General features: G+C 69.1%; 48 protein-coding genes and 1 other RNA gene (1 of these 49 only partly in view). 34 read left to right on the forward strand and 15 right to left on the reverse strand.

The features are described from left to right. Both ABN028_RS07000 and ABN028_RS07005 read right to left on the reverse strand, forming a co-directional pair. Positions 1 to 125, reverse strand: partial view of an SEC-C metal-binding domain-containing protein gene (locus ABN028_RS07000; RefSeq protein WP_349696020.1) — the beginning only. 826 nt of this gene lie to the left of the window's left edge; the window shows 125 of its 951 coding nt (coding positions 1-125); the start codon lies at positions 123 to 125; its stop codon lies off the left edge, out of view. A 96-nt stretch (positions 126 to 221) separates the two neighbouring features. Beyond that, positions 222 to 1,253 carry a Gfo/Idh/MocA family protein gene (locus tag ABN028_RS07005; protein ID WP_349696021.1) on the reverse strand — a complete coding sequence of 344 codons (1,032 nt, stop codon included), beginning with the start codon at positions 1,251 to 1,253 and terminating at the stop codon, positions 222 to 224. Positions 1,254 to 1,407: 154 nt separating this feature from the next. On the opposite strand from ABN028_RS07005, the gene ABN028_RS07010 reads away from it, so the two are divergent. After that, positions 1,408 to 2,559: a Gfo/Idh/MocA family protein gene (locus tag ABN028_RS07010; protein ID WP_349329218.1), complete on the forward strand. Its 1,152-nt coding sequence runs from the start codon at positions 1,408 to 1,410 to the stop codon at positions 2,557 to 2,559. A gap of 43 nt (positions 2,560 to 2,602) precedes the next feature. On the opposite strand, the gene ABN028_RS07015 is transcribed toward ABN028_RS07010, so the two are convergent. The 7 genes from ABN028_RS07015 to ABN028_RS07045 all read right to left on the reverse strand — a co-directional run bounded on the left by ABN028_RS07015 (position 2,603) and on the right by ABN028_RS07045 (position 10,373). Next, positions 2,603 to 3,202: a hypothetical protein gene (locus ABN028_RS07015; protein ID WP_349696022.1), complete on the reverse strand. Its 600-nt coding sequence runs from the start codon at positions 3,200 to 3,202 to the stop codon at positions 2,603 to 2,605. Between the two features lie 270 nt (positions 3,203 to 3,472). Further along, positions 3,473 to 4,849, reverse strand: coding sequence for a mannitol dehydrogenase family protein (locus ABN028_RS07020; protein ID WP_349329220.1), 1,377 nt, complete (start codon positions 4,847 to 4,849; stop codon positions 3,473 to 3,475). A gap of 14 nt (positions 4,850 to 4,863) precedes the next feature. Then, positions 4,864 to 6,279: a glucuronate isomerase gene (uxaC, locus tag ABN028_RS07025; protein WP_349329221.1), complete on the reverse strand. Its 1,416-nt coding sequence runs from the start codon at positions 6,277 to 6,279 to the stop codon at positions 4,864 to 4,866. A 44-nt stretch (positions 6,280 to 6,323) separates the two neighbouring features. Beyond that, positions 6,324 to 7,121: a VOC family protein gene (locus tag ABN028_RS07030; protein WP_349329222.1), complete on the reverse strand. Its 798-nt coding sequence runs from the start codon at positions 7,119 to 7,121 to the stop codon at positions 6,324 to 6,326. Then, positions 7,118 to 8,347 carry a Gfo/Idh/MocA family protein gene (locus ABN028_RS07035; RefSeq protein ID WP_349696023.1) on the reverse strand — a complete coding sequence of 410 codons (1,230 nt, stop codon included), beginning with the start codon at positions 8,345 to 8,347 and terminating at the stop codon, positions 7,118 to 7,120. Before ABN028_RS07035 ends, ABN028_RS07030 begins: the two co-directional genes overlap by 4 nt. A 9-nt stretch (positions 8,348 to 8,356) precedes the next feature. Then, a complete protein-coding gene (locus ABN028_RS07040; RefSeq protein ID WP_349696024.1) occupies positions 8,357 to 9,190 on the reverse strand; it encodes a sugar phosphate isomerase/epimerase family protein in 834 nt (277 codons plus the stop codon). A gap of 115 nt (positions 9,191 to 9,305) precedes the next feature. After that, the gene (locus ABN028_RS07045; protein ID WP_349696025.1) at positions 9,306 to 10,373 is read right to left on the reverse strand and encodes a LacI family DNA-binding transcriptional regulator; all 1,068 of its coding nucleotides are present in this window, start codon (positions 10,371 to 10,373) and stop codon (positions 9,306 to 9,308) included. 284 nt (positions 10,374 to 10,657) lie between these two features. Here ABN028_RS07045 and ABN028_RS07050 point away from each other — a divergent pair, with 284 nt between their 5' ends. The 9 genes from ABN028_RS07050 (at position 10,658) to rnpB (ending at position 19,907) form a co-directional block, all read left to right on the forward strand. Further along, positions 10,658 to 11,506, forward strand: coding sequence for a sugar phosphate isomerase/epimerase family protein (locus ABN028_RS07050; protein ID WP_349329226.1), 849 nt, complete (start codon positions 10,658 to 10,660; stop codon positions 11,504 to 11,506). Between the two features lie 134 nt (positions 11,507 to 11,640). Continuing rightward, positions 11,641 to 12,732, forward strand: a complete 1,092-nt coding sequence (locus ABN028_RS07055; protein WP_349329227.1) for a Gfo/Idh/MocA family protein — start codon at positions 11,641 to 11,643, stop codon at positions 12,730 to 12,732. Then, positions 12,729 to 13,577, forward strand: a complete 849-nt coding sequence (locus ABN028_RS07060; RefSeq protein ID WP_349696026.1) for a sugar phosphate isomerase/epimerase family protein — start codon at positions 12,729 to 12,731, stop codon at positions 13,575 to 13,577. The genes ABN028_RS07055 and ABN028_RS07060 overlap by 4 nt, the downstream gene beginning before the upstream one ends. 55 nt (positions 13,578 to 13,632) lie before the next feature. Beyond that, a complete protein-coding gene (locus ABN028_RS07065) occupies positions 13,633 to 14,898 on the forward strand; it encodes a lactate racemase domain-containing protein (protein ID WP_349696027.1) in 1,266 nt (421 codons plus the stop codon). 25 nt (positions 14,899 to 14,923) lie between these two features. Then, positions 14,924 to 16,132: an alpha/beta hydrolase family protein gene (locus tag ABN028_RS07070; protein WP_349696028.1), complete on the forward strand. Its 1,209-nt coding sequence runs from the start codon at positions 14,924 to 14,926 to the stop codon at positions 16,130 to 16,132. 187 nt (positions 16,133 to 16,319) lie between these two features. After that, entirely contained in the window at positions 16,320 to 17,210 is an 891-nt protein-coding gene (locus tag ABN028_RS07075; protein WP_349696029.1) for a Nif3-like dinuclear metal center hexameric protein, read from the forward strand. After that, a complete protein-coding gene (locus ABN028_RS07080) occupies positions 17,141 to 17,950 on the forward strand; it encodes a zinc ribbon domain-containing protein (RefSeq protein WP_349696030.1) in 810 nt (269 codons plus the stop codon). The genes ABN028_RS07075 and ABN028_RS07080 overlap by 70 nt, the downstream gene beginning before the upstream one ends. Positions 17,951 to 17,963: 13 nt before the next feature. Next, on the forward strand, positions 17,964 to 19,157 hold the full coding sequence (locus ABN028_RS07085) for a bifunctional RNase H/acid phosphatase (RefSeq protein ID WP_349696031.1): 1,194 nt from the start codon (positions 17,964 to 17,966) through the stop codon (positions 19,155 to 19,157). Between the two features lie 330 nt (positions 19,158 to 19,487). Further along, an RNA gene (gene rnpB / locus ABN028_RS07090) (RNase P RNA component class A) lies at positions 19,488 to 19,907 on the forward strand. Between the two features lie 119 nt (positions 19,908 to 20,026). Here the strand turns inward: rnpB and ABN028_RS07095 are convergent. From ABN028_RS07095 to ABN028_RS07105, 3 genes are all read right to left on the reverse strand, one after another. Further along, on the reverse strand, positions 20,027 to 20,935 hold the full coding sequence (locus ABN028_RS07095; RefSeq protein WP_349329235.1) for a PP2C family protein-serine/threonine phosphatase: 909 nt from the start codon (positions 20,933 to 20,935) through the stop codon (positions 20,027 to 20,029). 363 nt (positions 20,936 to 21,298) lie between these two features. Next, a complete protein-coding gene (locus tag ABN028_RS07100) occupies positions 21,299 to 23,080 on the reverse strand; it encodes an ABC transporter ATP-binding protein (protein WP_349696032.1) in 1,782 nt (593 codons plus the stop codon). After that, entirely contained in the window at positions 23,073 to 24,959 is a 1,887-nt protein-coding gene (locus tag ABN028_RS07105) for an ABC transporter ATP-binding protein (protein WP_349696033.1), read from the reverse strand. The genes ABN028_RS07100 and ABN028_RS07105 overlap by 8 nt, the downstream gene beginning before the upstream one ends. 293 nt (positions 24,960 to 25,252) lie before the next feature. Between ABN028_RS07105 and ABN028_RS07110 the strand changes: the two genes are divergently transcribed. Continuing rightward, positions 25,253 to 26,494 (forward strand): CaiB/BaiF CoA transferase family protein, encoded by a 1,242-nt coding sequence (locus tag ABN028_RS07110; protein WP_349329239.1) that lies wholly within the window; start codon positions 25,253 to 25,255, stop codon positions 26,492 to 26,494. A gap of 123 nt (positions 26,495 to 26,617) precedes the next feature. Here the strand turns inward: ABN028_RS07110 and ABN028_RS07115 are convergent, their stop codons facing one another. Then, the gene (locus tag ABN028_RS07115; RefSeq protein WP_349696034.1) at positions 26,618 to 27,286 is read right to left on the reverse strand and encodes a uridine kinase family protein; all 669 of its coding nucleotides are present in this window, start codon (positions 27,284 to 27,286) and stop codon (positions 26,618 to 26,620) included. A 438-nt stretch (positions 27,287 to 27,724) separates the two neighbouring features. Between ABN028_RS07115 and infC the strand changes: the two genes are divergently transcribed. The 8 genes from infC to ABN028_RS07155 all read left to right on the forward strand — a co-directional run bounded on the left by infC (position 27,725) and on the right by ABN028_RS07155 (position 36,548). Further along, positions 27,725 to 28,429: a translation initiation factor IF-3 gene (gene infC / locus ABN028_RS07120; RefSeq protein WP_349329241.1), complete on the forward strand. Its 705-nt coding sequence runs from the start codon at positions 27,725 to 27,727 to the stop codon at positions 28,427 to 28,429. Between the two features lie 123 nt (positions 28,430 to 28,552). Continuing rightward, entirely contained in the window at positions 28,553 to 28,738 is a 186-nt protein-coding gene (gene rpmI, locus ABN028_RS07125) for a 50S ribosomal protein L35 (protein ID WP_502877591.1), read from the forward strand. A 132-nt stretch (positions 28,739 to 28,870) separates the two neighbouring features. Then, positions 28,871 to 29,248 carry a 50S ribosomal protein L20 gene (gene rplT, locus ABN028_RS07130; protein WP_349329243.1) on the forward strand — a complete coding sequence of 126 codons (378 nt, stop codon included), beginning with the start codon at positions 28,871 to 28,873 and terminating at the stop codon, positions 29,246 to 29,248. A 47-nt stretch (positions 29,249 to 29,295) separates the two neighbouring features. Continuing rightward, a complete protein-coding gene (locus tag ABN028_RS07135; RefSeq protein WP_349329244.1) occupies positions 29,296 to 30,156 on the forward strand; it encodes a TrmH family RNA methyltransferase in 861 nt (286 codons plus the stop codon). A gap of 183 nt (positions 30,157 to 30,339) precedes the next feature. Beyond that, complete coding sequence (gene pheS, locus ABN028_RS07140; RefSeq protein ID WP_349329245.1) at positions 30,340 to 31,449, forward strand: phenylalanine--tRNA ligase subunit alpha; 1,110 nt, start codon at positions 30,340 to 30,342, stop codon at positions 31,447 to 31,449. After that, positions 31,449 to 33,947 carry a phenylalanine--tRNA ligase subunit beta gene (gene pheT / locus ABN028_RS07145; protein ID WP_349329246.1) on the forward strand — a complete coding sequence of 833 codons (2,499 nt, stop codon included), beginning with the start codon at positions 31,449 to 31,451 and terminating at the stop codon, positions 33,945 to 33,947. Before pheS ends, pheT begins: the two co-directional genes overlap by 1 nt. 35 nt (positions 33,948 to 33,982) lie before the next feature. Continuing rightward, on the forward strand, positions 33,983 to 34,795 hold the full coding sequence (locus ABN028_RS07150) for an SDR family NAD(P)-dependent oxidoreductase (protein ID WP_349329247.1): 813 nt from the start codon (positions 33,983 to 33,985) through the stop codon (positions 34,793 to 34,795). Between the two features lie 178 nt (positions 34,796 to 34,973). Continuing rightward, positions 34,974 to 36,548, forward strand: coding sequence for a Rieske 2Fe-2S domain-containing protein (locus ABN028_RS07155; RefSeq protein ID WP_349696035.1), 1,575 nt, complete (start codon positions 34,974 to 34,976; stop codon positions 36,546 to 36,548). A gap of 5 nt (positions 36,549 to 36,553) precedes the next feature. Here the strand turns inward: ABN028_RS07155 and ABN028_RS07160 are convergent, their stop codons facing one another. Then, entirely contained in the window at positions 36,554 to 37,060 is a 507-nt protein-coding gene (locus tag ABN028_RS07160; RefSeq protein ID WP_349696036.1) for an NUDIX hydrolase, read from the reverse strand. Between the two features lie 49 nt (positions 37,061 to 37,109). On the opposite strand from ABN028_RS07160, the gene ABN028_RS07165 reads away from it, so the two are divergent. Further along, a complete protein-coding gene (locus tag ABN028_RS07165) occupies positions 37,110 to 37,853 on the forward strand; it encodes a M50 family metallopeptidase (RefSeq protein ID WP_349696037.1) in 744 nt (247 codons plus the stop codon). Positions 37,854 to 37,874: 21 nt separating this feature from the next. On the opposite strand, the gene ABN028_RS07170 is transcribed toward ABN028_RS07165, so the two are convergent. Further along, positions 37,875 to 38,636, reverse strand: coding sequence for an alpha/beta hydrolase (locus ABN028_RS07170; RefSeq protein WP_349696038.1), 762 nt, complete (start codon positions 38,634 to 38,636; stop codon positions 37,875 to 37,877). A gap of 557 nt (positions 38,637 to 39,193) precedes the next feature. On the opposite strand from ABN028_RS07170, the gene ABN028_RS07175 reads away from it, so the two are divergent. The 14 genes from ABN028_RS07175 (at position 39,194) to tyrS (ending at position 56,593) form a co-directional block, all read left to right on the forward strand. Beyond that, positions 39,194 to 41,158 (forward strand): ABC transporter substrate-binding protein, encoded by a 1,965-nt coding sequence (locus tag ABN028_RS07175; RefSeq protein WP_349329252.1) that lies wholly within the window; start codon positions 39,194 to 39,196, stop codon positions 41,156 to 41,158. Positions 41,159 to 41,203: 45 nt separating this feature from the next. Further along, on the forward strand, positions 41,204 to 42,196 hold the full coding sequence (locus ABN028_RS07180; RefSeq protein WP_349329253.1) for an ABC transporter permease: 993 nt from the start codon (positions 41,204 to 41,206) through the stop codon (positions 42,194 to 42,196). A gap of 46 nt (positions 42,197 to 42,242) precedes the next feature. Then, positions 42,243 to 43,400, forward strand: coding sequence for an ABC transporter permease (locus ABN028_RS07185; RefSeq protein WP_349329254.1), 1,158 nt, complete (start codon positions 42,243 to 42,245; stop codon positions 43,398 to 43,400). A gap of 84 nt (positions 43,401 to 43,484) precedes the next feature. Beyond that, positions 43,485 to 45,755, forward strand: a complete 2,271-nt coding sequence (locus ABN028_RS07190) for an ABC transporter ATP-binding protein (RefSeq protein WP_349329255.1) — start codon at positions 43,485 to 43,487, stop codon at positions 45,753 to 45,755. A gap of 96 nt (positions 45,756 to 45,851) precedes the next feature. Continuing rightward, the gene (gene argC / locus ABN028_RS07195; protein WP_349696039.1) at positions 45,852 to 46,889 is read left to right on the forward strand and encodes an N-acetyl-gamma-glutamyl-phosphate reductase; all 1,038 of its coding nucleotides are present in this window, start codon (positions 45,852 to 45,854) and stop codon (positions 46,887 to 46,889) included. Beyond that, the gene (gene argJ, locus ABN028_RS07200) at positions 46,886 to 48,037 is read left to right on the forward strand and encodes a bifunctional glutamate N-acetyltransferase/amino-acid acetyltransferase ArgJ (RefSeq protein WP_349329257.1); all 1,152 of its coding nucleotides are present in this window, start codon (positions 46,886 to 46,888) and stop codon (positions 48,035 to 48,037) included. Before argC ends, argJ begins: the two co-directional genes overlap by 4 nt. A gap of 64 nt (positions 48,038 to 48,101) precedes the next feature. Further along, positions 48,102 to 49,019, forward strand: coding sequence for an acetylglutamate kinase (gene argB / locus ABN028_RS07205; RefSeq protein WP_349696040.1), 918 nt, complete (start codon positions 48,102 to 48,104; stop codon positions 49,017 to 49,019). Next, positions 49,016 to 50,224 (forward strand): acetylornithine transaminase, encoded by a 1,209-nt coding sequence (locus ABN028_RS07210; protein ID WP_349329259.1) that lies wholly within the window; start codon positions 49,016 to 49,018, stop codon positions 50,222 to 50,224. The genes argB and ABN028_RS07210 overlap by 4 nt, the downstream gene beginning before the upstream one ends. After that, positions 50,225 to 51,163 carry an ornithine carbamoyltransferase gene (gene argF / locus ABN028_RS07215; RefSeq protein ID WP_349696041.1) on the forward strand — a complete coding sequence of 313 codons (939 nt, stop codon included), beginning with the start codon at positions 50,225 to 50,227 and terminating at the stop codon, positions 51,161 to 51,163. Then, on the forward strand, positions 51,160 to 51,741 hold the full coding sequence (locus ABN028_RS07220) for an arginine repressor (RefSeq protein WP_349329261.1): 582 nt from the start codon (positions 51,160 to 51,162) through the stop codon (positions 51,739 to 51,741). The genes argF and ABN028_RS07220 overlap by 4 nt, the downstream gene beginning before the upstream one ends. A 4-nt stretch (positions 51,742 to 51,745) precedes the next feature. Beyond that, positions 51,746 to 52,945 (forward strand): argininosuccinate synthase, encoded by a 1,200-nt coding sequence (locus ABN028_RS07225; RefSeq protein ID WP_349329262.1) that lies wholly within the window; start codon positions 51,746 to 51,748, stop codon positions 52,943 to 52,945. Positions 52,946 to 53,148: 203 nt separating this feature from the next. Beyond that, positions 53,149 to 54,600, forward strand: a complete 1,452-nt coding sequence (gene argH / locus ABN028_RS07230) for an argininosuccinate lyase (RefSeq protein ID WP_349329263.1) — start codon at positions 53,149 to 53,151, stop codon at positions 54,598 to 54,600. Beyond that, entirely contained in the window at positions 54,597 to 55,316 is a 720-nt protein-coding gene (locus ABN028_RS07235) for a DNA-3-methyladenine glycosylase (RefSeq protein ID WP_349696042.1), read from the forward strand. The genes argH and ABN028_RS07235 overlap by 4 nt, the downstream gene beginning before the upstream one ends. Next, the gene (gene tyrS / locus ABN028_RS07240; RefSeq protein ID WP_349696043.1) at positions 55,313 to 56,593 is read left to right on the forward strand and encodes a tyrosine--tRNA ligase; all 1,281 of its coding nucleotides are present in this window, start codon (positions 55,313 to 55,315) and stop codon (positions 56,591 to 56,593) included. The genes ABN028_RS07235 and tyrS overlap by 4 nt, the downstream gene beginning before the upstream one ends. The last annotated feature ends 668 nt before the right edge of the window (positions 56,594 to 57,261 follow it).

Here is a 57,261-nt window from a genome sequence, read left to right on the forward strand (position 1 = left end):
TCACCGGCTCGGTGCCAGTGGTGTGCGGCCTCGAGGAGGATCTCGCCCCTCTCGTCTGGGTAGTCCGGGAGTTCCCGCTCGAGAGCTCGAGCGTGCCGTGCATCCGCAGAAGATCGCGTCACCATCCGAGATACGGTATCCGCGCCCCGGCCGACTGACCACGGGACGTTGCCCTGGCGGTTTGGCGGAGGCCGCGAGCCGATCGTGATCCGACAGATGCCCTAGGGAAGCGGTGCCGGTGTGACGGCCACCCAGGTGGCCGTCGACTCGTAGAACGCCCGGCAGGCGGCGAGGTTGTGCCAGGCGTCGTCGACGGTGGCCAGCGGGTCCGCTTCGCCACGGACTGTCGCGACAAGCCGCTCGAGAACGCTCCCGCGTCCAGAGGGCGGTGAGAGGTGGACCCACCCCTCGTGCGTCTCGCCCATGCCCGTGAGGGAGAGCCGTCCACTGAGGCTGTCGTACGCAACGGCGCCGTCGGTGCCGACCAGGCTCATGGTCTGGCGCCCGCCGCCGGGCGAGGCGAGCCAGGTGTCCTCGATCCGCGCGATCACGCCGTTGTCGAACGCCACCACCGCGAGGCCGTAGTCCTCGAGGCCGAGGTCGGGGTACTTCAGCGAGGCCGCGGTCCCGCGGACCGACCTCACCTCTGCACGGAGGAGCCACCGCAGCTGGTCGAGGTGGTAGATCGCGTGGTCGATCCAGCCACCGCCTGGTGCCCGCTCGGGGTCGGTGAACCATCCCGGGTCGGACACTCCGGCCCATCCCTGCGGGAGGGAGGACCACAACGAGTAGCTGGCGGTACGCACCTGGCCGAGGCGTCCCTCGTCCAGCCAGGTCCGGATCTGCTGGTTCATGGCCGTCGTCCGCAGCTGGGACTCGGCGGGGAAAAACGCCACACCCGCCGAGCGGACCGCCCGGACGACCTCGGCTGCCTCGTCGAGCGTCCGGGCGACCGGCTTGATCGAGAGCAGGTGCTTGCCGGCGCGGGCCGCTGCCAGGCAGATGGCAGGGTTGCGTTCGGTGCTCGTGAAGGACGCGATCAGATCGACGGACGGGTCGGCGAGAAGCTCCTCGGCGTCGGACGTGGCCCGGCCACGACCTGCCTTCGCGACCACTTCCTCGGCACGGTCACGATCGGGATCAGCGACGGCGACCAGCTCGGTGTCGGCCCGCGCGGCGACCTCCTGGGCGAGCGGGATCGCGGAGTACCAGTGGTCGACGCCGACCATCGCGATACGTGCGGGCGAGTCCATGCCTGCGATCGTTACTCATCCGTCTGCCTCACAGACAGGGACGGTGACGGAACCTGGCCGGCCGCATTAGGCAGTGCTGCGCACGACAGCACGTGGACGTGTCATGGTGGCGCCGACCGGCCACAATCGCCTGATCACCACCCGGAGGTCTGCCATGGCGACGCAGGACACGGCGCAGGACGGGCGCAAGTCGGGACCGCTGCGGCTCGGCGTACTCGGCACGGGCATGATCGCCACGACGTCGTACGGCGTCCTCCCCAATCTCGGCTGGATAGCGGACAAGGTGACCGTCGTCGCTGTCGCCGATCCAGAGGTGGATCGCGCACGGGAGGCGGCGAAGGAGTTCGAGATCCCGGAGGTCTACTCCAGCCTCGAGGCAATGCTCGACCAGTCCGACCTCGACGCGGTGGTCAACCTGACCCCGATCACGGTTCACGGAGAAACCTCGCGCAGGATCGTCCAGGCCGGCAAGCACCTCGCGACCGAGAAGCCGCTCGCGACGACGATGGAGGACGCCGACGCGATCGTCGAGACCGCGGCCGCCAATGGCCTGACAGTCGTGTGCTCGCCACCGGACGCGGTGTTTCCGGCGTACCAGGAGGCGCGGCGGCTGCTAGACGCGGACACGATCGGCAAGGTCGCGTTCGCGCGGGTGCGGAGCTCACATGCGGGACCGGCCGGCAGCACGTTCGGCTGGCCGATGGACCCGACGTGGTTCTACCAACAGGGTTCCGGACCGCTGCTGGACATGGGCGTCTACGGGATCCACGAGATCACCGCGCTGCTCGGCCCGGCCGAACGGGTCGTGGCCTTCTCCGGCATCACCGAGCCGACCCGGGTCGTGCGCGCAGGCCCGTTCGCCGGCAAGGTCATCGACGTCACCGCCGACGACAACTCGTTGTTCATGCTCGACTTCGGTGGCGCGACCTTCGCCGTCGTCGACGGTACGTACAACGTCCACGCGGCGAAGAGCCCCAAGATCGAGATCTTCGGCCGCAAGGGTGCGCTGAACATCCGGGACGGGAACGCCAGTGGCGAAGGACCGATCGAGGTCTACCGTGCCGATGCTCTGCCCGGCGTCGACGGTTGGGTCGAACCGCGCGGATGGGGGCAGCTCCGCGGCCGGCAAGGCTGGCTTGACAAGCTGCACCGGGCGGTACTGGTCGAGCATCTCGCCGACTGCGTACGCACGGGTGAGCGGCCGGTCCTGTCCGCCGAACACGGGCGGCACGCGCTGGAGATCATGCTGAAGGTCGCGGAGTCGTCCCGGAGCGGTCAGGCGCTGGACCTCACCACGACGTTCTGATCACGGCGTTGCCCGAGCCGGACGTGGGCGATCCGGTGTCAGGTCAGGCGGCGCCGCCCCGGCGGAGAAAGCGTGGACGGCCGAGCGTACGCCGCGCGTCAGGGCTACCCGCCTTGCCGGCGGTGAGGACGTAGATGAGGCCGGAGACGAGCGCGGCGGCAGCTGGTTGTACGGACGAGACGGGCAGCCGGTGCCTTCCCGCTGACTCCGCGTCCGTCAGTTCGTCCTCGAAGAGGCCGGCATCGTTCTTGGTCGCCCCGGCTTCGGTCAGCCTGGCTTCGGTCAGCCTGGCTTCGGTCACCCCTGCGTCGGTCAGCCTGGCTTCGGTCACCCCTGCGTACGGCGGCTTGGTGTACATGGGCGCCGTGTGGGTGGCCCCGGCGGCGAGCGGTCCGGCCGAGGGCGGGTCGGTCTCCGCCGGTTCGGTGTATCTGACGTGCCGGCCGGCCGGTCGGTACCCCGTTGGGCCTGTAGGCCGGTCGGTCCCGGGCAGGTCGACACCCCGCCCCTTGACCCTTCGTCCCTGCGCGGGAACTCGTTGGCCCTGCGCGGGAACTCGTTCCGGCCGGGCTCGGTGGAGATCGCCTTCGAGGGATGCCTGCGGGCGGTTCGCCTCCGGGGCAAAGTCGGGTGAAGAGATCATCGAACCGGCTCCCGGGTCTGTCGCGCGGAGCTGCGGAATCACCGGGGTCCGGGGGTAATGCCGGCAGGGGTCGATGAAGGAGTACCCATGCTCATGCCACTTATGCCGCCGGTGATCATGACCGTGACCACGCCGATGACCGGCGACCGATGACCGGCGACCGGTGACCGGTGACCAGTGACCGGCGACCGGCGACCGGTGATCATGACCGTGATCATGAATGGTTCGTGGGTCCAGAGCCCCAGAAAACCTTCACGATAACGATCATGATCACGGGACCAGGCCGCGACAGGTGGCCGCGACTGCCTCCACGAGGTCGTGGTCGTCCGCCAGCGGCGCGTCGAGCGCACGGAGCATCCGCCGGGCGGCCTCGGGAACTGGCCCCGACACTGCGTTCGTCAACTCCTCGCCTCTCGGATCACGGACCGCTGTTCCGTCGCGCAGGTGCGCCAGCCATCCGGCGAGGGCGTGGATGCCGCCTTCGGGGAGCCGCCCGTCGGCGCGTTCGCGGGTGAGCACCGGGAGTACCCGGATGGGGAGTTTCTGTGAACCGTCCATCGCGATCTGGGCCAGGTTGTGCCGGATCCGCGGGTTGGTGAACCGCTCCAGCAGGTCCTCGCGGTAGCGGGTGGTGTCGTCGGTGGGAAGCGGCAGGTGCCGCGCCGCCTCGGTCCACCATGTCTCGACCCAGCCACGGCACACCGGGTCGTTGATCGCCTCGGCGACGGTCGCGTGCCCGCGGGTCGGTCCGGCGTAGGCCAGCAAGGAGTGTGCGCCGTTGAGCAGCCACAGCTTGCGCTGCTCGAACACACTGACGTCGGGAACGAACCGCGCACCCCCGCGCTCCCACGCCGGCCGGCCTGCCGGAAACTCCCCGGCCAGGACCCACTCGCTGAACGGCTCCGTCACCACCGGCGCGGCGTCGGCGAACCCGGTCAGCTTGGCGACCACCTCGCGATCCTCCGGCGTGGTGGCCGGTGTGATCCGGTCGATCGTCGTGGAGACGAACGACACCTGACCGGCCAGCCACTCCGCCAGGCCGTCGTCGACCGCGGCGGCAAGGCCGTTGAGCACGCGGGCGAGGGTCGGACCGTTGTCGACCAGGTTGTCGCACGGCACGATCGCGAGCGGTCCGGCATCGGCTGCCTGCCGGGCGGCGAGTCCGCTGAGGATGCGTCCCGGCGCGGTGGTCACGTCGGTGTGGCCGGCCCGTAGGCGTTCGACGTCGGATGCCACCGCCGGGTTGTCGAGGTCCGGACCTCCGTCCGGTCCGCGGCGATAGCCCGCTTCCGTCACCGTGAGGGTGAGGGTCCCGACGAGCGGATCGGCGAGCGTCCGTCGCCAGGTCTCGGCGTCCGCCCCGTCGTACGCGGCCGAGATGCTCGCGATCAGCTCGGTCCGGTCACCACCGGCGTCGCGGACCAGCAGGTGGTAGAGCCCATCCTGCGCCCGCAGTGGCAGCGCGGCGTCCGGCCGGCGCCCGGTGAACGCGGCGATCCCGGACGGCTCGGCGTCGCCCCCGCTGTTGGCCACGTGCGTGTACCACGCCTGGTGCGCGCGGAAGAACGCGCCGAGCCCGAGATGGACGGTACGAATGGGTGCGGCAGGTCCGGCCCCGGGCGCGGACCGCCGGTTCAGCTCGTTCACGAGCCCTGCCCTCCTCATGTGAGCCGGAAAGTCGACGCCGGCAGCTGGTATGCAAGGTCGCGTGCGGTCTCCGCCGCCTCGTCCTCGGGAAGCCGATGCTCGGCGACGAGACGGGCGAGGAATCCGGCGTCGAGCCGTCGGGCCATGTCGTGGCGTACCGGGATCGAGCAGTACGCCCGCGTGTCGTCGACGAATCCGGCCGTCTTGTGGAACCCCACTGTGTCGGTCACGGCCGCCCTGAACCGCAGGATCGCGTCAGGAGTGTCGATGAACCACCACGGCGCCCCGACGAACACCGACGGGTAGAAGCCGGCCAGTGGCGCGATCTCGCGCGAGAACACGTCCTCGTCGGTGGTGAAGAGCACCATCCGGAAGTTGGGGTGCGTGCCGTACCGCTCCAGCAGCGGCCGCAGCGCCCGGGTGTACTCAGCGACCACCGGGATGTCGCATCCCACGTCGGCGCCGAACCGCTCGAACGTCGCCGAGTGGTGGTTGCGGAACACGCCGGGATGCAGCTGCATCACGAGACCGTCATCGCAGGCCATCCGCGCCATCTCGCTCAGCATGTGCCGACGGAACGCGGTCTGCTCGTCGGCCGTCGCCGCACCCGCCAGGCCGGCGGAGAAGATCCGGCTGGCGTCGGCGGGGTCCAGGGGCGCACTGCCCGCGTCGGCGTGACCGTGGTCGCTCGCGGTGGCGCCGTGCTGGGCGAAGTACGCCCGGCGCTGTTCCAGTGCGGCGATGTAGCCGTCGTACGTCTTCGTGTCGATCCCGGCCGCCTCGCCCAGCCTCGCCACCTGTTGGGCCCAGTCGGATCGCGACGGGTCGAGGTAGGCGTCCGGCCGGAACGTCGGGACGACGCGGCCCTTCCACGCCGGGTCCTCGGTCAGCCGCTGGTGGTCGGCGAGGTCGGACGCCGGGTCGTCGGTGGTGGCGAGGACCTCGAGCCCGAAGCGTTCGTACAGGGCCCGCGGCCGAAAGCCAGGGTCGGCGAGCCGCTCGGTGAGCTGGTCGAAGAGCTCGTCGGCGGTCTCGGCCGACGGTCGCAGGCTGACGCCGAAGACGTCCACCAGCTCCGACTCGAGCCAGTACCGCGACGGCGTGCCCCGGAACGCCCAGAAGTGCGCACAGAACGTCCGCCAGATCTCCCGGGCTGACGTGTCGCCGACCGGGTTGCCGGGCGGAACGCCCAGGTCGTCGAGTCGTACGCCGTGCGCGTGCAGCAGCCGGGTGACGTAGTGGTCGGGCACGACGAGGAGGTTGGCGGGGTCGCCGAACGGTTCGTCGTTGGCCAGGATCGCCGGGTCGACGTGCCCGTGGGGCGAGATGATCGGCAGCCCCGCTATCTCGTCGTACAGCCGGCGGGCGATCCCGCGCAGGTTCGGCTCGGTCGGCAGCAGCCGGTCGGGGTGCAGCTCGATCTGGCTCATCCGTTCCCTCTCCTGGGTCGCGTGTGTGCGTCGGGCTGGTGGTCTCAGGCGTTCGACGCGCGCTCGCGCAGGTCGTCGCGGTCGAGGAGAAGCACAGGTACGCCGTCCGGGTCGTGGACCTCGGCTACCCGCCCGTGCCCGTGGCCGGCAGGTGCGGGCTCGGCCGCGACAGGGACGCCGTGGGTACGCAGCCGGTCGGTCGCCGCCTCCACGTCGTCGACCCGTAACCCGACATGCCGGATCCGCGGAGCATCCGGCGCCGGCGTGGCCGGGTGGTGCAGTCCCACGGCGTCGTCGCGGAGGTGGAAGTACGCGTCCGTGCCGCCGGCGCCGTCGCTCAGCGTCGTGATTGGTCGCAGGCCGAGCTGTCCGCCGTAGAAGGCGACCGACGCGTCGAGGTCGTCCGCCGCGACAGAGTAGTGGTCCAGGCTCCGGACGAACCCCTCGAGCGGAGCGACCCGGAAGTCCTCCTCGCGCTGGAGCAGCTCCACCCTCACCTTGCTCGGGTCGGACACGAACGCCAGCCTGCCGCGGCCCGTTCCGGCGACCTTGGGGTCCAGCAGCGACGCGAACCCGGCCCCCACCAGGCGCTGGTGGTCACCGTCGAGGTCGTCGGTCATGAACGCGATGTGGTCGAGCCCGAACGTCGTGCCCGCCGGTGGGTCGGCCGGACGCAGCAACTCGACCATCCCGTCGGCGATCTGCAGGTAGACGCAGTCGGTCCGCGAGCTCGGGATGAACGCCTCGCTCACCACCTTCGCGCCGAGGATCCCGACCCAGAACGCGAGGCTCTCGTCCAGGTCCCTGATCCGGACACCCACGTGGTTGAGCTCGTAGATCATCGACTGTCTCCTGCGCTCTCGGTGGATACGGGAAGATTGATCCGGCGACCTGTCTCGGCCGACAGGTAGGCGGCGTAGATGACCTCGACGACGTCCCGGGCCAGGGTGGCGTCGGACAGTGGCTCGCGGTCGTACGCCACGCATTCGCAGAAGTCCTGCATCTCCTGCGGATACCCGCGTACCCAGTCCTCGTCGGGCGCCGGCGTACTCCATCCGGCCTTGGTCTCGAGCTTCTCGCTCAGGTACTCCGCGCCGAAGACCTCCGCGTGTGGGGCGTAGGCGAGCAACGCGTCGTTCGGTGTCATGTTGGCCCTGAGGACGGCGTTGGTGGTGGCGAGTTCGAGCGTGTTGCGGACACCGCCGAGCTGGCCGAACGACGCGTTGATCACCGCCTTCGTCCCGTCGGTGAAGGTGAGGATCGCGCTCGCCCAGGTCTCGACGTCGACCCAGTCGGAAACCAGCCAGCGGCGGGCGTGGTCGTCATAGGCCGGTGCGTCCCACAGCGGCGCCGTGTCGGCGACCACGGAGCGCACGCGGACCGGCTGGCCCGTCTTGCGCCGGCCCTCGACGGCCTTCAGGTGCAGCGCCGCGCCGATCGGGTGTGAGCCGAGCATCAGCAGCGCGCCGCCGCCGGCACGGGCGCGGTACTTCGACGCCTGCGCGTGCGAGCCGCTGTGGCTCTCCTCGGCGCGGATGTCGAGGATCGAGCCGCCGGCCGCTCCGAGGAGGCGCTTCGCCTTGGTGACGGCGGGTGCGTACACCCAGTTCTCGGCGTACATCAGTCGGCGCCCCGCGGCTGTCATCGCGTCGAGGACCGCGTCGGCGGAGGTGAGCGCCTCCTCCAGCGCCGTGCGGGCGAAGGCCGCGCCGTCGCCGTCGCCGTCGTCGCCGTCGTCCAGACCTGACGGTGCCGTGAACGCACCGGTGAGTGGCTTCTCGCAGATGACGTGCTTGCCCGCCTGAGCGGCCTCGATCGCGAGGGGTGCGTGCGCGGCATTCGGTACGCAGAGACACACGACGTCGACGTCATCGTCGGCCAGCAGATCGTAGGAATGGGCATGGGCGGTGGCGATCCCGTGCCGGGCCGCGAACTTCTTCGCCTTGTCGTGGTCACGGCCCGCGACGGCGGCGAGGGTGACGTCGAGCCCGTGAACCTGACGCAACGCCTCGGCATGCAACGCCGCTGAGAAACCGCTGCCGATGATCCCGACCCGTACGCGTTCCATCGAGAACGCCTACCGCGCCGCGACCTCGGCGAGCAACGGACGCATGTACGCCGCGTACTGCGGAATCGCGACCTCGGGCTCCTCGATCTCGGGGTGCCAGGCCTTCTCCCACTCGAAGCTGAGGTAACCGTCGTAGCCCTCCCGCTGGAGCAGGCCGGCGAACTCCCTGATCGGCATGGTGCCCGCACCGGTCAGCTCGAAGTTGAACTCGGTGGGGGAGTAGCGCGAGGAGTCCTTCAGGTGGACGTGCCTGATCCGGTCACCGAGCGCGCGCCAGGTGTCCTCGAGAGACTCGCCGGAGCGATAGGAGTGGAGGACGTCCCACAGGATCGCGAGGTCGTCGTTCGGTGCGTAGGACAGCAGCTCGGCGACCTGGGTCGAGGTGCAGAAGCTGTCGTGAGTCTCCAGGACCGCGGTGATTCCTTCGGCCTTGACCGCGGCCGCGGCCTCCGCGAGTCCTTCGGCGATGCGCTTGGTCGTCTCCTCGCGTTCAGGTGACGATTCGGGGACGGCTCCGCCGAAGACCCGGATATAGGACGTGCCGAGCTCGGCCGCCATCCGAGCGTAGGTCAGTGCCGCGTTCTGCTGCTTCGCGCGCTCGGCCGGGTCGGGCGAGGTGAAGCGGACACTCGTGTCCAGGCAGGCGACCGTGACCCCGGCCGCGTCCAGCGCCGCCTTCGTCTTCCTGATGCCGGACGGTGAGAACTCCTCGAGGTTCTCCAGCGCGACCTCACCCCGCAGGAACCGGATCTCGACGCCCTCGTAGCCGTTGTCCTTCGCGGTGGACACCACCTCGTCGAGGGTGTACTTCGGGCAGCCGAGGGTGCTGAAGCTCAGTTTCATCGCGATCATCTCCGCTCGTGGATGGTCCTGCGGTGTGCACAGGCGGTGCGGCGGTGGTGCGGCAGTACGGCGGTCAGTTCGAGGGGATGCATCGTCAGGTCGAGGGGATGCATGGTCAACTGGAGGGTTCGGCGGTCAGGGGGACAGGCCGGCTGGTGGTCGTCGGTGCCGTTCCGGTGGAGTCTCGGATCGTCAGTCGCGTGGGGAGTACGACGTCGCGGCCAGACCCCTGCCGGTCGGTGTCGAGGAGGCCGAGCAGCAGGTCGACGGCCGCCCGTCCCGCGGTCTCGATCGGTGCGGTGAGCGTGGTCAGCGGCGGGTGGCAGAAGTCGGCGCCGAAGATGTCGTCGCACCCGACGACGCTGATCTGGTCCGGCACTCCGATCCCGCGGGCACGCAGGCGGCGCAGCACCCCGATCGCGAGCAGGTCGTTGAACGTCACCGCGGCGGTGACGTCCTCGAGGACGATCGCGTCCGCGGCAGCGACGCCGGCGTCGACCGTCGGCGCCAGCGGACCGATGCGGACGGTGCTGAGGCCGCGCCGCCGCGCCACCGACTGCAGCGCCCGCCACCGCCGCTGGTCCGACCACGATGCGCGTGGCCCGGCGAGATAGGCGATCCGCTCGTGGCCGAGGGAGGCGAGGTGTTCGGCGGCGGCCCGTGTCCCGTGGGCGCTGTCGATGAGTACGCCCGGCAGCGGCGCCACCCGGCGGTTGACGACGACGAGCGGCGAGGTCGCGTATGCCTCCCGCAAACGGGCGTCTGACAGGCGGGAGGATGCGAGGACGTACCCGTCGACAGCCCGCGTCAGCCTCCTGACCGCCGTGAGCTCGGTCTCACTCGACTCGTCGGTATCGGCCAGCACCAGCGTGTAACCGGCCGCGGCCGCCGCCCGCTCGGCGCCCCGGATGAGGTCGAGGAAGAACGGGTTGGTGATGTCGGGTACCAGCAGGCCCAGCGTCCTGGTCCGGCCGGACGGCAGGGCCCTGGCGATGGGGTTCGGCCGGTAGCCCATCTCCTCGGCGGTGGCGAGAATCCGTTGCCTGGTGGCGAGATTGACCCGCTCGGGCCGGGAGAACGCCCGCGACACTGTGGAGGCGGCGACACCGCAGCGGGCCGCGACGTCGTGGATCGTCGGCGCGCGACCTGACGGGTTCACGGGTACCGAGTCGCGTGCGGACACCACAGTTCCACCTCCCAGGCGCCGTCAGCTCCCGGTGCGCGGGAGCCGTTGTCGGACGGCATAGTCTTGCCCCCCTTGACAACCTTTGGCAACCGGTTGCCATAGTTGCCATAACCGCCGGTGTGCCTCCTGCCCGGGGGGATGGCCGCGCCGACTTGCACGGCATGTCCCAACGATGCACGGCGACTTGGCCGCGCATCGTGGGGAATGATCACGCATTCCTGATCATTTCCACCGCACACCGCCTGACCATCGACCTGCATACGAGGAGCCGAACGCCAACGATGTGGACCCTCTCCGGATTCGCCGACGAGATCGACCCTGACCCGACCACCCAGTTCCGGACCTTGAACGAGCTGGGGATCAGGTACGTCGAGTTCCGCAGCGCATGGGGCGTCAACGTCCTCGACCTCTCCGACGACCAGATTGCCGAGCTGAAGAAGCTCATGTCCCAGCACGGCATTTCGATGTCGGCGGTCGGATCGCCCATCGGCAAGGTCGGCATACACGACGACTTCGACGAGCACCTCGCGCGATTCGACCGGGCGCTGTGGGTGGCTGATGAGTTCTCCGCACCGTACATCCGGATCTTCTCGTTCTGGATGCCGGACGGCGACGACCCGGGCAAGCACCGCGACGAGGTGCTTCGCCGGATGTCCGCGCTCGCGGCCCGGGCCGAGGGCCACGACGTGATCCTCGCCCACGAGAACGAACGCAAGATCTACGGCGACATCCCGTCCCGCTGCCTCGACCTCGTGGAGTCGGTCGGGTCGGACAAGCTGCAGCTGGTCTGGGATCCCGCGAACTTCGTCCTCTGTGACGTCGCGCCGTTCACCGACGGGTTCGCGAGCCTGCGGCCCTACATCGAGTACCTCCAGATCAAGGACGCCGTCCGGGCCGAGGGGCGGGTCGTCCCGGCGGGGGAGGGCGACGGCCAGATCCCCGAGACCATCCGTGCCCTTCGCGACGACAGCTTCGGCGCCGGCGGACACTCCCAGGACAGGTACTTCTCGATGGAGCCGCACCTGGCCTACATGGGGGAGTCCGGCGGCTTCTCCGGTCCTGAGCTGTTCGCGAAGGCGACGAAGGCATTCACAGGTCTGCTTGCCGCCGACGGTATCCCGTACAACTGAGTCCGTACCGCTGGGGTTCGGACACCTGGATCCGTACAACTGGGTCCGTACAACTGAATTCGTTCCTCCTCGGTCCGTCCGGCTGAGTCCGTACAACTGATCGACGGGGTCCTCCGACGCAGAAGGGGCTTTGCATGCGATTCGCGGTGATCGGCGCTGGAGTGATCGGTCGCACCCACGCACAGACGATTCAGGCGTTGGGCCCACGTGCCGAGCTCGCCGCCGTCGTGGACGTCGTCCCCGAGCGGGCACAGAAGCTTGCCGGTGAGCTCGGGGTCGACGCGTTGACCTCCGTCGACGAGGCGCTCGCGCGCTCGGACGTCGACGCGGTGACCATCGGGACGCCGAGCGGCCTGCACGCCGACGCGGCCGTCGCCGCGATCGACGCCGGCAAGCACGTCATCGTCGAGAAACCGATCGAGATTCGCCTCGACGCCGCCCGCCGGATCCAGGAGGCCGAGCAACGTTCGGACCGGACGGTGATGGTCGTGAGCCAGCACCGCCACGACCCGGCGAGCCTGATCGTCCACGAAGCCCTCGAGGCAGGGAAGTTCGGCACCCTCACCTCGGGCAACGCCGTCATGTCGTGGTGGCGCAGCCAGGGCTACTACGACTCCGGCGACTGGCGCGGTACCTGGGCCCTCGACGGCGGCGGCGCCCTGATGAACCAGGGCATCCACACGATCGACCTGTTCACCTGGTTCCTGGGGGAGCCCGTCGAGGTCTACGCCGTGGCCGGGTTGCTTGCCCACGAGCGGATCGAGGTGGAGGACACCGCGGTCGCGACAGTGCGGTTCGCGAACGGCGCACTCGGTGTCGTTCACGGCACCACAGCCGCCTACCCCGGCCTGAGCACCCATGTGCGGGTGCACGGCGACCGCGGCTCGGCCGTGATCGACCAGAACAAGCTCACCTACTACCACGCGGCCGACGAACAGAGCGACGCCTACGCCTACGGCGCTGGTGGCCGGGCCAACCAGGCCGAGGCCGTCCTTGCCGAGCACGGCTACGGCGCGGAGAAGTCCGACGACGACGAGCCGACCGTCGCCGGGCTCACCGCGACGTCGCACTCGACCCAGTTCGCGGACTTCCTCGATGCGGTCGAGCAGGGCCGGCGGCCGCTCGTGACTGTCGAGCAGGGAATCCGCACCCTCGCCCTCATCCGCGGTATCTACGAGTCCGCACGGACGCAGAGCCCGGTCAAGATCAAGGAGCTGACTTCATGAAGTTTGCCGTCTTCACCGCGAGCCTGCCCGAGTGGACGCCGGAGGAGGCCGTCACCAGGCTCGCGGCCCAGGGCTGGGACGGCGTCGAGTGGCGGGTCGTCGACCAGAAGCCCCCGGCGTCGGGCTCCGGCGGTGGATTCTGGTCGGGCAACAAGTGCACCTGGCCGCTGTCGTCGTTCGAGGAGGACGTCCCGCGGATCCGAGAGATCACCGAGAAGGCTGGGCTCGGCATGCCGTCGGTCGGTGCGTACGCCCGCTGCGACGAGATCGCCGACGTCGAACGCCTCATGCGCGGCGTGTCCGCTCTCGGGGTGAAGCAGATGCGGGTCACGGTCGGCAAGCCCGGACCCGAGGGCTACAACGCCGCGTTCACCCAGCGGCGCAAGGAGTACGCCAAGGTCGCCGAGCTGTCAGCACAGTACGGCGTCAAGGCCCTGGTCGAGCTCCACCACCAGTCCCTGACGTCCAGCGCGTCGGCGGCGAAGCGATTCGTCGAGGACTTCGATCCCGCCCACGTCGGGGTCATCCACGACATCGGCAACATGCTCCAGGAGGGGTACGAATACGACCTGTGGAGTCTGGAGATCCTGGGCGAGCACCTGGCGCACGTCCACGTGAAGAACGCCGCGCCGGTGGCGACGAAGGTCGACGGCGCCGACCGCACCGACTGGACGTGGGGTTGGGCGCCGATGCGACACGGGGTCGGCAACCTGCCGCGGCTGTTCCAGCACCTGAAGGAGTTCGGCTACGACGGCTGGGTGTCGGTCGAGGACTTCTCGACCGAGGTGCCGCTGGAGGAGAAGGTGCGCGACAATCTGGCGTACCTCAAGGAGATCTCCAGCTGACCCAGCCGGCGTGGCCGATCCTGGGAACAGCCCGGCACCAACGAGACGGAGCCATGTGAGCGCTGAGCTGATCGGAGGCCCGGGCCGCTCCGTGTCGGCCGAGGAGGCCCGACACTTCGTCAAAGAGCGCTTGCGTTCGGTCCCGCTCGACGGGCGGAGCCTGTGCGTGGTGATTCCGGATTCCACCCGGTCGTGCCCGCTGCCGCTGCTGCTGCGCGCGGTCCACGACGCCGTGGACGGGCGGGTGAGCCGGCTCACCGTTCTCATCGCACTGGGAACGCATCCACCGATGGACGAGGCGCAGTTGGCCGCGCACCTCGGGTACGCGGAGGGCCGGCTGGCCGAGACCTTTCCGCGTACGACGGTCGTCAACCACGAGTGGTGGATCCCCGAGGCGCTGGTCTCCGTCGGTGAGCTGCCGGCCCGCGAGGTGGCGGCGCTCGCCGAAGGGCGGTTCGAGGAGCCGGTGACGGTCACCGTCAACCGGCACGTCGTCGAGCACGATGTGGTGCTGGTCGTGGGGCCGGTCTTCCCGCACGAGGTGGTGGGCTTCTCCGGCGGCAACAAGTACTTCTTCCCAGGCGTCGCCGGCCGGGAGATCATCGACCTCACCCACTGGCTCGGCGCGTTGATCGGCAACACCGGGATCATCGGGATGCCTGGTGTGACGCCTGTGCGGGCGGTGATCGACCGGGCCGCCGCGATGATCCCTTCGGAGCGGCTGTGCCTCGCGGCGGTCGTCGCGTCCGGCACGAAGGATTTGCACTCGTTGGCGTTCGGCACGCCAGAGGACGCGTGGGCGGCGTCGGCGAAGGTGTCGGCGCAGACCCACGTCCGCTATCTGGAGAAGCCGGTCCGGCGGGTGCTGTCGCTCGTGTCGGAGCGCTACGACGAACTGTGGACCGCCAGCAAGGGGATGTACAAGGTCGAGCCGATCGTCGCCGACGGCGGCGAGGTCGTGGTCCACGCGCCGCACGTCCACGAGGTCAGCCGCACGCACGGTGCACTCATCGAGAAGATCGGCTACCACTGCCGCGACTACTTCACCGGTCAGTGGGAGAGGTTCGCCGACGTGTCGCGTTCGGTGCTCGCGCACTCCACCCACCTGCGAGGCGATGGTTCCTACGATCCGTCCCTCGGTGAGCGCTGCCGGGTCAGGGTGACGCTCGCGACCGGGCTCGACGAGGCCCGGACCCGCGCGCTCGGGCTCGACTACCGCGACCCGGCGACCATCGATCCGGCCGAGTGGGAGCGCGATCCCGACACCCTCGTGGTGCCCAACGCCGGCGAGATCCTGTTCCGGCTGAGGTCGTCCGAATGATGGTCGTCCGGATGAAGGTGGCGTCATGACGCGCGTCGCAGGTGGGTGGTTGAAGGTGCCCGAGGCAGAACTGTCGGTGCCGGGCGGGCTACCGGATCCCTTCGTCTGCCTGGACGGGTTCCGGGTGACGAGCGCGGCGGAGTGGTTCGAACGCCGCCGACCAGAGCTGATGGGCCTGTTCGCGCGCCAGATGTACGGCGTGACGCCGCAGGTGACGCTGCCCATGCGTACGCACGTGAGATCCGAGGACGCGACCGCACTGGACGGGCGGTCGACGCGGATCGAGGTTCGGCTTGCGTTCGGGTCGCCTGGCGACGCGCCGGTCGGCGCGGAGCCCACCCTCAACCTGCTGGTCCACCTCCCGAACGGCGCGGCCGGGCCGGTGCCGCTGTTCCTCGCGCTCAACTTCCGCGGCAACCACGAGGTGGAGGTCGGCGGGCAGGGCGAGCCGTGGCCCTTCGCGCACCTCGTCGAGCGCGGCTACGGCGTCGCGACCCTGTGCTACGAGGAGATCGAGCCGGACGTCGACGGACAGGCAACTGGCAAAGCCGACGCCGGGCACTGGTCGGGGCGCCTCGGCATCCTGCGCCATCCGGTGTTCCTCGCTGCCGACGCGGCCCGCCGGGCCGGCGAGCGCTGGGGATCGTTGGGCGCCTGGGCCTGGGGGCTCAGCCGGGCGATGGACTACCTCGTCGGCAATCCGCGCGTCGACGCCATGCGGGTGATCGTCGCCGGACACTCGCGGCTCGGCAAGGCAGCGCTGTGGGCCGCCGCGCAGGACCTGCGCTTCGCGATGGCCGTCTCCAACAACTCCGGCTGCGGCGGCGTCGCGCTGTCGCGGCGGCTGGTCGGAGAGACCGTCGACGCGATCACGTCGCGGTTCCCGCGCTGGTTCTGCGGCAACTTCGCGGGGTACGCCGGGCGGGAGGGGACACTGCCGTTCGACCAGCACCTGTTGGTGGCGCTCGTCGCGCCGCGTCCGGTCTACGTCGCGAGCGCCGAGGACGACACCTGGGCCGATCCGTACGGCGAGTTCCTCGGCGCTCGCTACGCCGATCCGATCTACCAGCTGCTCGGCGTCGAGGGGATCGGCGCGACGTCGATGCCGCCGGTCTCGTCGCCTGTGCCCAGCCGGATCGGCTACCACATCAGGCCCGGCGGCCACGCCATGACGGCGTACGACTGGGAACGCTTCGCCGACGCCGCCGACCGCCACCTCCCCGCCCGGGTCTGACTCGCCGCCGCCCGCGCTGAGCCGCAAATGACCACGCTGAGCCGCGAATGACCGCGCTGAGCCGCGAATGACCACGCTGAGCATGCCAGCGGAACCACGACCATGCGTCCATGCATGGTGGGGTTCCGCTGGCATGCTCAGCGTGGTCATTCGCGGGCGCGGCACGGGGGCGTACTAGCCTGGCCCGGTGCCGACCGAGAGCTCACCCGCACCGCCGACGCTGCGCCAGGTCGTGCAGGTGCTCGACGAGCTCTACGACCCGAGCTGGGCGGCCGACTGGGACGCGGTGGGCCTCGTCTGCGGAGATCCGGACGCCTCGATCGCGCGGGTGCTCTTCGCCGTCGACCCGGTGGGTGAGGTGGTCGAGGAGGCGATCGCATGGTCGGCCGACCTGATCGTCGCCCACCATCCGCTGTTCCTCCGGGGCGTCCACGGTGTGGCGGCGACGACACCCAAGGGCACGCTCGTACACCGGATGGTCACTCGGGGGATCGCGCTCCACGTGTGCCACACCAACGCCGACGCCGCCGCTCCGGGCGTGTCGGACGCCCTCGCCGCCGCGCTCGGGCTGACCAACCTGCGTCCGCTCGATCCGCGTCCCGACGCAGCGGCGCTCGGCACCGGACGGATCGGCTCCCTCCCACGCGCCGAACGCCTGGACACCTTCCGCGAGCGCGTGGCCACCGCGCTGCCCCCGACGGCGCACGGCGTCCGTGTGGCCGGCGATCCCAACCGGACCATTGCCACGGTGGCGGTCTGCGGTGGCGCGGGCGACTCCTACCTCGATCTCGTGCGGGCGGTCGGGGTCGATGCCTACGTCACCGCCGACCTGCGCCACCACCCGGCGTCGGAGGCCGGACAGTACCCCGGCGCGCCCGTCCTCGTCGACGTCGCGCACTGGGCCAGCGAGTGGCCATGGCTGGCCGACGCGGCCGGCCGGCTCGTGCGTGCACTCGCGCAGCGGGGCACTACGGTGGAGACCCGCGTCTCGACGACATGCACAGACCCGTGGACCCTCCACGTCCCCAGTGCGGTCCCCGCGGGCGGCCACCGCGATCAGGAAGGGAACATCCACTGAACGCCGACCCTCTCGTCCAGCTCCGGCTGCTCGACGTCCAGGTACTCGACTCGCGCCTCGACCAGCTGGCACATCGCCGGCGCACCGTCCCGCAGGCCGCTGAGGTCGAACGCCTGCACACCGAACGTCGGGAGCTCGAAACCGCGACCGTCGCCGCCGAGACCGAGGCCAGCGACCTCGCCCGCGAGCAGCGCAAGGCCGACGCCGATGTCGAACAGGTCCGCAGCCGCAAGGCGCGCGATGAGAAGCGGCTCCAGTCCGGACAGGTCGGTTCGCCGAAGGAGTTGGAGAGCCTCCAGCACGAGATCGAGTCCCTCACCAAGCGCCAGTCCGATCTCGAAGACGTCGAACTCGAGATCATGGAACGTCTCGAGTCCGCGACCGCCCGGCACGCCGAGCTGCAGGCCAGGCGTTCCGCCCTCGACACCACGATTGCCGAGACCGAACAGGCCCGTGACCAGGCGTACTCCGAGATCGACGCCGAAGCCGAACAGGCTCGCAAGGAACGCGCCGACGCGGCGGGCGGCATCACCGCAGAGCTCCTGGCGGCGTACGAGAAGAGTCGTACGCAGCGGGGCGGCGTCGGCGCGGCACCCCTGCGGCAGCGGCGCTGCGAGGGCTGCCGGATGGAGCTCGACGCGAGCTATCTCGCGAAGATCGCGGCGGCACCGCCCGAGCAGGTCATGCGCTGCGAGGAGTGTGGACGGATCCTGATCCGGACCCTCGACGCGAACGCCTGAGAGAGTCGGTCCGATGACTGCTCCAACGGCACCGACGGGCCGTCGCACACTCATCGTCGAGGCCGACGGTGGCTCGCGCGGCAACCCAGGTCCGGCCGCCTTCGGCGCACTGGTCCGCGATCCCGCGTCTCACGCCGTCCTCGCCGAGGCGGCCGACGCGATCGGGACGGCCACCAACAACGTCGCCGAGTACCGCGGCCTGATCGCCGGCCTCCAACTCGCCCGCGAGGTCGATCCGGAGGCGAGCGTCGAGGTACGGATGGACAGCAAGCTCGTCATCGAGCAGATGGCGGGCCGTTGGAGGATCAAGCACGCCGACATGCGCCAGCTCGCCATGGAGGCGCGGCGCCTGGTGCCGGCCCACGTCACGTGGACCCATGTGCCGAGGGAGCGGAACTCAGCCGCCGACGCCCTGCTCAACCGGGTGCTCGACGGTGGCGAGCCGATCTGGACCGTGCTCGGTGGCGACGCCACCACCACCACCGCTGTCGCGCCGCCCGACCACGGTGGGCAACCCACGGTCGTGCCGCAACCCGCGCCGGGGGACCGGTCGAGCGTGCCTGAAACCGGATGGGGCGAGACTTCCAGCCCGCCGACGACCCTGATTCTCGTCCGGCACGGTGAGACCTCCCGCTCGCTCGCCAAACGGTTCAGCGGATCCGGCGGCGAGGACGTGCCGCTGACCGACCGGGGGCGGCAGCAGGCCGAGGACGTCGCCGCCGCGCTCGTGGGTCGTGGCGTCGACGCGCTGGTGACCTCACCGCTGCGGCGCACGCGGGAGACCGCCGGCGTCATTGCCGGCGCGCTCGGGATTTCCGCGACCGTTGAGGACGGGCTGGCCGAGACGGCGTTCGGCGAGTGGGACGGCCTCACCTTCTCCGAGGTGCGGGCGCGCTGGCCCGCGGCGCTCGAGGACTGGCTGGCCTCGACAACGGTGGCGCCGCCGGGCGGGGAGTCCTTCGACTCGGTGAATCTACGTGTGCGGGCCGCGCTCGAGCGGCTGGTGAGCTCGTACGCCGGTCGGACGATCGCCGTCGTGACGCACGTGACGCCGATCAAACTGCTCGTCTGCCTCGCCCTGAACGTCCCGCTCCGCGCCGTCTTCCGGATGGAGCTGCCGCCGGGTTCGCGAAGCGAGGTCCGGTGGTACGCCGACGGGATGGCCTCTCTTCGTTCGTACGGCGTCGTCGATTCGGCACCCAGCTGACCACCCTCGGCCGCACGGGTTTCACGAGCGCCGGCGACCCGACGCTGCTGCAGCACCCACCGATTGAGGCGCGGGGCGCCGGCCGTGATCTCCCGCTCGGCAACCGGGTCGGCCTGCGGCTCGTTGATGGGGCCGTCGTCCGGCGTCGGCTGCATTTCGAGTTGGCGTGAACGGCGTGGCGACCGCGTGCCGCGTTTGGTGCGGAGTAGATGGTTGGCCTTCCGGCTCGGTTGACCGCTTCCCCGCATGGGATGCCGCATCGGCCACGGGGCCGTGCAGTAGGCGTCGGGAATCGTGGCGCTCGCCCGGCTCGCTACGCTTGGTGGAGGACGAGCCGGCCGGGCGGTCGCGTCGGGATGCGGGACCCATGCGGTCTGTGTCCCGCCGAGGAAAGTCCGGACTCCGTAGGGCAAGGTGGTGGGTAACACCCACCCGGGGCGACCCGCGGGACAGTGCCACAGAAAGCAAACCGCCAGCGGCCCCTGGTCGACGATGCTCGACCGGGGGTGCGGGTAAGGGTGAAACGGTGGTGTAAGAGACCACCAGCGTCCGGGGTGACCCGGACGGCTCGGTAAACCCCACCTGGAGCAAGGCCAAGAAGGGTACGGACGCTTCGGTGTCCGCGCCCGCGCAGGCGTTCGAGGGCTGCCCGCCCGAGCCTGCGGGTAGGCCGCTGGAGGTCACCGGCAACGGTGTCCCTAGAGGGATGGCCGCCGATCACAGAATCCGGCTTACAGGTCGGCTCGTCCTCTCACTTACGCGGTGGTGACGGCCGGTGCAGTCGCAGCATGCCCGGAACGCGTCCTACCGTCATGATCACGGGGAAGTGTGCCGGCGGGCGAGTGGAGGCCGCGGCGGAGCCGCGGTTCTTATCCGGCGCGTTCGGCCGTCGCGAGGTCGATGACGTTCTCCGGGTCGGCAAGGGCTCCGATCCGCCGGGCCGTCGGCCGGTTCTCCAGGTCGAGGTCATGGGCCTCGACGTCCGCCACCACGCAGGTGATGTTGTCCCGCCCACCCGCGGCGAGACCGGACGAAATGAGCCGCTCCACCGCGTTGTCCGGTGAGCCACCGACCTTCTTCGGTGACCCACCCGCCTCGTCGGGCGAGGTCGCGGCGGTGGGGGGCGACTCCGCGGCTCCGTCGGCTGGCATCCCTCCAAGGTCAGCACCGAGGCGCTCGTCGGAGATGAAGTCGGTGAGCCCGTCACTGCACAGCAGCAGCCGGTCGCCCTCCCGGAGATCGAGCATGGTGAGCTGCGGTTCGTGCCGGTCGGTGGCGTTGACGTAGCGGGTGACGACCGACCGGTGTGGATGGACCTTTGCTTCCTCCGGGGTGATCGATCCCTTGTCGAGGAGGACCTGGACGTAGGTGTGGTCGGTCGTCAGCTGCGTGAGCTCGCCAGCGCGCAGAAGGTACGCGCGGGAGTCCCCGACGTGCGCCAGGGCGAACCTCGTACCGTCGGTGAGGATCGCGGTCATTGTGGTCGCCATGCCGGCGCGTGCCTGGTCCGCGTCCACGCCGTCGCTGAGGGTATGGAGGGCGCGTTCGATCGTCTGGCGGAGGACGACGAGCAGGTCCACCGGATCCCCCGGTGAGGTGATGGCCCGCAGAGAGATCGTGCTCATCACGGACGCGACCGTGGCCGACGCGACTTCCCCGGCCGCCTGACCTCCCACGCCGTCGGCGACGACCAGCAGGTGTGGTGCGGCGAAGGCGGCGTCTTCGTTGTTGTCGCGCACATGACCGAGGTCGCTCTCTGCGGAGTACGCGAAACGCATGAGCATCCTCCAGTCACGTCACCTGCATCGGCCAGGGTCGGCGCAGCCGGAGCCCGCGGTGGAACCGGAGTGCCCGTCGCCTGGCCGGTAGTGCAGGTCATCGTGCCACGCGGCATCGCCGCCGCGTAAGCGTTTCCTCATCTGATGAGTACGCCTGAAGCGAGCTGTGCGTCGTTGCACCGGCCAGACGTGCGGTACAGATTACGGTGTGCCGGCGCGGGCGTTGAGTGCGGAGTAGTCGAGTCCGCCCTTTAGCGCGGCATAGGTCCCGGTTGAGAGCACCTCCTCGGCACTGCATGCCGTCAGCACCGGCCGCGAGGAAGGCCCCGGCGTGCTCCAGGTCTCGGCGGCCGGTTGCGGTGCTCAGCGGTAGGCGTCGGCCTGCAGGGTGTAGAGCTCGGCGTAGAGGCCGGCGCGCTTCATGAGCTCGTCGTGGCTGCCCCACTCGCTGACCCTGGCGTCGTCGACGACGAGAATCAGGTCCGCCGAGCGCACGGTCGAAAACCGGTGCGAGACGAGGACGGTGATCGCGCCGTGCGCCGTCCCGGCCTGGCTCGCCGCCGAGAACCGCCCGAACAGGGCGTGTTCGGTCGGTGCGTCCAGGCTCGCCGTCGGCTCGTCGAGGAACAGGACCAGGGGTTCGGAGCGCATCGACGACCGCCCCAGAGCAACTTTCTGCCACTGCCCGGTCGACAGGTCGGTTCCGCCGGGCCAGCTCGAGCCCAGCTGGGTGTCCGCTCCGTTGTCCAGGCGCTCGAGGACATCGCTCGCGCCGGCGCGTTCCAGGGCGTCGTGGACGGCCCCGGCATCGTCATAACGCGGGAGGTCACCCACACCGACAGCGTGACGTGCGAGCAGTTCGAAGCGGGCGAAGTCCTGGAACGCCGCGGACAGCCTGGCCCGCCACTGCGCGAGGTCGATCCGCGCGAGGTCCAGGCCCTCGACGAGAATCCTGCCCTCGGTGGGTTCGTACATCCGTGAGAGCAGCTTGACCAGCGTCGTCTTGCCGGCACCGTTCTCGCCGACCAGTGCCACCACACTGCCGGCCGGCAGGTGGATCGACACGTCCCGCAGGATCCAGGTGTCGGTGCCGGGATACCGGAAGGACACGTGCTCGAACCGGATTCCCTCGTCCAGCCGCGCCGGTGCGGGCAGTGTGCCGGTGCCACCTGCCATGACCTTCGCCGCGTAGTCCTGGAGCCACAGCAGTCGGCCTGCCGCACGGAGCACCCGGCCGAGCCCGGCCACGCTGTACGCCGGGCCGAGCACCTGGTTCTGCACGCGTTCGCAGACGATCACAGCGGTGATCACTTCACCGGGCCTTGCCGCGCCGCGGCTGGCCTGCCACAACACGAACCCGACCGCGAGGGCGAACCCGACCGCGAAGAGCAACGAACGGAGGCCGCCGGTGAAGGTCTCCTTCACCTGTGCCCGGTGGATGGGACGACGGGCGTCGGCCCACGCTGAGTTCATCCGTCCCAGCACTTCACGCTGCAGGCCGAACACCCGCAGCTCCGGCGCGGCGGCCTGGTCGACGGCGAGACCACGCAGGTGGCGGGCCAACCGCCCAGGTGTGGCCGACTCCGCCTCCGCCGCGGCATGCCAACGCTGCTGGAGGCTCGCGATCGGGAACGCCGGAAGCGCGAACAGCACCAGCAGCAGGATGAACGGGTGGAGCATCAGCAGCACCACGCCAGTCCCCAAGGCACCGACCAGCGCCGTCGTCGTGGTGACGAGGCTGTTCAGCGACTGGCCGAGTACGCCCTGGCTCTGGCGTAGCAGCTCGATCCGGTCCTGGTAGTCGCCGCGTTCGTGGTGCTCGATCCCTGGCAGCTCGCTCGAGAGCCGGCTGATCTCGCGGTCGAACGCGAAACCCACCCGCTCGGACAGCCGCACCCGGATGCCCGTCGCGACGTAGGAGGAGACATACCGCAGTCCGATGGTGACGAGCAGACCGATCGAGCCAGCCACCAGTTGGGCGCCGTCACGGTCGAGTACGCCGTCTGCGAGGACGCCGAGAAACCAACCGAACAAGGGGTACATCAACGCGCCGAGCGGTTCCAACGTCGTGCCCAGCGACCGCCACGGATCCGTACGGACGGCCGTACGCACCAGCAGGGAGATCTCCCGCCAACGCTCACGCATGTGCGGTCCCCTCCACGGCAGCTTCCCGGTCCTTCGGCTCATCGTCGAAGCGCTGGGCCTGCAGAGTGAACATCGTCGCGTAGGTCTCACCCGTCGCCATGAGCTCGTCGTGACTCCCGTCCTCGACAACCCTGCCGCCGTCGAGAACCACGATCCGGTCGACATGGCGCACGCTGGAGAGCCGGTGCGAGACCAGGATCGTCGTGGTGTCGCGGGTCAGGGCGAGGAACCGGTCGAAGAGCTCGGCCTCGGCGCGTACGTCGAGATTGGCCGTCGGCTCGTCGAGGATCAGCAGCCCGGCTCCGCCCCGGATGGCCGCGAGCGCCCTGGCCAGCGCGACCTTCTGCCACTGTCCACCGGACAGGTCCACGCCATCGGGGTAGCCACGGGCGAGAATCGTGTCCCATCCGGCCGGCAACTCCGCGAGCAGGTCGAGGCCACCCGCGTCGCGGAGAGCCGACTCCAGCTCGTGCGGCTTGTCGAGAAGGTCGAGACTGCCGAACCCGACGTTCTCGCGGAGCGACAGTTCGTACCGGATGAAGCTCTGGAAGATGACACCCAGACGGGTCCGGAGCTCGGCGGGATCGAACGTACGCAGATCCCTGCCGTCGACGCTGACGCGTCCAGCGTCTGGCGCGTACAGTCCGCAGATCAGCTTGGTCAGCGTGGTCTTGCCGGCACCGTTGAGGCCGACAATGGCGAGGGACTGACCCGCGGGGACGTGGAGGTCGAGACCTGCGAGCACCGGCCGGCTCCCGCCGCGGTAGCTGAAGCGGACCCCTTCGAGACGGATGTCAGCCGGCCCGCCTGCCGTGGACGGACGAAGTGGGGGATCGCCGTCCCGCCGCGGAGCGGGCCCGTCGACACCGGCCATGTCGTAGAAACTGGCCCTGTCGTAGAAACTGGCCCTGTCGTAGAAACTGGCCCTGTCGTAGAAACTGGCCCTGTCATCGACACCGAGGCGCTTCTCCAGATCGAGGAGTTGGCGGGCGAGTGCCGCCGCCCGCCTCACCCGCCACTGCGGCTCACCCAGAAATCCCAACTCGCCCATGCCGAGTGCCGCCAGGCCGTACACCGTCAGAGCGCCGACGCTCAGGTCGCCCTGGCTGGCCTGCCAGCCCAGTGCCGCGAACACGACGCCATACGCACCGACGACAGCGGTGGTACCGAGGGCGATGCCCCGCACGTTGGTACGTCGTGCCCGCCAGACCGCCGACATCGCCTCCAGCCAGGTCCTCGTGTATTCGGCGACGACCCACTCGGACAGCCCGAAGACGCGTACCTCCTTGGCGGCAGAGGGTCCCGTGGCCAGCCCGCGAAGGTACTCCGACCGTCGGAGCTGGCCACCACCCTCCGTTCTGGTGGCGGCGAAACCGCGTTCCATCCACCGGCTCGCGCCCCGGTTGGCGACGAACCAGCCGGCGATCAGGACGACGGGAGCCCACCAGGCGAAGGTGACGAGGATGGCAGCGGCCCCGATACCGGCGATGCGCATGGAGACGAGGATGCGGAGCGCCCAGGCGGTCTGGACGTAGAGGCCGGTGCGTTCGAAGTCGCGGATGGCGTCGAGATCTCCGGCCACCTCGGGGCTCTCGAGTTCGGCGATGTTCTTCGGCGCGAGGTACGCAGTTCCGGCGGTGTGGGACACCACCTGCATGAGCCTGGTGTTCATGACCTCGCAGAGCAGTCGCGCGAACGCGAGGCCGAGGCCACTGGCGAAGAAGCCGGCCGTCACCAGACCGAGGGCGACCAGGGCGTGGCGTCCGGCGGTGGAGGCGATTCCCTCGTCGACGGCCGCCGGAAGTGCGCCCACGAGCATGCCGGTCGCGAGGACGGTCGCGTTGGGCAGCAGGCCGAGCACGAGGGTGAGGATCGCCATCCAGACCATGAGAGACCGGTCTGCTCGCCAGAGAAGTAGGCCAAGTGCCTTGAGACCCCTGAACCAGGACAGCGGTGACACCTCCATTGGTAGCTGTACGGCCCCGCACTGTAGTAATCGGCGCGCTGTGTGGAAAGGTCGACAAGCCCGACGCAGGTCGTCGCGGACACGAACGCGAGGGCGGCGTCCTCGACGAGCTCCGAACCGACGGTGTAGATGTGGTGGTGGATGCCATGGCCTTGGTGGCGATCCAGCTGTGATGACATGTGAAGCCGAGGGAAAGAGGTGCGTTCGTGCCCGGACCGTTGTCGGACGTTCTTGTCATCGACCTGTCCCGGGCCCTCGCCGGTCCGCACGCCGCCATGATGCTCGGCGACCTCGGCGCGCGCGTGATCAAGGTCGAAAACCCAGACGGAGGTGACGATTCTCGCGGCTGGGGTCCACCGTTCGTCGGACCGGAGGCCGCACCCGAGGCAACATACTTCCTGTCCTGCAACCGGAACAAGGAGTCCATCACCCTCGACCTCAAGTCCGATGACGGCCGTCGGCAGCTGCGCCGCCTGCTACGCCAGGCCGACGTGCTCGTGGAGAACTTCCGGCCCGGCGTACTCACCCGACTCGGCTTTGCTGAGGACGAGCTGACGAGGCTCAACCCGCGGCTCGTCGTCCTTTCCATCACCGGGTTCGGCCATGACGGGCCGGAAGGTATGCGCGCCGGCTACGACCAGATCGCCCAGGGGGAGGGCGGGCTGATGTCCATCACCGGGCCGAGTCCGGAAGAGCCGATCCGGGTCGGGGTGCCGATCGCCGACCTGCTGGCGGGGATGTACGGCGCCTACGGTGTCGTCGCGGCCCTGCACGAACGGGCCCGCACCGGGCGCGGGCGGATCGTGCGTACGTCCCTGCTCGCCGCGATCGTCGGTGTGCACGCCTACCAGGGAACTCGCTACACCGTGGCGGGCGAGGTCGCCCACGCCCAGGGCAACCACCACCCGTCCATCTGTCCCTACGGGTTGTTCCACGCGGCCGACGGCATCGTCCAGATCTCCGTGGGCAGCGAAGGGTTGTGGCGACGGTTCGCGGCGGCGTTCGACCTCCCGGCGGACGCCGAGGGGTACGCATCCAACGCCGACCGCGTCGGCAACCGGGACGCGGTGATCGCCGCCGTCGAGGCCGCGTTCGCACAGTGGCCGACCGACCGCCTGCTGCCCAAGCTTGCGGAGGTCGGGGTGCCTGCCGGTGAGGTCAAGACGCTCGACCAGGTGTACGCATGGGATCAGACGCGCTCCCAGGGTCTGGTGGTCGACGTGGAGCACGCATCGCTGGGCCGGATCGCGATTCCCGGACCGGCGATCCGGCTGGACGACAACGCCTATGCCGGTGGGCAGGAAGCCAACCTCGCGCCGCCGACACTGGGCCAACACACGGACGCGGTCCTCGAATGGCTCGACGAGGTTGAGGCGGCGGAGGCTACCGCCGACCACGACCCGTTCTCAGCCGCCGACCCGGCCCGGGGCGCTGATCCGTCCACCTGATGCGCTGATCTGTCCTGATGCGCTGGTCTGTCCTGATGCGCTGGTCTGTCCTGATGCGCTGATCCGTACCGACGAGCCGACCCGTGAGGTGTGGCCCTGCAGTGGCGGGTCGGGAGGGGGTGGTCACCGGCGCCAGGCCGTGACGACGACCTCGGCCTCCGGGTCGTACGCCACCGTCGGCGCGCCGTCGACGATGAGGTCCGCCCGGCCCCTGGTCCGCTCCACGGTGAAATGTCGGCGTTCCGCCGCTGCCCAGGTGTCCCAGTAAGGCCCGAAGCCGCCGTCGTCGCGGACCGTGCCGCGGGCATACCTGGTCTCGGTCGGTGCCTCCACCCAGATCTTGCAGACGGCATGGCCGTCGACGACTCGCGCGGCGGAGCCAACGCCCTCGACGACCAGCGCCGGGCAGGCGGGGACGGCATGCCATTCGGCGAACGTGCCGGCGGTCCAGTCGTAGCGCCGGTAGCGCGCCGGCGCGCCGGTACGCAGCGGGCCGAGCAACCACGTCTCGAGCCGGGCCGCCACACCAGGCAGCCCGTCCCATCCTTCGTACAGGTCGTCCATGTGGACCACCGGGACGTCGCCGAGTACCTTCGCCAGCTTGCCGGCGAGGGTTGTCTTGCCGGAACAGGTCGGACCGTCGACGCAGACCAGCCGCACCGGACCGAGACGCGGCGCCTCGACCAGGATGTGTCGGGCCACCGCGGCAAGTGGATGCACCACGCCGGCGGAGGTCTCCGGTGACATACCTACCGCCGGGTCGGGGCTCGTGCGGTCGCGGGACTCAGCCACGGCCGGCAAGCGTAGATGACCGATACTCGCGATTCCTCGGACCGGCTATCGTCTCGCCCTAACGCACCAGTGTCGACGGCGCCGGCGTGGGCCTGGCGTTCGTCCGGCGGTTCTCGGCCGAAGCGTCGGCGCCCTACCGCTCGACCGGCGAGAAGGCGCGGACGAGCAGACGCTGAGAGCTTTGGTAGGCTTACAGCCGGCCGATCTGGCCAGGTGCGTTCCGCGTACCCGACCAGGTCCCAAAGCGGAGGTCATCTCCCACCCGCAGCGATCGGCAGTGATCGTCGGGTCCGGCCGGCCGCCCGGCGCTCCTCGCGAGTGCTACCAGGCGGCCCGTGCGGCACTCCGGTCTTCGGGCTGGTGCCCACCGCATGCACCGGGTGATGGCTTCCGTGACGAGAGCACGGGAGCCTTTTTCGTGTTCTCACCATTTGCGAGGTGTCCGGACCGGCGGCCGCCAGCCATCGTCTACCACCCAGGAGGGTCCTCATCGCCACAGAGCTTCGCGTCAATGAGCGGATCCGGGTTCCCGAGGTCCGACTCGTCGGACCTGCAGGGGAGCAGGTCGGCATCGTACGTATCGACGATGCGTTGCGCCTGGCGCAGGAGGCGGATCTCGACCTTGTCGAGGTCGCCCCGACGGCCAGGCCGCCGGTCTGCAAACTGATGGACTTCGGAAAGTTCAAGTACGAAACCGCTCAAAAGGCCCGGGAAGCTCGACGTAACCAGGCCCAGACGGTCATCAAGGAGATGAAGCTCCGCCCGAAGATCGACCCGCACGACTACGAGACCAAGAAGGGTCACGTGGTGCGGTTCCTTCGCCAGGGGGACAAGGTCAAGATCACGATCATGTTCCGTGGACGCGAGCAGAGCCGGCCCGAACTGGGCTTCCGGCTCCTGCAGCGACTGGCCGAAGACATCGACGATCTCGGGTATGTCGAATCCCAGCCCCGCCAGGACGGCCGGAACATGATCATGGTCGTCACGCCGCACAAGCGGAAGTCGGAGGCGCGGGCAGACATCGAGGCCGACAAGGCCCGCCGGGCCGCCGAACGCGAGGCGGACCGGGTGGCCGAACGCGCCGAGCGGACCGCACCGCAGGAGCGGGCCGAGCGCACGCCACAGACGGCGGACGTCGAGTAACACCACCACCGGGTCGCCCGGCCGGGGATCTGGTCCCTGACCGGCGGCCACGTACGACCAAGCATCACGTCGGGTGCGCATTGTGCCCTCGACGCCTCCAGCCAAGGGACGACCATGCCGAAGATGAAGACCCACAGCGGGGCCAAGAAGCGCTTCCGGGTGACCGCCAGCGGGAAGCTCATGCACAACCGGGCGAGCCGGAGCGCCAAGATGGAGAAGAAGGCGGCCAAGGTTTCGCGGCGACTCGCGCCGGCCGTCGAGGCGGCCTCCCCTGACAAGAAGAAGATCAAAAGGCTTCTCGCGCGCTGACGCGGCCGCACGGCCTCAGGCCCTTGACGGCGGTCGTACCACCACCGACTCCCAGGGCCGTCCCACCAGACCCGACCATGAACCACGCCGCGTTCCAGCTGTGCGCGGCACACCCGAGCAAGGAGTACGCCAGTGGCACGCGTGAAGCGGGCGGTCAACGCCCACAAGAAGCGTCGCGAAATCCTCGAGAGGGCCAAGGGGTACCGCGGCCAGCGCTCGCGCCTCTACCGCAAGGCAAAGGAGCAGGTCACCCACTCCCTCGTCTACTCCTACCGCGACCGCAGGGCGCGCAAGGGCGACTTCCGGCGGCTGTGGATCACCCGGATCAATGCCGCGGCCCGGCAGAACGGCATGACCTACAACCGGTTCGTCCAGGGTCTGAAGGCCGCCGGCGTCGAGGTGGACCGGAAGATCCTCGCTGATCTCGCCGTCACCGACGCCCCGGCGTTCGCCGCACTGGTCGAGGTGGCCAGGAAGGCACTGCCCGCCGAGACCGACGCCGCGGCCTGACGGCAGATTCGTACGACACCGACGATTCGCGACCGACGTTGATGTCCGTGGCCGGCCCGGAGCTCACCGACCTGCGCGCCAGCCGTGTGGTCGCTGCACGGCGCCTCGTGAAGCGGGCGTTCCGGTCGCGGGGCCGACAGTTCCTGGCTGAGGGCCCGCAGGCCGTCTGCGAGGCGCTCGCGGTTCCCGGCATAGTGCGGGAGCTCTTCGCGACGGCTCCGGCGACGCAGCGTTATCCCGAGTTGATCGCCGCCGCCGAGCGAGGCGACGTCCCCGTACGCCTGGTGTCCGGTGAGGTCTTCGACAGCCTCGCGCAGACGGTGACCCCGCAAGGTGTCCTGGCGGTGTGCTGCTTTGTCGACGTGGCCTATTCCGAGGTAGTAGACGCGGCGCCCTCGTTGGTCGCGGTCCTGGCGCAGGTTCGTGATCCGGGCAATGCGGGCACGGTCCTGCGGTGCGCGGACGCTGCGGGCGCTGACGGGGTCGTGTTCACGGACGCCTCGGTCGATGTCTACAACCCGAAATGTGTCCGCGCATCCGCGGGCAGCCTGTTCCACCTCCCGGTCGCGGTAGGCATGCCGGCGGCCGAGGGGGTCGCCTCGCTGCGGGCGGGAGGGGTGAGGGTGCTCGCCGCCGACGGCGCGGGCGAGATCGACCTGGAAGTCGCGGGTGAGCGGGGCCTGCTCGCCGGGCCGACGGCCTGGATCTTCGGCAACGAGGCCTGGGGCCTGCCGTCGGCGACACGTGGGTTGGTCGATGCCGTGGTCCGCGTGCCTGTCTACGGTCGCGCCGAGAGCCTCAACCTCGCTACTGCGGCCGCCGTCTGCCTCTACGCCTCTGCCCGGGCCCAGCGTGCGCCTGGCGGCTGCCGATCCGACCCGGGTGCCCCGGTGGTTCGCGGCAAATGACCACGCTGAGCAGGTATGCCGCATCGGACCAGGCGTCGATGCATGGCTCGGGTGCTGCAGACCTGCTCAGCGTGGTCATTTGCCGGCCTTGGCCGGCGCCGGGAGGGCTGGGCTGGCCACCGCCGGGCGTCTCCCTAGACTTTGCCAGGCGTACGACTTGATGAGGGGACCCTCCGACTGAACATGTCCGGCCCGAACACGAACTACGATCCGGTCGAGGTCACGCCACTGCACCCCGACGAGGTGGCGCGGATGCGCGACGAGGCGCTGGCCGCGATCGAGGCGGCGGAAGATCTCGACGCCCTCCGCGAGGCGCGCCTCGCCCACGCCGGCGACCGCAGCCCGCTCGCGCTCGCCAACCGCGAGATCGGTTCACTCCCACCGCAGGCCCGCAAGGACGCCGGTATGCGGATCGGCGCCGCCCGCAAGGCCGTCAACGAGGCCCTCGCGGCGTGCCAGGCCGCTCTCGAGCAGAAGCGCGAGGCCCGGATCCTCGTCGAGGAGGCCGTCGACGTCACCCAGCCGTGGGACGTCGAGCCTCGCGGCGCCCGGCATCCGCTGACCACGGTCTCCGAACGCATCGCCGACGTCTTCGTGGCGATGGGCTGGGAGGTCGCCGAAGGGCCCGAGGTCGAGGCCGAGTGGCTGAACTTCGACGCCCTCAACATCCCACCGGACCACCCGGCACGTACGACGATGGACACGTTCTTCGTCGACCCGGAGGAAGCCGGCGTCGTCCTGCGTACCCACACCTCACCCGCCCAGGCACGCACGATGCTGGCCCGCAAACCGCCCATCTACGTCGTGTGTCCGGGTCGGACCTACCGCACGGACGAGCTCGACGCGACCCACACGCCGGTCTTCCACCAGGTCGAGGGGCTCGTCGTCGACGAGGGCATCACGATGGCGCACCTCAAGGGAACCCTCGACCACTTCGCGCAGGCGATGTTCGGCGAGGGCATCAGGACCCGGCTGCGTCCGTACTACTTCCCGTTCACCGAGCCGAGTGCCGAGCTCGACCTGCAGTGCTTCGTGTGTCGCGGCGCCTCCGTCGGCAACCCGGACCGGCCGTGTCGCACGTGCGCGAGCGAGGGCTGGATCGAGTGGGGCGGCTGCGGAGTGGTCAACCCCCGCGTCCTCACCGCCTGCGGCATCGACACCGACCGCTACTCCGGTTTCGCGTTCGGGATGGGAATCGAACGCACCCTGATGTTCCGGCACGGCATCGCCGACATGCGCGACATGGTCGAGGGTGATGTGCGGTTCACCCAGGCGTTCGGATGGGAGAGCTGATGCGGGTCCCGATCTCGTGGCTGCGGGAGTACGTCGACCTGCCCCCCGACATCAGTGCCCGCGAGGTGGCCGATCGGCTGATCCGCTCCGGGCTCGAGGTCGAGGCGGTCGACGAGGTGGGTGCCGACGTCAGCGGCTCGCTGGTGGTCGGCAGGGTTCTGTCCTACGCCGAGGAGACGCACAAGAACGGCAAGACCATTCGCTGGTGCAGCGTCGACGTCGGCGAGGCCGAGCCACGCGGTGTCGTCTGTGGTGCCCGCAACTTCGCCGAGGACGATCTCGTCGTCGTGGCGCTGCCCGGCACGGTGCTGCCCGGTGGGTTCACCATCGGCGCCCGCAGGACCTACGGCCACGTGTCCGACGGCATGATCTGCTCGGCTCTGGAACTCGGCCTCGGTGACGACCACACCGGCATCATCGTGCTGGACCCCGGCGAGACGGTCGAGCCCGGCGCGGATGCCGTCGCGCTGCTGCGGTTGCGTGACGACGTGCTCGACATCGCCACCACGCCCGACCGCGGCTACACCATGTCGATACGTGGCGTGGCACGCGAGGCGGCGACGGCGTTCGGTCTGGCGTTCACCGATCCTGTCGAGGCTCCGCTGACATCTGGCAAGAGTGGCCTGATCGAGCCTTCCGATGCCGGCTATCCGGTGCGGGTCGACGACCCGGTGGGCTGCCCGTCGTTCGCGGCGGTCACCGTGGTCGGGTTCAACCCGGCCACGCCAAGCCCGCGGTGGTTGCAGCGGCGGATCCAGTTGGCCGGAATGCGGCCGATCTCACTCGGTGTCGACGTCACCAACTACGTCATGCTCGACCTGGGCCAGCCGATCCACGGCTGGGACCGTGCGCTACTGCGTGGCCCGATCGTGGTCCGTCGGGCCGAGCCCGGGGAGAAGCTGCAGACCCTCGACGGTGTGACCCGGGTGCTCGATCCCGAGGATCTCGTGGTCACCGACGACTCCGGCCCCGTCGGGCTCGGTGGGGTCATGGGCGGCGCGACCACGGAACTGTCGGAGCAGACGACCGACATCGTGGTCGAGGCGGCGTACTGGGATCCGGTCACGATCGCGCGTACGTCCCGGCGGCACAAACTGTCGAGTGAGGCGTCCAAGCGGTTCGAACGCGGCGTCGACTCCCAGCTTCAGGCGTTCGCGGCGCGGCGGGTGGCGGAACTGCTCGTCGAGATCGGCGGTGGGCGGATCGAGGAAGGTACGACGCTCGTCGGCGTGGTTCCGCCGCGGGAGCCGCTCACGATCCCGGCCGACCACCCGTCCCGGGTCGCCGGCTACGACATCGCCGCGGAGCCGACCGTACGCCGGCTGCAGGAGGTTGGCTGCGAGGTCACGGCTGCCGGCGGCGCGCTGACCGTCACCCCGCCGTCGTGGCGTCCCGACCTCACCGACCCCAACGACCTGGCCGAAGAGGTCATCCGCCTCGAAGGCTACGACGCCGTGCCCAGTGTGCTGCCGGTCGCACCACCCGGGCGCGGCCTCACGGCCGACCAGCGGCTGCGTCGCCTGATCGGCCAAACGTTGGCGGGTGCGGGTTATGTCGAGGTCCTGGCGTACCCCTTCGTCGGGGTGGCCGACTTCGACCGGCTCCAGCTTCCCGCCGACGACGTCCGCCGCCGGGCGCTCCGGCTCGCCAACCCGCTGTCGGAGGAGCAGCCGTTGCTGCGTACGACCCTGCTTCCTGGCCTGCTCGACACGGCTCGGCGCAACGTCGGACGCGGCATGACCGACCTGGCGCTCTTCGAGGTTGGCCTGGTCTTCCGACCGGAGTCAGACACGCCACCAGCGCCGCGGCTCCCGGTCGACGACCGCCCGACCGACGAGGAGATCGCGGCCCTCGATGCCGCCCTCCCGCGGCAGCCCCGCCGGGTGGGTGTCGTCCTGTGCGGCGAGCGGGAGCGGTCCGGCTGGTGGGGCGCCGGTCGGCAGGCGGGATGGGCCGACGCGATCCAGGCGGCCCGGTTGGTCGCGGGCGCGGCCGGCGTGGACCTGGAGGTACGCGCCGACGAGCATGCCCCGTGGCATCCTGGCCGGTGCGCGATCCTGCGCGTCGATGGGCGTCTCGTGGGCCATGCCGGTGAGCTGCACCCCAAGGTCGTCGAGGCGTACGGCCTGCCGGCGCGCGCGTGCGCGATGGAGCTGGACCTGTCGCTGCTGGGCGCGCGGACCGGGCCGGTGGCGGCGCCCACGGTCTCCCCGTATCCACCGGCCAAGGAGGACGTCGCGCTGACCGTCGACGCTGGTGTTCCGGTGGCCGACGTCGAGGCCGCTCTCCGCGAGGGCGCCGGCGAGCTGCTCGAGTCCGTACGCCTCTTCGACGTCTACACCGGCGCGCAGATCGCGGAAGGTACGAAGTCCCTGGCGTTCGCGCTGCGCTTCCGGGCGCCCGACCGGACACTGACCGATGCCGAGGTCGGCGCCGCGAAGCAGGCCGCGGTCGACGAAGCGGCCCGGCGTACCGGAGCGGTCCAGCGGGGCGCCTGAAACGGGTAACAACGCGGGGGAGGCGTAGGAAACCAATGGCGGACAACGCGAGCAAGGTCGCCCTGGTGACGGGTGCGAGCCGTGGCATCGGCCGGGAGATCGCGCTGACGCTTGCCCGGTCCGGTGTCGCCGTCGGTCTGACCGCCCGCGACTCCGACGCACTCGAGCGCGTACGCCGGGAATGCGAGGCCACCGGCGCGCGGGCAGCGACGGCGACGGCCGACGTCACCCGGTACGACGAGGTGCGGTCCGCAGTCGACACCGTGCGATCGGCCCTTGGTTCGGTCGACCTGCTGGTCAACAATGCCGGCCGGATCGAGACCAGTGAGGTCCCGTTGTGGGAGTCCGACCCTGACGAGTGGTGGGCGGTCGTCGAAACGGACCTTCGCGGGCCGTATCTCTTCTGCCGGGCAATGCTGCCGGCGATGGTCGACCGGAGGGCCGGTCGGATCGTCAACATCACCAGCGGGGCAGCGCTCAAGGACAGCGCGATCTACAGCGCCTACGGCGTCGCGAAGACGGCCTTGCTCCGGCTGACCGGTTCGATCGTCGCCGGAGCCGGTCCTGCCGGCGTTCGGGCGTTCGACGTCGCACCCGGCGTCGTCCGGACGGACATGACCGGCGCGATGCCGACCCACCGGGAACGCACGGCGTGGACTCCGGTGGAAGCCGTGACCAGCATGATCGAGGCGATCGCGTCGGGCCGTCTGGACCCACTGTCGGGCCGCTATCTGCGGGCGGGAACCGACGAGGTGTCAGACCTGCTGGAGCGCGCCGACGCGATCGCGCGAGACGATGCCCGCACACTGCGGCTTCGCCCCTACGGCGGCGACGACCCACTGGCCTGACAAACACATTTGCACTGACCTCTCCACACTTTTCGCCCGCGCATTGGAGTTGTCGCAAACTCCGGTTGCCCGCGCCCTCGACGAGTTGAATGTGAACGTACTCGGCCGCCTGAAGAGAGGTGCCGGGAATGTCGTGCCGGATTCAATTCATCAGGCGTAGAGAAAGTTTGATTGCGACATGCGGGTAACGTCGATCGGTCATGCCGGTTTCTTTATCGAGACAGCCGCCGGAACCATACTGTGTGACCCGTGGGTCAATCCCGCGTATTTCGCGTCATGGTTCCCGTTCCCGGACAACAGCAAGCTGGACTGGGACGCGTATCGAGATCCCGACTATCTGTATGTGTCGCACCTGCATCACGATCATTTCGACCCTGAGTTCCTGCGTACGGGCGTGTCGCACACCACCACGGTCCTCCTGCCCGACTATCAGACACCGGAGCTGGAGAATTCCCTGCGAGAGTTGGGTTTCACCAACTTCATCACCGTACCGAACTCGGAGCCGGTCACGCTCGACGGCGGGCTGCGCATCATGATCGTTGCGCTTGTCTCGCCCAGCGACGGGCCCATCGGTGATTCCGCACTCGCGATCGACGACGGGACCGCCCGTCTTCTCAACCAGAACGACGCGAAACCGATCGATCTCGACGTCGTGCGTTCGTTCGGTGATTACGACGTGCATTTCCTGCAGTTCTCCGGCGCCAACTGGTGGCCACTTGTCTATGACCTTCCCGAGTCGGCGAAGGTTGCGTTCGGCCGGAGTAAGCGGGAGAACGGCCTGGCGCGGGCGTACCGCTATGTCGAGGAGATCAACGCCCGTTATGTGGTTCCCTCGGCTGGGCCGGCGGCGTTTCTCGATGATGACCTGATGCAGTACAACGATATCGACAACTCCCCATCGAACCCGTTTCCCGACCACCCGGTCTTTCTCGACTATCTGCGGGAGAAGGAACGGAACAACGGTTTGCTCATGGTGCCTGGCAGCGTGTTGGCCATCACCACCGGAAACGCGGCTGAGGTAACCCACCCGGACGATCACCCGATGGCGCCCTACCAGGACAAGGCGCTCTACCTCCAGTCCTACGCCGAACGTGTGCGCCAGCGGCTGGAAAAGGAGAAGGCGGCGTGGCCCGCCCCGCAGGTCAACATCCTGCCCGAGATCAAGAAGCGGTTCGAACCGTTGCTGAAGATCGCCGACCACATCAGCACCGGAGTAGGCGCCCAACTGCTCATGGAGATCGGCGATACTGACCAGATCGTCGTCGACTTCATCGACCGCGAGGTGCGCCCGTGGAACGGCGAGAAGTGCAGGTACCGCTTCCGGTTCGACCGCACCCTCATCGAGCGGCTGATCGCCGACGACGAGGGAGACTGGGTCAACAGCCTCTTCCTGAGCCTGCGGTTCGGCGCCTCGCGGATCGGTCCGTACAACGAGTTCGTCTACACCTTCTTCAAGTGCCTCTCACCGGAACGCATGACCTACGCCGAGCGCTGGTACGCCCAGCAGGAGGACGAGGTGGAGGAGATCCAGCTCGGTGACTGGATGGTCCAACGCAAGTGCCCACATCGGCAGGCCGACCTGAGCTACTTCGGCGAGGTCACGGGCGACCGGTTGCGGTGCTCCATGCACGGGTACGAGTTCGACCTGTCGACGGGGCGTTGCCTCAACGCGAGCGACCGGCCGATCAAGGCCCGCAAGGTCACGGCGGCGGACTCCGTGCCCGTTCCCACCCACGAGGTGCCCGAGGACTGACGCCCTCACGCGCGGGCGGCCCGGCGGATGAGCGCGGGAAGCCCGTCGGGGTAGCGCTCCCCGCTGGCGGCGAGTTCGTCGGCGTACCACCAGCGGTACGAGACGGTCGTGGCCCTCTCCAGGGCATCCAACCCGTCGAACGAGACCGCGACCTCGCCGACCCGCACGGCGAAGAACGCCTGGGACTGGACGACGAAGTACCCACCCCAGGAGAACTCGACCATGTACGACGCCAGCGGCTCCCCGAAGACGGACGCGTCGACGACGATCCCGGTCTCCTCGCGCAGCTCCCGGCGCGCTGCCTCGCGCGGTGTCTCGCCGCGGTCGATGGCGCCACCGACCGTGAACCAGAAGGGCTCCTCCGGGCGCACGGGGTCGAATCCGTACAACAGGAGCATCCTGCCAGCGGTGTCGACGGGGAGCACCCGGCTGGTCGCTCGCTCGATGTACGCGCGGACACCAGTCCACGAGCGGGACCGGGCGGCGGTCTTCGATGCGGTCGGCTCGCTCACGCCGACGACCGTAAGCATTGACCGGGGGAAAGTGCAGTAGTTTTGCCCGATGTCCTCCCTTGACGAACTGTGGAAGGACGTGACCGGTGTTCAGCAGGAGTCGCCTGCCATCGAGGTCCTCCTGTGCAGCCTGCCGGCACTCGCGGCCGTCATGCTCGGGAACCTCTGGCGCTGGGCGCGCAACGTCGTCACGATCGCGCACGAAGGCGGCCATGCGCTGGTCGCGTTACTGGTGGGGCGGCGGCTGAGCGGCATCCGGCTGCACTCCGACACCTCCGGCGTCACGATCTCGCGTGGCCGACCGACCGGCCCCGGCATGGTGGCGACCGCACTCGCCGGCTACGTCGCTCCGTCGCTGCTCGGACTGGGCTTCGCGGCGATGCTCACGGTGGGCCGGATCACGGCACTGTTGTGGCTCAGCATCGCCGCCCTCGCCGCCATGCTCCTGCTGGTCCGCAACGCCTACGGCATCCTTTCCATCCTCACCACCGGGTTGGCCATCTTCGCCGTCTCGTGGTTCGCGCCCGAGCGGGCTCAGGCCGCACTCGCGTACTCCTTCACGTGGTTTCTGCTCTTCGCGGGAGTCCGGCCGATCGGCGAACTCCAGCAGAAGCGAGCCCGCCGGGCGGCGCGCGATTCCGACGCCGACCAGCTGGCCAGGTTGACCGGCGTGCCGGGGCTGGTGTGGGTGACGTTCTTCGGACTGGTCGCCGTTGGCGCGCTGGTGATGGGTGCCAGCCTGCTCGTCAGCTGGACCGACCTCGCCCCGACGCTCGACCCGGCAGCCGGCTAGGTGCAGCCAGATCACCAGGGTCTAGACGCGATCCAACGCTTCCAGTACGGAACGTGCTGTCATCGAGCCGTCACGGAGTGACTGCGCGCTGTTGCCGGGGCGGGAACGTTTCGTTACGTGGTCGTCGTCGGCCCAGACGATGGAGGAATGATCGGCGTCCGGGACCTCGGTGAGCGTCACGTCCCATCCACCGTTCCTGAGTACGCCGGCCACACTTCGGGACTGCTCGATGTCGACGACCGGATCGGACGTGCCGTGCACCAGGGTGACGGGCAGGGGAGCCGCGGTGGAGGATCGTGCGTCCTCGAGGGGAATCGATCCGGTGGTGGGCGCGTCGGAGTTCTGCCCGTGCGGGCGCGGACCATAGCCACCGGCGATCCCGACGAACGCACCCGGTCGCCAGCCGTTCACGACCTCCGGGCGCAGGACGAGTCCCATTCCGGCACGAGCACCACGGGACCACCCGGCGAGCACGAACCGTGAAGAGTCGCCACCGTACGCATCCATTCGGGTACGTGCGAACTCCAACGAGGCAAGCAGATGCGCGCGCCCACGGTCCGCCGCCGAGGAACGCCAGTCGGGTACGACCACAAGAGAGCCGCCACGGGCGACCGCGCGCGCGAGTGGTGCGAGAACGCCGCGTTCGGCAACGCCGACGCCGTGCCACAGAAGGACGACGGGAAGGCGCTCGGTCGAGTCCGGGGAGATGCCAGGTCGATAGATGTCGAGGCACTCGCCCAGCCCGTAGTCGACCTGCCGGTTGCTGACGGCCGCTGCTCCCATGAGGACCTTCCATGCCTCGGACAGGAAAGCCATCGTAGATCGGGCAGGAAGGTGCCGCCTCCGGTGCGGCAGACGAGGCGGTGAGATGAAAGGGGGCGTGCGAGATCGCGGAGCATCCGTGTGAGAGAACCCCGGACGCCCCACGATCATCGCGACGCCCGACCCATTCCCCTGCTCAGGTTAGGTTCCCCTGGCCTCGGTGTCCATCCGCGTACCGCTGGTGAAACGCCACGGTCCGCGGAGATGCATTACCCAGCACTCAGGATCCTCGGGCCCCTCTGAGTTCGAAACGTTTCGCGCTGTCACCTGTGAATGTCCGGTTACGGACCTGTGAAGGGATGGGGGCGTCTGGGCTGTTGTCCGGGCATGGCTCGGGCCTTATCGTCACGTCAACCAATCACGATGACGGGGGCGGGAGCGGGTCCGGGGAACCGCTCCGTGGACGTGGTCGGTGACGTGTGTCCGACTACTGACGCGCTGACCTGTTTTTGACAATGGGAGAGCGCTTACCACGTGTCCGAAAGCTACGACGGAGCCCCGACGGAAGGGGTCGCACGATGACCACATCGCACGACAACCACGTGCGCGTGACGCGACGAGACCTGTTGCTCTGGGGCGGGGGCGCCCTCGCGGCCGCATCGCTCACGAGTTGTTCATTTCTCTCGACTGATCCTTCGGGGAAGGGCGGCGGGCCCGCTGCCGCCAAGAAGGGCAAGGAGGCTCCGAGCCTCGCGAAGCTCGTCAAGAGCGGGGAGCTGCCGAAAGTTGCCGAGCGGCTCCCGAAGAATCCGCTCGTCGTGCAGCCCGTCGACAAGGTGGGCGCATACGGCGGGAAGATCCAGACGGTGCTGCTCAACGCCACCGACACGCCTTGGCTCGGCCGCATCGTGGGCCACGAGCCCCTTGCCCGGTGGAACACCGACGCCACCGCGGTGGAGCCGAACGTCGCCGAGTCGATCGAACCCTCCAGCGACGCGATGGAGTACACCATCACGCTGCGGGAGGGCATGAAGTGGTCCGACGGTGAGCCCTTCACCGCCGACGACCTGGTGTTCGCGTTCGATGAGGTCATCCTCAACGAGGAGCTCACCCCGGTGATTCCCGAGGTCCTCACGAGCGACGGCAAGCCGGCGAAGCTCGAGAAGATCGACGACGTCACCGTCAAGATCGTCTTCCCGGCGCCGAACGGTCTCTTCTACAAGAAGCTCGGCAACCAGGGGCAGCTGATCGCCTGGCCGAAGCACTACATGGAGCAGTTCCACAAGAAGTTCAACCCCGACGTCGAGGCGCTCGCCGAGCAGGAGGACATGGCGGCCTGGACCGACCTCTTCTTCGCGAAGGCCGACGTGTGGGCAAACCCCGACGTGCCACGGCTGCACGCCTGGAAGGTCCTCAACCCGTTGGGTAAGGGAACCCGGGTCACCCTGGAACGCAACCCCTACTACTGGAAGACCGACCCCGACGGCAGCCAGCTGCCCTACATCGACGAGGTCGTCTACGACCTCAACACCGACGCCCAGGTGATCCTGCTCAAGGCGACCAACGGTGAGCTGTCGATGAGCACGCGGCACATCAACACGCTGCCGAACAAACCGGTGCTCGCCAAGGGCCGCACGGAGGGCGACTACCGCTTCCTACGCCTCGAGAACACCGTCATCAACGACATGGTGATCTCGCTGAACCTGACCCACAAGGATCCGGTCAAGCGCAAGATCTTCCAGAACAAGGACTTCCGCATCGGTCTCTCCCACGCCATCAACCGGCCGGAGATGATCACGGCGACCTGGCAGCGTCAGGGTGAGCCCTTCCAGGCGGCGCCGGACCCCCGCTCGGAGTTCTACGACGAGGAGTTCGGGAAGCAGTACACCGAGTACGACGTCGCCCTCGCCAACGAGTCCCTGGACAAGGCCGGCCTCACCGAGAAGGACGGCGACGGTTTCCGGCTGCGTCCGGACGGCAAGCGGCTGTTCATCCAGATCGAGGTCGCGAGCCCGGCGCTCGTTCCGTTCTGGGTCGACGGTGCGACGCAGGTCGCGCAGTTCTGGAAGGCGGTCGGCGTCGACACGGCGGTCAAGAACGAGGACCGTTCGCTGTTCTACGAACGCAAGGACGCCAACGAGGCGGACTGCACGGTGTGGACCGGCGACGGCGGCCTCAAGTGCGAGATGATCGAGTGCCGGTGGTGGTTCCCCTTCACCAACGAGTCCAACTACGCCCCGATGTGGCAGCTGTACTTCAACTCCCGCGGCGCCGACGGTGAGAAGCCGCCGCCGGAGACGTTGAAGCAGATGGAGCTGTACTGGGAGATGGTGCAGACTCCCGACGAGGCCGGTCAGAAAGACCTGTTCCGGCAGATTCTCCAAATTGCCAAGGAGCAGTTCTACGCTATCGGGACAGTGCGGATCCCTGAGGCGTACGGCATCGCGAAGAACAACCTGCACAACCTCCCCGAGATCTTCCCGGAGTCACACATCTGGGCCTGCCCGGCCAACACCAACCCGGAGCAGTGGTACTTCTCCTAGGGGCATGTCCGCAAGGCTTCGCTGCGTAGCAGGAAGGCGGCAGTTGTGTTGACCTATATTGGGCGCCGGGTCCTGTTGATGGTGCCCGTGTTGTTCGCCATCTCGGTCGTGGCGTTCGTGATCATCCAGCTGCCGCCTGGCGACTACCTGACGACGCTGGTGTCGCAGTTGCAGGCGCAGGGCGACACGGTGGACCAGGCCCAGCTGGCGCAGCTGTCGGCGCGGTACGGGCTCGACGATCCGGTGTTCGTTCAGTACCTCAAGTGGATCACGAACATCCTGTTCCATGGTGACTTCGGTACGTCGTTCGCGTGGAACAAGCCGGTGTCGTCGCTCCTGGCCGAGCGGCTTCCGTTGACGATCGTTCTGGCCGTGACGACCCTGCTGTTCACCTGGGTCGTCGCGTTCCCGATCGGCGTCTACTCCGCCGTCCGGCAGTACTCCGCCGGTGACTACGCGGCGACCACGCTCGGCTTCCTCGGGCTCGCGATCCCGGAGTTCCTGATCGCGCTCGTGCTCATGTGGATCGGGCTGAACTACTTCGGCCAGAGTGTCGGTGGGTTGTTCTCACCGGAGTGGCAGGACGAGCCGTGGAACCTCGGCAAGCTGATCGACCTGTTGAGTCACCTGTGGGTCCCGGTGGTGGTGTTGGGCATGGCGGGTACGGCGGGCCTGATCAGGGTCCTGCGGGCCAACCTGCTGGATGAGTTGCACAAGCCGTACGTCATCGCCGCCCGGGCACGTGGGATGCCCGAGCGGCGACTGACGGTGAAGTATCCGCTTCGGGTGGCACTGAACCCGTTCGTCTCGACGGTCGGTTGGGTGTTGCCGGGACTGGTGTCCGGTGAGGTCATCGTGGCGCAGGTGCTGTCCCTGCCGACGACCGGGCCGTTGCTGCTGGACTCGCTGAAGAGCCAGGACATGTACCTCGCGGGCTCGGTGATCCTGATCGTGAGTGTGCTGACCGTGATCGGCACGCTGATCTCCGACATCGCCCTGGCCTGGCTGGATCCGCGGGTTCGGTTGAGGTACCGGTGAGAGTTGACGTGGTGGCGACGGGCGACCCGACTGGTGGGAGCAGACCATGACGCAGATAGTGGCACCTGGGCAACAACTGGACCCGCAGTCATCCGGTGCCGTCACGACCGCTGACGAGGCCGCGGTCGCGGTTGCGCCACAGTGGAAGCTCGTGTGGTGGGGCTTCAAGCGGCACCGCCTGGCCATGGTGGGCATGGTCGTCACCGCGGTGATCTACCTGTTGGCGATCTTCGCGGAGTTCCTGGCGCCGTATTCCAGCAGCCACTACAACCCTGACTATGCGTACGCGCCGCCGCAGAAGCTGCACGTGCTCGACGGGGGCGACGTCGGGTTGTACGTCTACGGCTACAAGTCCTCCCAGGATCCGGAGACGCTCGAGCTGACCTGGACGACGGATGAGTCGAAGAAGATCCCGGTGAGCTTCTTCGCCAAGGGCGAGGAGTACAAGCTCTTCGGGCTGATCCCCGGCGACCGGCATCTCATCGGACCGTCGGTCGAGACCAAGAACACGCCGATGTACCTGTTGGGCGCGGACCGTAACGGCCACGATCTGCTGTCGCGGATCATCCACGGGGCGCGGGTCTCGATGTCGATCGGCCTGGTCGGCGTCGGTGTGGCGTTCGTCCTGGGCATCGTGCTGGGCGGCGTGTCGGGGTTCTTCGGCGGCGTCGTCGACACGGTCATCCAGCGCGGGGTGGAGTTCTTCATGTCGATCCCGACGCTGCCGTTGTGGCTCGGTCTGGCGGCCGCGGTACCACCTGGGTGGGGGCCGTTGAAGAGATACTTCGCCGTCACCGTGATCCTTTCGATGATCGCGTGGACGCACCTCGCACGGGTGGTGCGAAGCCGGTTCCTCTCGCTGCGGGAGGAGGACTTCGTGACAGCTGCCCAGGTCGACGGCGCGAGCCAGCCGCGGATCATCTTCCGTCACATGCTTCCCTCGTTCTCCAGCTACCTGATCGCCTCCCTCACCCTGTCGATCCCCGGGATGATCCTGGCGGAGACCTCACTGTCGTTCCTCGGTCTGGGTCTGCAGGAGCCGGTCGTGAGCTGGGGCGTCCTGCTCCAGCAGGCTCAGAACATCCGCGCAGTGGCGACCGCGCCGTGGCTGTTGTTGCCCGGTTGCCTCGTCGTGGTCACGGTCCTTGCGTTGAACTTCCTGGGTGACGGACTCCGCGATGCGGCCGACCCGTACAAGCACTAGCGGCACCGCCGCAAGCCCGAGCGCCAACCCGCGGCCGATGCAGTTTGGGCCGGCCAGAGCCTCAGCCGCACGCGAGGAGACGTGATGAGCCAGACCCGCGAGACCCGGGAGATCGTCGAAGGCGGGAGCCCCACACCCGCCGCCACCGGGACGATTGCCACCTCACCGGGTGCCTCGACCGGCAACGGCGAGGAGCCGCTGCTCCAGATCACGGATCTGAAGACGCACTTCCACACGAGCGAAGGTGTCGTACGCGCCGTCGACGGGGTGGACCTGGCGGTCCCGCGGGGCAAGACGCTCTGCGTGGTCGGCGAGTCCGGGTGCGGCAAGTCGGTGACGGCCCGGTCGATCCTGCAGTTGGTCGAGCGCCCGGGCCAGATCGTCAACGGCACCATCAACTGGCGTCCGGACGTCACCGCGGAGTGGTCCGATCTGGCGGCGCTGGACACCCGCGGCGAGGACATCAGGCGGGTCCGCGGCGCCGAGATCGGGATGGTCTTCCAGGAGCCGATGGCGTCCCTGTCGCCGATGTACACGGTCGGCGACCAGCTCATCGAGGCGATCCTGCTGCACGAGGACCTGCCGAAGGCCGAGGCACGTGAGCGGGCGATCAGCCAGCTGCGCCGGGTGGGTATCCCGCAGCCGGAGCGGCGGGTGGACGCCTTCCCGTTCCAGCTCTCCGGCGGTATGTGCCAGCGGGTGATGATCGCGGTTGCGTTGTCGTGCGACCCGGCCCTGCTGATCGCGGACGAACCCACCACGGCGCTGGACGTGACGACGCAGGCTCGGATCCTCGACCTGCTGGGTGATCTGCAGGACCAGACCGGCATGGCGATGGTGTTCATCACCCACGACCTGGGAGTGGTCGCCGAGATCGCCGACGAGGTGACGGTGATGTACCTCGGCAAGGTCGCCGAGCACGGTACCGTGACGGAGATCTTCGAGGCGCCCAAGCATCCGTACACCCAGGCGTTGCTGCGGTCGATCCCGACGATGCGGGGCACGTCGGACCGGCAGCGGCTCGCCACCATCCGTGGGATGGTCCCGCACCCGCAGAACCGTCCGTCCGGGTGCCCGTTCCACACCCGGTGCGAGCACGCGATCGCGGGGCTGTGCGACACGACCGATCCGCCGTTGATCCGGTTCGACTCCGGCCAGATCGCGCAGTGCCACCTGTACGAACCGGACGGCCAGCTCAAGGACTCAGAGGCGCCGAAGGTCGCCGCTGCCAAGACGGCCGCCCACGGTGGTGACGGCGGCGGGGGCGCCCACGCCGCGTCGTCGACCACCACCCGGTCGCGGCGGCTGGCTGAGGCGGCAAGTGCCCAGACCAAGGCGCTGGTCGACATTCGCGACCTGGCCATGCACTTCCCGATCAAGCGCGGGATGTTCGGCCGTTCTGCCGGGGCGATCCGCGCGGTCGACGGCGTCGACCTCACCATCCAGCCGGGCGAAACCCTCGGTCTGGTGGGGGAGTCCGGCTGCGGCAAGACGACCGTGGGGCGTTGCCTGGCACGGGTTCTCACGCCGACCGGCGGGCAGATCAACTACCAGACATCCTCGGGTCAGACGGTGGACCTGGCCGGGCTGGGCACGCGGGAGCTCAAGGCGTACCGCCGGGAGATCCGGGTCGTCTTCCAGGACCCCTTCTCCTCGCTCAACCCGCGGATGACGCTGCTCCAGCTTGTCGGTGAGCCGTTGAAGACGAACGAACTGGCCACGGGTTCGGCGATCCAGGACCGAGTGGCGGAGATGCTGCGCCGGGTGGGCCTGCGGCCGGAGTACATGCACCGCTACCCGCACGCGTTCTCCGGGGGTGAGCGGCAGCGGATCAACATCGCCCGTGCCCTGATCACCGAGCCCCGGCTGGTGATCTGCGACGAGGCGGTCTCGGCGCTCGACGTGTCCGTACGCGCGCAGATTCTCAACCTGCTCGCGGACCTGCAGGACGAGTTCAACCTGACCTATCTGTTCATCTCCCACGACCTGTCGGTCATCGAGCACCTCTGCGACCGGGTGACGGTGATGTACCTCGGCAAGATCGTCGAGACCGCGGAGACGTCGGCGCTGTACTCCAAGCCGGACCACCCCTACACCGAAGCGCTCCTCAACGCCGTACCCCTGCCTGACCCGCAGAAGCGGCGGGGCCGGCACGAGCACGCCCTTCCCGACGACCTTCCCGACCCGTCGAACCCACCCCCGGGGTGCCTGTTCCACACCCGCTGCCCGCACGTCCAAGCCGAACGCTGCAACTCCGAGATCCCCGAGCTGCGGACAACAGGCGACGGCCACGTCGCCGCCTGCCACTACTCCGAGAACCTCACCCTCGCGGGGGCCGCGGGCACCCGGCGCTGACTCCGACCCCGCCCCAACGGGCCGGTTGCATGAGATTGCGCTGTACGGCATACTCATGCACTGGTCGTGGTGGAGCGGAATCGAGGAGTCGAGCGCATGGGTTTCACGGTGGCGGTCGCCGGCGCGAGCGGGTATGCCGGTGGCGAGGTCTTACGCCTCCTCCTCGGACATCCCGAGATCGAGATCGGGGCGCTGACGGCGGCCGCGAGTGCCGGCACCCGCCTCGGCCAGCATCATCCCCACCTGGTGGGGCTCGCCGATGAGGTGCTCGGCGAGACCACGACGGAGCAGCTTGCAGGACATGACGTCGTGTTCCTGGCGTTGCCGCACGGGGAGTCCGGCGCGGTGGCGGCGAGCCTTCCCGACGACACGCTGGTGATCGACTGCGGCGCCGACTTCCGGCTGGCCGACGCGGCCGACTGGGAGCGGTGGTACGGCGGGAAGCACGCGGGGACCTGGCCCTACGGCCTGCCCGAGTTGCCCGGCCAGCGCGAGAAGCTGCGTACGGCACGGCGGATCGCGGTCCCGGGGTGCTATCCGACCGTGTCGAGCCTCGCGTTGTACCCGGCGGTGGCTGCCGGACTCGTCCGACCGGAGGACGTGGTGATCGTGGCGGCGTCGGGCACGTCCGGTGCCGGTCGTACGCCGAAGCCGCACCTGCTCGGGAGCGAGGTCATGGGTTCCACCTCGGCGTACTCCGTTGGCGGCACGCACCGGCACACGCCCGAGATCGAGCAGAACCTGCGCCCGGCGGCGGGACCTGACCAGAAGGTCTCGGTGTCGTTCACGCCGGTCCTGGTGCCCATGCCGCGCGGGATCCTCGCGACGTGCACGGCCCAGGTGCAAGGCGAGGTTGACACCGCCCGGGCGCGGGAGGCGTACGCCGAAGCGTGGACAGGCGAGCCGTTCCTCCACCTGCTGCCGGAGGGGTCCTGGCCCACGACGGCGGCGACCCTCGGCGCCAATGCCGTGCATGCGCAGGTCACCGTCGACGAACGTGCCGGCCGGCTCGTCGCGGTCGCCGCGATCGACAACCTGACCAAGGGCACCGCCGGTGGTGGCGTCCAGTGCATGAACCTCGCTCTCGGCCTGCCGGAGACGACAGGCCTCACCACGATCGGACTGGCACCATGAGCGTCACCACGCCCCAGGGATTCCGCGCCACCGGCGTGACGGCCGGACTGAAGCCGAGCGGCAAGCCCGACATCGCCCTCGTCGTCAACGACGGGCCAAGCTTCGCCGCCGCGGCGGTCTTCACGGCCAACCGCTGTAAGGCGAATCCCGTGTTGTGGAGCGAGCAGGCCTGCAAGGACGGGCAGGTCCGTGCCGTCGTCATCAACTCCGGCGGCGCCAACTGCTACACCGGCACCGAGGGTTTCCAGAACACCCATGCGTCGGCGGAGCTCGTCGCCGCCAAGCTGGGCATCGGCGCGATCGATGTCGCCGTCTGCTCGACGGGCCTCATCGGCGAGCAGTTGCAGCGGGAGAAGCTGCTCGCCGGCATCGCCGACGCCGCCGCGCAACTTGCGGTTGACGGTGGTGATGACGCCGCCACGGCGATCATGACGACCGACACGCGATCGAAGCAGGCGGTGTATGCGGGGACCGGCTGGAGCGTGGGCGGCATGGCGAAGGGTGCGGGCATGCTGGCACCGTCGCTCGCCACGATGCTTGTGGTGCTCACCACCGATGCCGACGTCGAGGCGGCGACTGTCAACCGCGCCCTGCGCGAGGCGACGGCCGCGACCTTCGACCGGCTCGACTCCGACGGCTGCATGTCGACCAACGACACTGTCCTGTTGATGGCGAGCGGCGCCGCCGAAGTCGCGCCCGCGTACGACGAGTTCGCCACCGCGGTGCGCGAGGTCTGCCACGACCTCGCCCAACAGCTCATCAGTGACGCGGAGGGCGCCGAGCACGACATCGCGATCGAGGTGGTGAACGCCGCCAGTGAGGCCGATGCGCTCGAGGTCGGCCGGTCGATCGCGCGGAACAACCTGTTCAAGTGCGCGGTCTTCGGCAAGGACGCCAACTGGGGCAGGATTCTGGCCGCTGTGGGTACGACGGACGCGGCGTTCGACCCGGCGACCCTCGACGTGGCGTTCAATGGCGTGTGGGTCTGCCGCGACGGCGGCATCGGCGAGTCCCGCGACCTGGTGGACCTGTCGGCCCGTCAGGTGAAGGTGAGCGTCGATCTCAAGGCAGGCAGCGAGTCCGCCACCATCTGGACCAACGATCTGACTCATGCGTACGTCCACGAGAACTCGGCGTACTCCACCTGAACACCACCTGGACACCACCTGAGAACGGGCGGCCGGACGAGATCATGAACCTCTTGAAGAGCCTATGAGCACGGTGAAGAAGCGCGACCAGACCGAGGCGCAGACGAAGGCCGGAACACTGATCGAGGCGTTGCCCTGGTTGGAGGAGTTCCACGGCTCGATCGTCGTCATCAAGTACGGCGGCAACGCGATGACCGACGACACGCTCAAGCGAGCTTTCGCCGAGGACATCGTGTTCCTGCGTTATGCCGGTCTGCGTCCCGTCGTCGTCCACGGCGGCGGTCCGCAGATCAGCGAGATGCTCGGCCGGCTCGACATCACCAGCGAGTTCCGCGGCGGGCTGCGGGTCACCACGCCGGAGGCGATGGAGGTCGTCCGGATGGTGCTCGTCGGCCAGGTGGGCCGTGAGCTCGTCGGACTGGTCAACTCGCACGGCCCGTTCGCGGTGGGGCTGTCGGGGGAGGACGCGGGTCTCTTCACCGCCGAACGACGGATGGCGACCGTCGACGGCGAGGAGGTCGACATCGGTCTGGTCGGTGACGTCGTCTCGGTGCGGCCCGAGGCGGTGCGGGATCTGATCGACGCGGGCCGTATTCCCGTGGTCTCGAGCGTGGCGCCCGACATCGATGGCCTGGTCCACAACGTCAACGCCGACACGGCCGCCGGCGCTCTCGCGGTCGCGTTGGGCGCCCGGAAGCTCGTCGTCCTCACCGACGTCGACGGTCTCTACCGCGACTGGTCGGCCGGCGGTACGAACGGCGAGGTGATCAGCGAGCTCGACGCCGACGAGCTGACCGATCTCCTGCCCACCCTGGCGTCGGGCATGGTCCCGAAGATGGAGGCGTGCCTCCGGGCGGTTCAGGGTGGCGTGCCCCAGGCGCACGTGATCGACGGCAGGGTGGCGCATTCGCTGCTGTTGGAAGTGTTCACCAACGAGGGGATCGGCACGATGGTCGTGCCGACGACGAAGGAGGAGACGTGAGTCTCGCGCCGCAGTACGACGCATGGGCCGACCGGTTCGAAGGGGCCCTGATGCCGACCTACGGTCGTCCCCCGGTGGCGCTGGCGCGCGGCGAGGGGTGCGCGGTGTGGGACGTCGACGGCAAGCGATACTTCGACTTCATCGCCGGCATCGCCGTGTCGTCACTGGGACACGCCCACCCTGCCCTCGTCGAGGCTGTGTCGCGGCAGGTGGCGACTATCGCGCACACGTCCAACCTCTTCCTGCACCAGCCGGAGGTCCTGCTTGCCGAGAAGCTGCTCGCACTGCTGGGGCACGAGGGGCGCGTCTTCTTCACCAACAGCGGGACCGAAGCCAACGAAGCGGCGTTCAAGCTCGTCCGCCGGCACGCCGCCGGCACCGGTCGAGGGTTCGTCGTCGCCGCGCTGGACGGCTTCCACGGCAGGACGATGGGCGCACTCGCACTCACCGGCAAGGCGGCCATCCGCGAGCCTTTCGCACCGTTCGGTGTCGATGTGCGGTTCGTGCCGTACGGCGACGCCGCGGCGCTGAAGGAGGCCGTCACCGACGAGTGCGCGGGGCTGTTCCTGGAACCGGCGTTGGGGGAGGGCGGGGTGGTCCCGGCGCCGGACGGGTACCTCGCGGCGGCCCGGGAGATCTGTGACGCGACGGGTGCGGTGTTCGTCCTCGACGAGATCCAGAGCGGCATCGGGCGTACCGGCTGGTGGTTCGCCCATGCACGCGACGGCGTGCGGCCCGACGTCCTTACGCTCGCCAAGGGTCTCGGCGGCGGGCTGCCGATCGGGGCGTGCATTGGCGTGGGTGAGTTCGGCACGACCTTCGACAAGAGCGAGCACGGCTCGACGTTCGGCGGTAACCCGGTCGCGTGTGCGGCCGCGCTCGCGGTCCTCGAGACGATCGAGCGGGACGACCTGCTCGGGAACGCCGCGACGACCGGGGGAGAGCTCGCTGACGGCATCGCCGCGCTGAGCCATCCCCTGCTGGGAGGCGTCCGCGGTCGTGGTCTGTGGCTCGCCGCCGTCCTCACCCGGCCGAGGGCCGCCGCGGTGCAGGCGGCCGCGCAGGACGCGGGATTCCTGGTCAACGCCGTCCAGCCGGACGCCGTACGCCTGGCCCCGCCGCTCGTCGTCACCACCACCGAGGTGCAAGCTCTCCTTGACGCGTTCCCGGCGATCCTCGACGCCGGCCTGGAGAGGGAGGCGTAGATGGTGCGGCACTTCCTGCGCGACGACGACCTGTCTCCCGAAGAACAGACCCGGGTCCTCGATCTCGCCGACGCGATGAAGAAGGACCGGTTCGCCGCGCGTCCGCTGGCGGGACCGCAGGCGGTGGCGATCCTCTTCGACAAGCCGACCCTGCGTACTCAGACGTCGTTCACGGTAGGTGTCGCCGAACTCGGCGGCCATCCGATGGTCGTCGACGCCCGCCTGGCACAGGTGGGCGTACGCGAGTCGATCGCCGACACCGCGCGCGTGCTCGGTCGGCAGGTCGCGGCGGTCGTGTGGCGGACGTACGGCCAGGACCGGATCGAGGAGATGGCGGCCCATGCCGGCGTGCCCGTGGTCAATGCGCTCACCGACGACTTCCACCCGTGCCAGGTGCTCGCCGACCTGCAGACGATCCGTGAGCAGAAGGGCCGGCTGGCGGGCCTTCGCCTGACCTACCTCGGCGACGGTGCGAACAACATGGCGCACTCGTACCTCCTGGGCGGTGCGGTCGCGGGCATGCACGTCCGTATCGGCACCCCGGACGCCTACCAACCCCATCCCGGCATCCTCGATCGGGCGGCGGCGATCGCCCGCGAGACCGGCGGTTCGGTCGCGGTCCTGCACGACCCGCGCAAGGCGCTGGAGGGCACCGACGTCGTGGCGACCGACACGTGGGTCTCGATGGGCCGGGAGGACGAGGCGGACGACCGCAGCGCGCCGTTCGTCCCGTACGCCGTCACCGAGGACGCGATGGCCCACGCGGCACCGGACGCGATCGTGCTGCACTGTCTGCCGGCGTACCGGGGCAAGGAGATCGCCGCCAGCGTGATCGACGGCCCGCGGAGCGTGGTCTGGGACGAGGCGGAGAACCGCCTGCACGCACAGAAGGCCCTGCTGACGTTCCTGCTGGATCCGTCGGGAGGGCGACGACGATGACCCGGGAGCAGCAGCTGACGCCGAAGTGGCCGGCGACGAAGACGGCCCGCCAGCAGTACATCGTCGAGGTCCTGTCCCGCTCAGCCGTGCGTTCGCAGTCCGAACTCGTCGACCGGCTTGCCGAGGCGGGGATCGCGGTGACGCAGGCCACCCTGTCCCGAGACCTCGACGACCTCGGCGCGGTCCGCGTCCGCAGCCCCGCCGGCGCCCTCGTCTACGCCCTGCCGGGTGAAGGCGGCGACCGGACCCCGCGGGCGGCCCCGGACGCGCCGGCGGCAGCGGAGAGCCGGCTCGCCCGGGTCTGTGGTGAGCTGCTGGTGTCGGCAGTGGCGTCGGCCAACCTGGTGGTGCTGCGGACGCCGCCGGGTGCCGCGCAGTTCTTCGCGTCCGCGCTCGACCACGCGGAGATCGCCGACATCCTCGGCACGATCGCCGGCGACGACACCGTGCTCGTCGTCGCGCGAGATCCGGCGGGCGGTGACGCCATTGCCGACCAGCTGCTCGTGCTGGCCCGCCAGCACCGCCCCGGCGGGCGACCGCCGACCCCTACTGGACCTGAGAAAGCTTCGAAGGAGTAACACCATGACCGAGCGGGTAGTTCTCGCCTACTCCGGGGGCCTCGACACCTCCGTGGCGATCGGATGGATCGCCGACCAGACCGGCGCCGAGGTGGTCGCATGCGCGATCGACGTCGGCCAGGGCGGCGAAGATCTCGAGACCGTACGCAAGCGGGCGCTGGAATGCGGAGCGGTCGAGGCGGTCGTCGTCGACGCGAAGGACGAGTACGCCGAGGAGTTCTGCATGCCGGCGTTGGCGGCCAACGCCCTCTACATGGATCGCTACCCGCTGGTGTCGGCCCTGTCACGTCCCCTCATCGTGCGGCACCTCGTCGCTGCCGCGAAGGACCACGGCGCATCCGTCGTCGCACACGGCTGCACCGGCAAGGGCAACGACCAGGTGCGGTTCGAGGTGGGCGTGGGCGCGCTGGCGCCGGACCTGAAGGTGCTCGCCCCGGTCCGCGATTTCGCGTGGACGCGCGAGCAGGCGATCTCCTACGCCGAGCAGCACGGCCTGCCGATCGACGTCTCGAAGAAGTCGCCGTTCTCCATCGACCAGAACGTCTGGGGTCGCGCGGTCGAGACGGGCTTCCTCGAGGACCTGTGGAACGCGCCCACCGAGGAGGTCTACGACTACACCCAGGACCCGTCGGTGGCACGGGAGCCGGACGAGGTCGTGGTGTCGTTCGTGGCGGGTCGGCCGGTGGCGATCGACGGCATACCGGTGACACCGCTCCAGGCGATCCAGCAGCTCAACGCCCGGGCAGGTGCCCAGGGGGTCGGCCGGCTCGACATGGTGGAGGACCGGCTGGTCGGGATCAAGAGCCGGGAGGTGTACGAAGCGCCCGGCGCGATCGCACTCATCGCCGCACACCAGGAACTGGAGAACGTCACCGTCGAGCGGGATCTCGCCCGGTTCAAGCGGCAGGTCGAGCAGCGCTGGACCGAGCTGGTCTACGACGGTCTGTGGTTCTCGCCGCTCAAGCAGGCGCTGGATGCCTTTGTCGTCGACTCGCAGACGTACGTCTCAGGCGAGGTCCGGATGGTGCTGCACGGCGGCCGCGCGGTGGTCAACGGCCGGCGTTCGGACTCCTCGCTCTACGACTTCAACCTCGCGACCTACGACGAGGGCGACGCGTTCGACCAGTCGCTCGCGCGGGGCTTCGTCGAGCTGTGGGGACTCCCGAGCAAGATCGCCGCCAAGCGCGACCAGGCCCACCCCTGACGGAACGACCGACAGAATCGGAGGGGGCCTTTCCCCCGCGCGGCGCTGACGACGGCGGTCCGCGGGAGGAGACCCCTCCGGTGATCATGATCGTGATCATGAGGGTTTTCGGGGTCCATACGCCCCTTTCCCTTCATGATCATGGAGGACTGGCGATTTCAGGTCCGGGAGCTACTTTCAGGTCCGGGAGCTAAGGGACGAGTGTGAGCAACGAACAGCCACCGGGTCAGCCGGTATCCGACGCCCAGGCCACGAGACTGTGGGGCGGCCGCTTCACCGGCGGGCCCGCTGAGGCGCTGGCCGCCCTGTCGAGGTCGGTGCAGTTCGACTGGCGACTCGCGCCGTACGACATCCGCCAGACCGGAGCACACGCCCGCGTACTGCACCGCGCGGGCCTGCTCACCGCCGACGAGCTCGACAGGGTGACCGTCGCCCTCGACGAGCTCGACACCGCCGTACGCCAGGGTGATCTCCTGCCCCAGCCCGACGACGAGGACGTCCACACGGCGGTCGAACGCGAGCTCGTCGCCCGGCTCGGCCCTCTCGGCGGCAAGCTCCGCGCCGGCCGCAGCCGCAACGACCAGGTGGCGACCGACTTCCGGCTCTACCTCCGCGACCAGGCACGTCACCTCGCGGCCGCGATCGGCGACCTCCAGCGGGCCCTGCTCGACCAGGCCGAGCACCATGCGGCCACCCCCGCGCCCGGGTTCACCCACCTCCAGCACGCCCAGCCGGTGTCGTTCGGTCACGAGCTCGCCAAGCACGTCCATGCCCTCGCCCGCGACGTCGACCGTCTCCGCGACTGGGACACCCGCGCCGCGGTCTCACCGCTCGGCTCCGGTGCGCTCGCCGGGTCCTCTCTGCCGCTGGATCCCGAGGCGGTGGCCGCCGAGCTGGGCTTCACCCGCGCCGCCGAGAACTCCCTCGACGCCGTGTCCGACCGGGACTTCGTGGCCGAGTTCCTCTTCTGTACGGCGATGCTGGGCGTGCACCTGTCCCGGCTCGGAGAGGAGTACTGCCTGTGGGCGTCGACGGAGTTCGCCTGGGTCCGGCTCGACGACGCGTTCGCCACCGGGTCGTCGATCATGCCGCAGAAGAAGAACCCCGACATCGCCGAGCTCGTCCGGGGCAAGTCGGGCCGCCTCATCGGCCACCTCACGGGCCTGCTCGCGACCCTCAAGGGCCTGCCGTTCGCGTACAACCGGGACCTGCAGGAGGACAAGGAGCCGGTCTTCGACGCGGTCGAGCAGCTCCTCCTCGTGCTGCCGGCAATGACTGGCATGGTGGCGACCTCGAGATTCGACGCCGAACGCATGGCCGCCGCCGCACCCCTCGGGTTCGCGCTCGCCACGGACATTGCCGAGTGGCTGGTACGACAGGGCGTCGCGTTCCGGGACGCGCACGAGATCGCCGGTGCGTGCGTTCAGGAGTGTGAGAAGCGCGGCATCGACCTCACCGACCTCGGCGACGAGGACCTGGCCGGTATCTCGCGCCATCTCACCCCTGAGGTGCGTACCGTCCTGAGCGTCCAAGGCAGCCTGGACGCCCGGTCAGCCACCGGTGGCACGGCGCCTGCCCGGGTCCGAGAGCAGCTCGCCGACCTGAGGGAGCGGGTGGCGGCGGACGTGGGCTGGGCCGGACAGTCGCCGGCATGACCGACGATCTGCGTGTCCTCTTCGACCGGCCCGTGCTCCAGGCAGCTCCCATGCTGCTCAACCAGATCGTCGAGCACGAGACCGACGAGGGCTTGGTCGCGGTCCGTCTCACCGAGGTCGAGGCGTACGACGGTCACAACGACCCCGGATCGCACGCCTATCGCGGCCAGACCGCGCGCAACACCGTGATGTTCGGCCCGCCTGGACACGTCTACGTCTACTTCACCTACGGCATGCACTGGTGCATGAACCTCGTCTGCGGTCCGGATGGCAGCCCGTCCGCGGTGCTTCTTCGCGCCGGAGAGGTGGTCGACGGGCAGGACCTCGCCTTGAGCCGGCGAGCCGCGGCGCGGTCGGCGCGCGATCTCGCCCGCGGGCCGGCGCGGCTTGCCCAGGCACTCGGCGTCGACAAGGCCTGCAACGGCCTGGACGTCTGTGACCCCACATCCCCGCTGCGGATCCAGCAGGCGCCACGGGTCCCCCGGTCGCGCATCCGCCGTGGGCCGCGGGTCGGCCTCGCCGGGGCCGCCGAGCGTCCCTGGCGGTTCCACACGGTGGGGGAGCCGACCGTCTCGGTCTACCGGCCACACACCCCCAAACGCCGTCGTACCGGCGAATCGGTTTCACAAGCGCCCGACCCCTCGGGCACTCTTGGAGGCGGACCTTCCGGCCAACCGGCCGGACGCTCACGGAAATCACGGAAGGAACAACGGTGACCGAAGACATTCTCGACGAGTTGCACTGGCGTGGCCTGGTCGCTGAGTCGACCGACGAAGCCGCGCTCCGGGAGGCACTCCAGTCGGGACCGGTCACCTATTACTGCGGTTTCGACCCGACCGCGCCCAGCCTGCACCACGGTCACCTCGTGCAGCTCATCACGATGCGCCGCCTGCAGCTCGCAGGCCACGACCCGCTGGCGCTGGTCGGTGGCTGCACCGGCCTGATCGGCGATCCGAAGCCGGACGCCGAGCGGACGCTGCATCCGCCCGAGGTGGTCGCGAGTTGGGTCGAGGAGATCAAGCGTCAGATCGAGCCGATCCTGGCCTTCGAAGGCCCCCACGCCGCCCGGCTGGTCAACAACCTCGACTGGACGGCGGAGCTGAGGGCGATCGACTTCCTTCGCGACGTCGGCAAGCACTTCCGAATCAACCGGATGCTGGCCAAGGAGGCGGTCAGGGCCCGGATGGAACGCGATATCGGGATCAGTTACACCGAGTTCAGCTACCAGATCCTGCAGGCTCTGGACTACCGCGAGCTGTTCCTGCGGTACGGCTGCACGCTGCAGTACGGCGGCAGCGACCAGTGGGGCAACATCACCGCGGGTGTCGACCTGCTCCGGCGCTCCGAAGGGGCGACTGTCCACGCCCTCGCGACGCCGCTGCTCACAAAGGCAGACGGAACGAAGTACGGCAAGTCCGAAGGCAACGCGATCTGGTTGTCGCCGTCGATGATGTCGCCGTACGCCTTCTACCAGTTCTGGATCAACATCGAGGACGCTGATGTCAGCAGTCACCTGAGGTTCATGAGCTTCAGGTCGCGTGAGGAGATCGAGGAACTGGAGAAGGCGACCGCTGAGCGGCCCGCCGCGCGGGAAGGGCAACGCGCACTGGCCGAGGAACTGACAACGCTCGTGCACGGCGCGGACGAGTGCGCCCGAGTGGTCGCCGCTTCCCGGGCACTCTTCGGCCGTGGCGAACTCGCGGACGTCGACGAACGCACCCTCGACGCGGCACTGCGGGAAGCACCAAACATCCGTGTCGAAACGGGCGAGACGCTCCCGGCTGTGGTCGATCTGCTGGCCGAGTCCGGCCTGGCGCAGAGCCGCGGTGCGGCGCGCCGCACGATCAGCGAGGGTGGCGCCTACCTCAACAACGTCCGGATCGAGGACGTCGACGTGGTGCCGACCGGCACGGATCTCCTTCACGGGCGGTGGCTGGTGCTTCGTCGCGGACGACGCAACGTTGCCGGCGTCGAGGTGATCCGGACCACATGATCCGGCAGGAGTAGGCGAAGCGCCAGGCCCGTTAGTGGCAGCAATCGGCAGCCGTGGGACCGGGGTCCCGTGGCTCAGGGAGACCTGGGGCGTGACCTGCTCCGATCCTTCCTGGTCCACGGGACGACCTGGACTTGACTCTGGATCGCTGCGTACGTAAGGTTCCTATTCGCCTCGCAGGGAAGTGCGGGACGCCCATCGGGCGGCCGAACCCGCGAGGAATCCTTCGAAACCTACTCAGACCGGCGCGTTCTGCGCGCCCTGGTCTGGTCGGCGGACAGGAGCCGGATCCAAGGGCCTCCCGATTTGACCGGGTTGCCAGGGAAACGGTAGCTTCAAGGTCCTCGCCGAGGAGCGGGACGCTGAAAGGCGGCCGGCCAAGCGAGGATCCCACCAGATGCGATCTGCAGGGTGCTTCGTGCGCCCTACGGATGGCGACGGTGGGGATCGGGTTCCAGCGCATCGACTCGTCGGTGAGATGGAGTCCACAAACCCTAGTCACCACCCAGGCGGCGAACCCGAGGGTTCTGCGGCTTGGAGTGCCTGATCTTTGAGAACTCAACAGCGTGCCGATAGTCGATGGTTTTGTGTTGTTTTGGCTCATGGCGCATTTTTGTGTGTTGTGGGTTTGTGTTTTTTTGGGGCCTGTTTTGGGCTTTCTGTTGGTT

Source organism: Actinopolymorpha sp. B17G11 (genome assembly GCF_040196095.1).
Lineage (GTDB): Bacteria > Actinomycetota > Actinomycetes > Propionibacteriales > Actinopolymorphaceae > Thermasporomyces.

Excerpts from the sequence above, each read along its gene's own strand:
- ABN028_RS07165 (WP_349696037.1), top strand. The coding sequence starts at position 37,110 with ATGTCCTCCCTTGACGAACTGTGGAAGGACGTGACCGGTGTTCAGCAG.
- ABN028_RS07005 (WP_349696021.1), bottom strand. The coding sequence starts at position 1,253 with ATGGACTCGCCCGCACGTATCGCGATGGTCGGCGTCGACCACTGGTAC.
- ABN028_RS07040 (WP_349696024.1), bottom strand. The coding sequence starts at position 9,190 with ATGAAACTGAGCTTCAGCACCCTCGGCTGCCCGAAGTACACCCTCGAC.
- ABN028_RS07035 (WP_349696023.1), bottom strand. The coding sequence starts at position 8,347 with ATGGAACGCGTACGGGTCGGGATCATCGGCAGCGGTTTCTCAGCGGCG.
- ABN028_RS07095 (WP_349329235.1), bottom strand. The coding sequence starts at position 20,935 with ATGCGTTTCGCGTACTCCGCAGAGAGCGACCTCGGTCATGTGCGCGAC.
- ABN028_RS07010 (WP_349329218.1), top strand. The coding sequence starts at position 1,408 with ATGGCGACGCAGGACACGGCGCAGGACGGGCGCAAGTCGGGACCGCTG.
- ABN028_RS07015 (WP_349696022.1), bottom strand. The coding sequence starts at position 3,202 with ATGATCTCTTCACCCGACTTTGCCCCGGAGGCGAACCGCCCGCAGGCA.
- ABN028_RS07070 (WP_349696028.1), top strand. The coding sequence starts at position 14,924 with ATGACGCGCGTCGCAGGTGGGTGGTTGAAGGTGCCCGAGGCAGAACTG.
- ABN028_RS07235 (WP_349696042.1), top strand. The coding sequence starts at position 54,597 with ATGACCGACGATCTGCGTGTCCTCTTCGACCGGCCCGTGCTCCAGGCA.
- ABN028_RS07030 (WP_349329222.1), bottom strand. The coding sequence starts at position 7,121 with ATGATCTACGAGCTCAACCACGTGGGTGTCCGGATCAGGGACCTGGAC.
- ABN028_RS07060 (WP_349696026.1), top strand. The coding sequence starts at position 12,729 with ATGAAGTTTGCCGTCTTCACCGCGAGCCTGCCCGAGTGGACGCCGGAG.
- ABN028_RS07170 (WP_349696038.1), bottom strand. The coding sequence starts at position 38,636 with ATGGGAGCAGCGGCCGTCAGCAACCGGCAGGTCGACTACGGGCTGGGC.
- ABN028_RS07185 (WP_349329254.1), top strand. The coding sequence starts at position 42,243 with ATGACGCAGATAGTGGCACCTGGGCAACAACTGGACCCGCAGTCATCC.
- ABN028_RS07105 (WP_349696033.1), bottom strand. The coding sequence starts at position 24,959 with ATGGCGATCCTCACCCTCGTGCTCGGCCTGCTGCCCAACGCGACCGTC.
- ABN028_RS07055 (WP_349329227.1), top strand. The coding sequence starts at position 11,641 with ATGCGATTCGCGGTGATCGGCGCTGGAGTGATCGGTCGCACCCACGCA.
- argF (WP_349696041.1), top strand. The coding sequence starts at position 50,225 with ATGGTGCGGCACTTCCTGCGCGACGACGACCTGTCTCCCGAAGAACAG.
- ABN028_RS07155 (WP_349696035.1), top strand. The coding sequence starts at position 34,974 with ATGCGGGTAACGTCGATCGGTCATGCCGGTTTCTTTATCGAGACAGCC.
- ABN028_RS07100 (WP_349696032.1), bottom strand. The coding sequence starts at position 23,080 with ATGCGTGAGCGTTGGCGGGAGATCTCCCTGCTGGTGCGTACGGCCGTC.
- uxaC (WP_349329221.1), bottom strand. The coding sequence starts at position 6,279 with ATGAGCCAGATCGAGCTGCACCCCGACCGGCTGCTGCCGACCGAGCCG.
- pheT (WP_349329246.1), top strand. The coding sequence starts at position 31,449 with ATGCGGGTCCCGATCTCGTGGCTGCGGGAGTACGTCGACCTGCCCCCC.
- argJ (WP_349329257.1), top strand. The coding sequence starts at position 46,886 with ATGAGCGTCACCACGCCCCAGGGATTCCGCGCCACCGGCGTGACGGCC.
- argB (WP_349696040.1), top strand. The coding sequence starts at position 48,102 with ATGAGCACGGTGAAGAAGCGCGACCAGACCGAGGCGCAGACGAAGGCC.
- pheS (WP_349329245.1), top strand. The coding sequence starts at position 30,340 with ATGTCCGGCCCGAACACGAACTACGATCCGGTCGAGGTCACGCCACTG.
- argC (WP_349696039.1), top strand. The coding sequence starts at position 45,852 with ATGGGTTTCACGGTGGCGGTCGCCGGCGCGAGCGGGTATGCCGGTGGC.
- ABN028_RS07220 (WP_349329261.1), top strand. The coding sequence starts at position 51,160 with ATGACCCGGGAGCAGCAGCTGACGCCGAAGTGGCCGGCGACGAAGACG.
- ABN028_RS07190 (WP_349329255.1), top strand. The coding sequence starts at position 43,485 with ATGAGCCAGACCCGCGAGACCCGGGAGATCGTCGAAGGCGGGAGCCCC.
- ABN028_RS07085 (WP_349696031.1), top strand. The coding sequence starts at position 17,964 with ATGACTGCTCCAACGGCACCGACGGGCCGTCGCACACTCATCGTCGAG.
- ABN028_RS07225 (WP_349329262.1), top strand. The coding sequence starts at position 51,746 with ATGACCGAGCGGGTAGTTCTCGCCTACTCCGGGGGCCTCGACACCTCC.
- ABN028_RS07150 (WP_349329247.1), top strand. The coding sequence starts at position 33,983 with ATGGCGGACAACGCGAGCAAGGTCGCCCTGGTGACGGGTGCGAGCCGT.
- rpmI (WP_502877591.1), top strand. The coding sequence starts at position 28,553 with ATGAAGACCCACAGCGGGGCCAAGAAGCGCTTCCGGGTGACCGCCAGC.
- ABN028_RS07175 (WP_349329252.1), top strand. The coding sequence starts at position 39,194 with ATGACCACATCGCACGACAACCACGTGCGCGTGACGCGACGAGACCTG.
- ABN028_RS07050 (WP_349329226.1), top strand. The coding sequence starts at position 10,658 with ATGTGGACCCTCTCCGGATTCGCCGACGAGATCGACCCTGACCCGACC.